The sequence below is a fragment of the Sphingobacterium thalpophilum genome, assembly GCF_038396785.1.
Classification (GTDB): domain Bacteria; phylum Bacteroidota; class Bacteroidia; order Sphingobacteriales; family Sphingobacteriaceae; genus Sphingobacterium; species Sphingobacterium thalpophilum_A.
On sequence record NZ_CP151087.1, the window covers coordinates 2,479,878 to 2,537,548 of the forward strand.

Annotated in this window: 54 protein-coding genes and 2 rRNA genes (2 of these 56 cut by a window edge); 25 read left to right on the forward strand and 31 right to left on the reverse strand. The window is 40.6% G+C overall.

The genetic code is table 11. The features are described from left to right. The 4 genes from AACH28_RS11030 to AACH28_RS11045 form a co-directional block, all read right to left on the reverse strand. On the reverse strand, positions 1-1,419 hold the start of the coding sequence (locus tag AACH28_RS11030; protein ID WP_341832957.1) for a SusC/RagA family TonB-linked outer membrane protein. The gene continues 1,920 nt to the left of window position 1, outside the view; the window shows 1,419 of its 3,339 coding nt (coding positions 1-1,419); the start codon lies at positions 1,417-1,419; the stop codon falls past the left edge of the window. A gap of 19 nt (positions 1,420-1,438) precedes the next feature. Continuing rightward, positions 1,439-4,042, reverse strand: a complete 2,604-nt coding sequence (locus tag AACH28_RS11035) for a zinc-dependent metalloprotease (RefSeq protein WP_341832958.1) — start codon at positions 4,040-4,042, stop codon at positions 1,439-1,441. A gap of 380 nt (positions 4,043-4,422) precedes the next feature. Beyond that, positions 4,423-5,391 (reverse strand): histidine kinase, encoded by a 969-nt coding sequence (locus AACH28_RS11040; RefSeq protein ID WP_341832959.1) that lies wholly within the window; start codon positions 5,389-5,391, stop codon positions 4,423-4,425. A 117-nt stretch (positions 5,392-5,508) separates the two neighbouring features. After that, complete coding sequence (locus tag AACH28_RS11045; protein WP_341832960.1) at positions 5,509-5,775, reverse strand: hypothetical protein; 267 nt, start codon at positions 5,773-5,775, stop codon at positions 5,509-5,511. Between the two features lie 177 nt (positions 5,776-5,952). Here AACH28_RS11045 and AACH28_RS11050 point away from each other — a divergent pair, with 177 nt between their 5' ends. Then, positions 5,953-9,126: an AsmA-like C-terminal region-containing protein gene (locus AACH28_RS11050; protein ID WP_341832961.1), complete on the forward strand. Its 3,174-nt coding sequence runs from the start codon at positions 5,953-5,955 to the stop codon at positions 9,124-9,126. A gap of 114 nt (positions 9,127-9,240) precedes the next feature. Then, positions 9,241-9,768 (forward strand): hypothetical protein, encoded by a 528-nt coding sequence (locus AACH28_RS11055; protein WP_341832962.1) that lies wholly within the window; start codon positions 9,241-9,243, stop codon positions 9,766-9,768. A 15-nt stretch (positions 9,769-9,783) separates the two neighbouring features. On the opposite strand, the gene AACH28_RS11060 is transcribed toward AACH28_RS11055, so the two are convergent. Beyond that, positions 9,784-9,948, reverse strand: a complete 165-nt coding sequence (locus AACH28_RS11060; protein WP_341832963.1) for a hypothetical protein — start codon at positions 9,946-9,948, stop codon at positions 9,784-9,786. Between the two features lie 39 nt (positions 9,949-9,987). On the opposite strand from AACH28_RS11060, the gene AACH28_RS11065 reads away from it, so the two are divergent. After that, the gene (locus AACH28_RS11065; RefSeq protein WP_341832964.1) at positions 9,988-11,268 is read left to right on the forward strand and encodes a PLP-dependent aminotransferase family protein; all 1,281 of its coding nucleotides are present in this window, start codon (positions 9,988-9,990) and stop codon (positions 11,266-11,268) included. A 300-nt stretch (positions 11,269-11,568) separates the two neighbouring features. Continuing rightward, on the forward strand, positions 11,569-12,567 hold the full coding sequence (locus AACH28_RS11070; protein ID WP_046673918.1) for a beta-ketoacyl-ACP synthase III: 999 nt from the start codon (positions 11,569-11,571) through the stop codon (positions 12,565-12,567). Positions 12,568-13,048: 481 nt separating this feature from the next. On the opposite strand, the gene AACH28_RS11075 is transcribed toward AACH28_RS11070, so the two are convergent. The 7 genes from AACH28_RS11075 to AACH28_RS11105 form a co-directional block, all read right to left on the reverse strand. After that, complete coding sequence (locus tag AACH28_RS11075; protein ID WP_341833114.1) at positions 13,049-15,283, reverse strand: multicopper oxidase domain-containing protein; 2,235 nt, start codon at positions 15,281-15,283, stop codon at positions 13,049-13,051. Between the two features lie 52 nt (positions 15,284-15,335). Continuing rightward, on the reverse strand, positions 15,336-15,800 hold the full coding sequence (locus AACH28_RS11080; RefSeq protein WP_341832965.1) for a DUF2231 domain-containing protein: 465 nt from the start codon (positions 15,798-15,800) through the stop codon (positions 15,336-15,338). Positions 15,801-15,804: 4 nt separating this feature from the next. Further along, a complete protein-coding gene (locus tag AACH28_RS11085) occupies positions 15,805-16,467 on the reverse strand; it encodes a DUF3347 domain-containing protein (RefSeq protein ID WP_341832966.1) in 663 nt (220 codons plus the stop codon). 12 nt (positions 16,468-16,479) lie between these two features. Further along, the gene (locus tag AACH28_RS11090) at positions 16,480-16,911 is read right to left on the reverse strand and encodes a hypothetical protein (protein ID WP_070564753.1); all 432 of its coding nucleotides are present in this window, start codon (positions 16,909-16,911) and stop codon (positions 16,480-16,482) included. Between the two features lie 11 nt (positions 16,912-16,922). After that, positions 16,923-17,795, reverse strand: coding sequence for a DUF3347 domain-containing protein (locus AACH28_RS11095; RefSeq protein WP_341832967.1), 873 nt, complete (start codon positions 17,793-17,795; stop codon positions 16,923-16,925). A 184-nt stretch (positions 17,796-17,979) separates the two neighbouring features. Then, entirely contained in the window at positions 17,980-18,348 is a 369-nt protein-coding gene (locus AACH28_RS11100) for a hypothetical protein (RefSeq protein ID WP_341832968.1), read from the reverse strand. A gap of 181 nt (positions 18,349-18,529) precedes the next feature. After that, complete coding sequence (locus AACH28_RS11105) at positions 18,530-19,336, reverse strand: alpha/beta hydrolase (protein ID WP_341832969.1); 807 nt, start codon at positions 19,334-19,336, stop codon at positions 18,530-18,532. A 178-nt stretch (positions 19,337-19,514) separates the two neighbouring features. On the opposite strand from AACH28_RS11105, the gene AACH28_RS11110 reads away from it, so the two are divergent. From AACH28_RS11110 to AACH28_RS11120, 3 genes are all read left to right on the forward strand, one after another. Further along, the gene (locus AACH28_RS11110; protein ID WP_341832970.1) at positions 19,515-19,958 is read left to right on the forward strand and encodes an SRPBCC domain-containing protein; all 444 of its coding nucleotides are present in this window, start codon (positions 19,515-19,517) and stop codon (positions 19,956-19,958) included. A gap of 158 nt (positions 19,959-20,116) precedes the next feature. Next, positions 20,117-20,575 (forward strand): MaoC family dehydratase, encoded by a 459-nt coding sequence (locus tag AACH28_RS11115; protein ID WP_046673910.1) that lies wholly within the window; start codon positions 20,117-20,119, stop codon positions 20,573-20,575. A 40-nt stretch (positions 20,576-20,615) separates the two neighbouring features. Further along, a complete protein-coding gene (locus tag AACH28_RS11120; protein WP_286710358.1) occupies positions 20,616-21,080 on the forward strand; it encodes a GNAT family N-acetyltransferase in 465 nt (154 codons plus the stop codon). Here AACH28_RS11120 and AACH28_RS11125 read toward each other — a convergent pair. Beyond that, positions 21,077-22,051 carry a putative sulfate exporter family transporter gene (locus AACH28_RS11125; RefSeq protein WP_341832971.1) on the reverse strand — a complete coding sequence of 325 codons (975 nt, stop codon included), beginning with the start codon at positions 22,049-22,051 and terminating at the stop codon, positions 21,077-21,079. The genes AACH28_RS11120 and AACH28_RS11125 overlap by 4 nt on opposite strands. Positions 22,052-22,293: 242 nt before the next feature. Between AACH28_RS11125 and AACH28_RS11130 the strand changes: the two genes are divergently transcribed. After that, entirely contained in the window at positions 22,294-22,653 is a 360-nt protein-coding gene (locus AACH28_RS11130; protein ID WP_046673907.1) for a VOC family protein, read from the forward strand. Positions 22,654-22,729: 76 nt separating this feature from the next. Here the strand turns inward: AACH28_RS11130 and cysM are convergent, their stop codons facing one another. From cysM to AACH28_RS11150, 4 genes are all read right to left on the reverse strand, one after another. After that, on the reverse strand, positions 22,730-23,602 hold the full coding sequence (cysM, locus tag AACH28_RS11135; RefSeq protein WP_046673906.1) for a cysteine synthase CysM: 873 nt from the start codon (positions 23,600-23,602) through the stop codon (positions 22,730-22,732). 5 nt (positions 23,603-23,607) lie between these two features. Then, a complete protein-coding gene (locus tag AACH28_RS11140) occupies positions 23,608-24,417 on the reverse strand; it encodes a serine O-acetyltransferase (RefSeq protein ID WP_046673905.1) in 810 nt (269 codons plus the stop codon). A 120-nt stretch (positions 24,418-24,537) separates the two neighbouring features. Continuing rightward, positions 24,538-24,921 carry a DUF3037 domain-containing protein gene (locus tag AACH28_RS11145; RefSeq protein WP_341832972.1) on the reverse strand — a complete coding sequence of 128 codons (384 nt, stop codon included), beginning with the start codon at positions 24,919-24,921 and terminating at the stop codon, positions 24,538-24,540. Further along, complete coding sequence (locus AACH28_RS11150) at positions 24,899-25,696, reverse strand: HipA family kinase (protein ID WP_341832973.1); 798 nt, start codon at positions 25,694-25,696, stop codon at positions 24,899-24,901. The genes AACH28_RS11145 and AACH28_RS11150 overlap by 23 nt, the downstream gene beginning before the upstream one ends. 302 nt (positions 25,697-25,998) lie before the next feature. On the opposite strand from AACH28_RS11150, the gene AACH28_RS11155 reads away from it, so the two are divergent. The 4 genes from AACH28_RS11155 to AACH28_RS11170 are packed head-to-tail and all read left to right on the forward strand — an operon-like array spanning position 25,999 to position 29,196. Beyond that, positions 25,999-26,541: a DUF1599 domain-containing protein gene (locus AACH28_RS11155; protein ID WP_046673902.1), complete on the forward strand. Its 543-nt coding sequence runs from the start codon at positions 25,999-26,001 to the stop codon at positions 26,539-26,541. A gap of 7 nt (positions 26,542-26,548) precedes the next feature. After that, a complete protein-coding gene (locus AACH28_RS11160; protein WP_046673901.1) occupies positions 26,549-27,733 on the forward strand; it encodes a BT_3928 family protein in 1,185 nt (394 codons plus the stop codon). Positions 27,734-27,738: 5 nt separating this feature from the next. Continuing rightward, positions 27,739-28,254, forward strand: coding sequence for a shikimate kinase (locus AACH28_RS11165; RefSeq protein WP_070564726.1), 516 nt, complete (start codon positions 27,739-27,741; stop codon positions 28,252-28,254). A 3-nt stretch (positions 28,255-28,257) separates the two neighbouring features. Beyond that, entirely contained in the window at positions 28,258-29,196 is a 939-nt protein-coding gene (locus tag AACH28_RS11170; RefSeq protein WP_115049646.1) for a glycerophosphodiester phosphodiesterase family protein, read from the forward strand. Positions 29,197-29,341: 145 nt separating this feature from the next. Here the strand turns inward: AACH28_RS11170 and AACH28_RS11175 are convergent, their stop codons facing one another. Beyond that, positions 29,342-31,864 (reverse strand): cation-translocating P-type ATPase, encoded by a 2,523-nt coding sequence (locus AACH28_RS11175; RefSeq protein ID WP_341832974.1) that lies wholly within the window; start codon positions 31,862-31,864, stop codon positions 29,342-29,344. A gap of 487 nt (positions 31,865-32,351) precedes the next feature. Here AACH28_RS11175 and AACH28_RS11180 point away from each other — a divergent pair, with 487 nt between their 5' ends. Next, the gene (locus AACH28_RS11180; RefSeq protein ID WP_075991208.1) at positions 32,352-32,717 is read left to right on the forward strand and encodes a response regulator transcription factor; all 366 of its coding nucleotides are present in this window, start codon (positions 32,352-32,354) and stop codon (positions 32,715-32,717) included. Positions 32,718-32,753: 36 nt separating this feature from the next. Here the strand turns inward: AACH28_RS11180 and AACH28_RS11185 are convergent, their stop codons facing one another. Next, the gene (locus AACH28_RS11185) at positions 32,754-33,050 is read right to left on the reverse strand and encodes a hypothetical protein (RefSeq protein ID WP_070564714.1); all 297 of its coding nucleotides are present in this window, start codon (positions 33,048-33,050) and stop codon (positions 32,754-32,756) included. Next, positions 33,028-33,267 carry a hypothetical protein gene (locus tag AACH28_RS11190; protein WP_070564711.1) on the reverse strand — a complete coding sequence of 80 codons (240 nt, stop codon included), beginning with the start codon at positions 33,265-33,267 and terminating at the stop codon, positions 33,028-33,030. Before AACH28_RS11190 ends, AACH28_RS11185 begins: the two co-directional genes overlap by 23 nt. Positions 33,268-33,590: 323 nt before the next feature. Between AACH28_RS11190 and AACH28_RS11195 the strand changes: the two genes are divergently transcribed. Further along, positions 33,591-34,115 carry a hypothetical protein gene (locus AACH28_RS11195; protein WP_070564708.1) on the forward strand — a complete coding sequence of 175 codons (525 nt, stop codon included), beginning with the start codon at positions 33,591-33,593 and terminating at the stop codon, positions 34,113-34,115. A gap of 121 nt (positions 34,116-34,236) precedes the next feature. Here AACH28_RS11195 and AACH28_RS11200 read toward each other — a convergent pair whose 3' ends face one another. After that, a complete protein-coding gene (locus AACH28_RS11200) occupies positions 34,237-34,812 on the reverse strand; it encodes a 2,3-bisphosphoglycerate-dependent phosphoglycerate mutase (protein ID WP_341832975.1) in 576 nt (191 codons plus the stop codon). Positions 34,813-35,069: 257 nt separating this feature from the next. Here AACH28_RS11200 and AACH28_RS11205 point away from each other — a divergent pair, with 257 nt between their 5' ends. The 4 genes from AACH28_RS11205 to AACH28_RS11220 all read left to right on the forward strand — a co-directional run bounded on the left by AACH28_RS11205 (position 35,070) and on the right by AACH28_RS11220 (position 39,383). Beyond that, positions 35,070-36,143: a RagB/SusD family nutrient uptake outer membrane protein gene (locus AACH28_RS11205; RefSeq protein ID WP_341832976.1), complete on the forward strand. Its 1,074-nt coding sequence runs from the start codon at positions 35,070-35,072 to the stop codon at positions 36,141-36,143. Continuing rightward, positions 36,103-36,903 (forward strand): RagB/SusD family nutrient uptake outer membrane protein, encoded by an 801-nt coding sequence (locus AACH28_RS11210; protein ID WP_341832977.1) that lies wholly within the window; start codon positions 36,103-36,105, stop codon positions 36,901-36,903. Before AACH28_RS11205 ends, AACH28_RS11210 begins: the two co-directional genes overlap by 41 nt. A 22-nt stretch (positions 36,904-36,925) precedes the next feature. Then, complete coding sequence (locus AACH28_RS11215) at positions 36,926-37,819, forward strand: discoidin domain-containing protein (RefSeq protein ID WP_341832978.1); 894 nt, start codon at positions 36,926-36,928, stop codon at positions 37,817-37,819. Positions 37,820-38,090: 271 nt separating this feature from the next. Continuing rightward, entirely contained in the window at positions 38,091-39,383 is a 1,293-nt protein-coding gene (locus AACH28_RS11220; protein ID WP_341832979.1) for a hypothetical protein, read from the forward strand. A gap of 104 nt (positions 39,384-39,487) precedes the next feature. Here the strand turns inward: AACH28_RS11220 and AACH28_RS11225 are convergent, their stop codons facing one another. After that, positions 39,488-39,919, reverse strand: a complete 432-nt coding sequence (locus tag AACH28_RS11225; protein WP_341832980.1) for a hypothetical protein — start codon at positions 39,917-39,919, stop codon at positions 39,488-39,490. A 128-nt stretch (positions 39,920-40,047) separates the two neighbouring features. On the opposite strand from AACH28_RS11225, the gene AACH28_RS11230 reads away from it, so the two are divergent. After that, the gene (locus AACH28_RS11230) at positions 40,048-41,394 is read left to right on the forward strand and encodes an IS5 family transposase (RefSeq protein ID WP_112373584.1); all 1,347 of its coding nucleotides are present in this window, start codon (positions 40,048-40,050) and stop codon (positions 41,392-41,394) included. A 494-nt stretch (positions 41,395-41,888) separates the two neighbouring features. Here AACH28_RS11230 and AACH28_RS11235 read toward each other — a convergent pair whose 3' ends face one another. The 3 genes from AACH28_RS11235 to AACH28_RS11245 all read right to left on the reverse strand — a co-directional run bounded on the left by AACH28_RS11235 (position 41,889) and on the right by AACH28_RS11245 (position 45,422). Further along, positions 41,889-43,034 carry a PDZ domain-containing protein gene (locus tag AACH28_RS11235; RefSeq protein WP_341832981.1) on the reverse strand — a complete coding sequence of 382 codons (1,146 nt, stop codon included), beginning with the start codon at positions 43,032-43,034 and terminating at the stop codon, positions 41,889-41,891. Beyond that, a complete protein-coding gene (locus AACH28_RS11240) occupies positions 43,007-44,278 on the reverse strand; it encodes a right-handed parallel beta-helix repeat-containing protein (protein WP_341832982.1) in 1,272 nt (423 codons plus the stop codon). The genes AACH28_RS11235 and AACH28_RS11240 overlap by 28 nt, the downstream gene beginning before the upstream one ends. A gap of 97 nt (positions 44,279-44,375) precedes the next feature. Further along, positions 44,376-45,422, reverse strand: coding sequence for an alpha-L-fucosidase (locus AACH28_RS11245; RefSeq protein WP_341832983.1), 1,047 nt, complete (start codon positions 45,420-45,422; stop codon positions 44,376-44,378). A gap of 319 nt (positions 45,423-45,741) precedes the next feature. Here AACH28_RS11245 and AACH28_RS11250 point away from each other — a divergent pair, with 319 nt between their 5' ends. Together AACH28_RS11250 and AACH28_RS11255 are read left to right on the forward strand one after the other, a co-directional pair. Then, positions 45,742-46,239 (forward strand): DinB family protein, encoded by a 498-nt coding sequence (locus AACH28_RS11250; protein WP_286768871.1) that lies wholly within the window; start codon positions 45,742-45,744, stop codon positions 46,237-46,239. Between the two features lie 16 nt (positions 46,240-46,255). Next, positions 46,256-47,011: a DNA alkylation repair protein gene (locus AACH28_RS11255; protein ID WP_341832984.1), complete on the forward strand. Its 756-nt coding sequence runs from the start codon at positions 46,256-46,258 to the stop codon at positions 47,009-47,011. 127 nt (positions 47,012-47,138) lie between these two features. Here AACH28_RS11255 and AACH28_RS11260 read toward each other — a convergent pair whose 3' ends face one another. Continuing rightward, positions 47,139-48,635 carry a succinate CoA transferase gene (locus AACH28_RS11260; protein WP_286840860.1) on the reverse strand — a complete coding sequence of 499 codons (1,497 nt, stop codon included), beginning with the start codon at positions 48,633-48,635 and terminating at the stop codon, positions 47,139-47,141. Positions 48,636-49,068: 433 nt separating this feature from the next. Between AACH28_RS11260 and AACH28_RS11265 the strand changes: the two genes are divergently transcribed. Both AACH28_RS11265 and AACH28_RS11270 read left to right on the forward strand, forming a co-directional pair. Beyond that, on the forward strand, positions 49,069-49,902 hold the full coding sequence (locus tag AACH28_RS11265) for an AraC family transcriptional regulator (RefSeq protein WP_112373721.1): 834 nt from the start codon (positions 49,069-49,071) through the stop codon (positions 49,900-49,902). Positions 49,903-49,941: 39 nt separating this feature from the next. After that, positions 49,942-50,793: a DUF1080 domain-containing protein gene (locus AACH28_RS11270; protein WP_112373722.1), complete on the forward strand. Its 852-nt coding sequence runs from the start codon at positions 49,942-49,944 to the stop codon at positions 50,791-50,793. Between the two features lie 149 nt (positions 50,794-50,942). On the opposite strand, the gene rpsT is transcribed toward AACH28_RS11270, so the two are convergent. Beyond that, positions 50,943-51,197: a 30S ribosomal protein S20 gene (rpsT, locus tag AACH28_RS11275; protein WP_046671646.1), complete on the reverse strand. Its 255-nt coding sequence runs from the start codon at positions 51,195-51,197 to the stop codon at positions 50,943-50,945. Between the two features lie 114 nt (positions 51,198-51,311). Between rpsT and AACH28_RS11280 the strand changes: the two genes are divergently transcribed. Both AACH28_RS11280 and sucD read left to right on the forward strand, forming a co-directional pair. After that, the gene (locus tag AACH28_RS11280) at positions 51,312-51,845 is read left to right on the forward strand and encodes an RNA methyltransferase (protein ID WP_286766978.1); all 534 of its coding nucleotides are present in this window, start codon (positions 51,312-51,314) and stop codon (positions 51,843-51,845) included. Between the two features lie 90 nt (positions 51,846-51,935). Beyond that, positions 51,936-52,808 (forward strand): succinate--CoA ligase subunit alpha, encoded by an 873-nt coding sequence (sucD, locus tag AACH28_RS11285; protein WP_341832985.1) that lies wholly within the window; start codon positions 51,936-51,938, stop codon positions 52,806-52,808. A 77-nt stretch (positions 52,809-52,885) separates the two neighbouring features. Here sucD and AACH28_RS11290 read toward each other — a convergent pair whose 3' ends face one another. From AACH28_RS11290 to AACH28_RS11305, 4 genes are all read right to left on the reverse strand, one after another. Next, positions 52,886-53,386 (reverse strand): DinB family protein, encoded by a 501-nt coding sequence (locus AACH28_RS11290; RefSeq protein WP_286832134.1) that lies wholly within the window; start codon positions 53,384-53,386, stop codon positions 52,886-52,888. 7 nt (positions 53,387-53,393) lie between these two features. After that, positions 53,394-54,281 carry a DUF4886 domain-containing protein gene (locus tag AACH28_RS11295; RefSeq protein WP_341832986.1) on the reverse strand — a complete coding sequence of 296 codons (888 nt, stop codon included), beginning with the start codon at positions 54,279-54,281 and terminating at the stop codon, positions 53,394-53,396. 552 nt (positions 54,282-54,833) lie between these two features. Beyond that, positions 54,834-54,945, reverse strand: a 5S ribosomal RNA gene (gene rrf / locus AACH28_RS11300). Between the two features lie 129 nt (positions 54,946-55,074). Next, positions 55,075-57,671: ribosomal RNA gene (locus tag AACH28_RS11305) — 23S ribosomal RNA — on the reverse strand (it continues 285 nt past the right edge of the window).

Below are 57,671 nucleotides of genomic sequence, written 5' to 3' on the forward strand. Positions count from 1 at the left end.
ATCGCCCTCAAACCCTTCAATATCGGGATCATAGTTATACTTTCCTGACTGATCATAGACCGACAGATAAGGATTAACCGAACGCACATAATAACTTGGGTTTGTAAAAGCATCGCGATCCTGAATTGGATTTTGTCGGTTTGAAACCGTCCCCATTAGATTAATACCTGCTTTAAATCGATCATTAATATTAAAATCGTTATTTAATGTCAATGTATAGCGGCGTAGATCTACACCTTTCGTAGCTCCTTTTTCATCGTACAAACCACTGGACAAATAATAGCTATGTCCGTCATTACCACCCGAAATAGATGCAGAATACTGCTGATTCAGCGCCTGACGATAAAGTTCTTTCCCCCAGTCTGTTTGTTGTGAACGCAATTGATTGATTGACTGCTGCACGTCCGGCGACAAAGCCGCTAAACCACCCGAACGATAAGCATCCAGTGCATCTGCTTTGTTTAGTATCCGCATAATCGCACCTTTGTTCGTACGATAATTTAGATCCGTGCGGTTTGCCATCAATAACTCAAAGTCAACCTTCTCGTCAGCATTCATCAGATTGAGATTGTTGTAATCTGGGCGTTCGGTCACAAAGGTATTTGCTGAGACCTGCAATTTTGCGGGACCAGATTTACCTCTTTTTGTGGTAATCACAATGACCCCATTTGCTGCCCGGGCACCATAAATCGATGTTGCCGCTGCATCTTTTAATACTGTAATATCGGCGATATCATCAGGATTGATACCCGCAATAGGAAGATTTGTCAAGCTATTGAGGTTGTCCTTATCAATTCGATTAGGCATTTCAGTTCCCTCAATGGGCAAACCATCAATTACCCATAATGGATCTTGTGTTCCATTGAGTGATACTGTACCACGGATACGAATCTGAGGAGCACTATTGGGGCCGCCACTAAAATTACTCAGTTGCAAACCTGCGACCTGACCGGCCAACATTTCGTCGATCGATGAAACTCCTGTTTGTTTGATATCAGCGACATTGATTTTATTGTAAGCCGTCGTATTCTTACGTTTTTTGATATCCGTATAACCTGTTACGATCACCTCATCCAAAGATTCACCACTTGGCTGAAGCAAGATTGTCTTATGATCCTGAAATACCGGCACCTGAATACGCTGGTACCCGACATAGCTAATCGTTACATATTTTAAATTACTAGGCACTTTTAAGCGAAATTCTCCAGCCGCATCGGTCAATGAACCCAATGCCGACTGCTGCACCTGATTAGGTACACCGATATCTTCTGCTACTGCCGAACTTTCAACGACAACTGTCGCCCCCACGACAGGTTTTAGCGTGACCGCATCCAGAACCTTTCCTTTCAATTCTCTGGATTCCTGCGCATGCGCAACGTGCACACACATGAAGGTCAACGGTATTAAAAACTTATTCATTTTGGTAGATGTTAATATATTAGTTTAATTCTAAGGTATTTGCAATACGTAATAAAAGATCCATGTAATGCGATTTCGTCGTCGCATCACCAGTCCGTTGCTTTTGTTTCAACAACTGGTAAATCTCATATAATTCAGCTCGTTTATACGTCAGCATATCGGACGTGCGTATCATACCAGTGACATGTACATTCCGCAGTCCAGCTTGTGAAGAAGATACATGTTGCGGATGTAAACATAGATCAGGTTGTGTCGCTTCAACCAGTTGCTCAATGCCTGCCAATTTCTTCGCATTTAGTTTCTCCATCGATTTGTTGGTAGATACCATCAGCACATCCACATAGTTTTGTTGCAGCATCCGTGTTTTAAGATCCAACGATTGTCCGCTGATGGTTTTAGCAAAAACCGTCTGACGTACAGAAGTTAAAAACTCCGGTGCGCTCCATGCTTTCTTACTTCCGAAAAGATTTTCCATCTCAACCATACGCAGCAAACGTTCATCATTGACCAGTTTATACAACATAGCGTACTGAAATTCACGTTGTAAGTTATAAGGAGCATACTCAAATGGTCCTATCGGAGAATCTTTCAATGGAAAAGTTTTTGCCATCAGCTCCGGGACGAACAACCACTCAGGCATATAAAAGACATTCTTCTTGAGGTACTCCAAAGCGCGCACTTGTTTGTCTTTTGGTACTGGACTATAGGCATCTTTTTGATCACCCAAAACAGCATTTTCGAGGTAAATACCACCAATATTATTTAAAACATGATCAGCATATGCATACCATTGTCCAACCACGCCCATATACAACTTACCGGCACGATAGTAATCATCGCCAACATTGGTTGTCCAGTTGATAATATTAGGCATCATGCGACGCAGGTTCAGCATACCATATTCCCCAGCTTTCATGGCGTCATCACCAAGATCTTCCGATTGAGCCCGCGGATCAACGATATTTTTAGAATCTTGCTGTTCACCGTAATGATAGATAGGATCATGTACATGGCTGTCAATTTCCTTTCTCAGCAAAGGGATCTCATCCCAAGGCTGCGTTTTGCCATACCAACGGTAAGCCCAGCCAATGGCATACTTGTCGTAAGCACCGATCACGGGAGTAATCTGTTCCACACCATCTTCGGGTTGTGCCACATAATTGAAACGAGCGTAATCCATGATGGAAGGAGCGGTCCCTCCCATTTTAGCGGTGAAGCTTTTGCTACGCAACGAATCAACAGGGAAACTTGCCGAAGAGCCCATATTGTGCATCAATCCAAGCGTGTGTCCAATTTCATGGGACGACACAAAACGAATGGCATGTGCCATTTTCTCATCGGAGAAAACATTAGCACGTACTGATGTATCTACGATACCGGTCTGTATGCGCATCCAACTGTTCAAAATAGTCATGACGTTGTGCCACCAAATCACGTCAGCTTCTAATATCTCCCCTGAGCGTGGATCAACAACAGATGGCCCCATGGCATTAGCTTGAGCAGATGCTGCGTATACAATAGAAGAAACATTAGCGTCGTCTGGATCAAATTTGACACTATCCGGCTGTTGTTTGGCCAGAATTGCATTTTTGAAGCCAGCAGCTTCAAAGGCGACCTGCCAATCATGTACGCCATCAATAATGGCCTGACGCCATTGTTTTGGGGTCGCTGGGTCCAAATAAAAGACAATCGGTTTTTTGGGTTCGACCAGCTCCCCTTTCAGATAGCGCGCTTTGTCTTCGTCACGCGGTTCCAAACGCCAGCGATTGACCAGATTTTTCTTATCCAGTTCTTGTTGTTTATCGTTAAAATACCAACGCGGCGAAGTAAAGAAACCAACCCTTGGATCTGCAAACCGGGCAACCATAGGCGTTTCAGGCAGTTCGTAAAGGTTACTTGTAATTTCCAAAGAAACCGGTACAGATTCATTACCTTCCGTCACCTTGGTAGAAAATACAGACTTCACAACGATATTATTCGCATAGGATTTGATATCTTCAACTGTAGATATACTGGTTTTAGGTGAAGTTCCCAAACCCAAGGAAGTAAACACATCCGTAAAACTCTTTTCTGAACCATCAAATACCTTATTGACTTTGATTACAACAGCACTTGAATCTTTTGAATAACTTTCAATCTTAAAAGATTCAATATAAGAAGGGCGGTAATTATCGTATACCGAAGCGGCTATTGCGTCACCTTTAGGGACTTCCACCTGAGGTTTGATCTCCGAAACCCACACTTCTTTCTTCTCCTTGCGGAGTGTAAACCGGATGACCTTATTTTCATAATTCATTCCTTTGTTTACCCCAGCCTCATTTAAAGCCAATGGAACGGAAGACAGCTTCTGTATCAACAGAATATCCTGTCCCATTTTCTTCAATGGAATTTCAAAATAGTAATTATTTTCCTTACGAATTACCGTAAACATACCAGTATCAACCCGGGCATCTTTAAACAATTTGTCGTACGCAGCTGTCGTATCTTTCTTGGCAATAGAATCTTTAGCAGAAGTAACCGTTTCTTTTTTTCGCAGGCCTACTGTTTGCAATAATGAACAAGATTGCATTAGACCAGCGGAAAATAAAAGACCTATGGCTAACTTAGTGTAAGTGTTTTTCATCAAATAAATATTTTGAGCCCTTGTTTTCAAAGGTGATATCTGAGCTCGTTGCACTCCATGTGTTTTTCAAAAGTGATGACGGATCATCAAGCTATTATCTCGTGTTATCCATAAGCTAATTTTAGCTTACTACAGAACGATTAGAAAGTAATTTTGTCTATTCCAAGCAGGTCAATTCCAAGTCATTTATACTTAAAACTTATGCTATTTGATCGGATAGGATTAGGCTAACCACGAACTAATATTTCTAGATTAGGAGCCAAATTTGTTAAAAATATTATACAGAAAAGTATGCAAAGCGATGAACACGCAGTTTAAAGGTATGAACACGCGCTACAAAAACATGAACACGTAAACCGACCATCTTTTATTCTTCATTTTCAACTGGATGAGAGTGGTAAGTATACCGAAAAAAAGTCCGATTCTATCCCGTACCGAAAGCCCGACATCGCATAATAACGATAGATGGATGCTAAATAATTAAGTCCGTACCCCTCACCTTCCAGCTCTGCCCCCTGTCTGGGCTGCCAGTTATTGCGGATTTCCAGCACGTTTTCTTCAACAAGATAGATGATCTGAATCTTCAGCGGATGTTCGATCGAAATACGGGTATGCTTGATCGCATTTTCTACCAGCATCTGCAGGCCCAAGCGTGGAATTTTCCGATCCAAACATGTTGCTGGCAGCCGAATTTCCATATCACTTAAGGCCGCTCCGAACCGCACCTGCTGTAAAAAGAAATAGGCTTTGGCCAATTCCAGCTCCTCCCCCAATGATGACCATTCGGCTTCATCTGTGCGGAGCATCTTCCGGTAGACTTTTGTCATCTTGCCAATAAAAGACTTCGCAAGATCATTGTCCTTTCCAATCAGGTATTGAAGCGACCCAAATGTATTGAATAAAAAATGCGGATTGATCTGCTGCCGCAGTTGAACCAACTGCATGCGCGTATATTCATTCTCTTGCTTCAGGGATTGTAGTTTCAGTTGCTGAATCTTGCGACGCTCCACGATATTAAAGTAGATTAACACCATAGCTACCAACATCAAGCCCACACCAAGCAAGATGCTATACGTTAGCAATTCTTGGATTTCCTCTTCAATACTCAGCAACAGGACATACACCTTGATTTCACCACCCACTAAAAGAATGTTACAGGGATACGAATTGACCATAACGTCCAGCTGAAGAAAATCAGATTTCACAATCTGTCCTTGTTTTGCAACTGCTGTACTGGCCCGCTTACCCCACTTTCGATTATCTGGAGAATACACACATAATCCACGGTCGTCGTAAATCTCGAAATAAGCTCGTCTTCCGAAATTGAGTTCCGCGAAATAGGCATTCAATTTTACTACATCCAGATAAATGTGATATAGTCGGTGATTTATTGTCCGTGTGCGTAACAAGGTAAGCATTCGCTGATTGACAGAGTCCGCTTGTCCAACCGGCAAAACGACCAACAGCTAGTCAGCACTTTCTTTTAGATCAAAGGCGGGCTGATTTAAGATCTTTTTTTCCGAAAGGAATAGATCTTGCTGCAACAACTCCAATTGCTTTTTGACAAGCAACATATTCTCATCTGCAAAATCGATCAGTATCCTCTTCTTAAGGAGGTCTACTTTATGATGGATAATACCGAGCAAGCCCCCCCCAATCAACAACAACAAAAACAAACAGGCAGTCAGGATGATACTATTCTTCTGTTCGGCATTTTTAAATCGAAATTTCACGCTGCAAAAATACATGAAATTTTTAAAAGCCTATGCAAAGCACTTCGCAAGAAAGGCTTTAACGCGGCCTCTTGTCAATGAAAAACGACATAATCCAAGCCCTTTTCAAAATAAATGCATCACATAACTGAGATTAATAATAATTTTCTGATTTTTGTAACCACAAAAAATTCCAAAGTGTCAAAAGCAACATTTATAAAAGTTGTGAAACGTATCGCTATCGTTTTTACAAGCATCGCCGTACTACTCGTTATCAGCATATTATCTATTCCTTATATATTCGAAAATGAAGTAAACAGCAAGGTCAAATCGCTCGTAAACGAGCACATTACAGGTGAATTAAATTATTCCAAAGTAAGATTAACCTTCTTTGATCAATTCCCTTTGCTTACTGCATCGATGGATGATGTCTTACTAAAAGGGGCCGAACCTTTCAAAAACGACACGCTGCTCGCTGCAAAAAAAGTCAGTTTTGGCGTGGACCTTATGAGTCTTCTCAAATCTAAAATTGTAATCGACAAGTTTATCGTTAACAGCGGGAAGATCAATATCCTGGTTGATTCTTTGGGAAATGCCAATTACAATATTTATAAATCTAGCTCCGCTGATGCTACAAAAACACAAGACAATTCCGAAAGCAGTGCTTTAGCCTTCCAACTGATTAAACTTGAAAAAACAAATCTCCATTATGAAGATCGCTCCATTCCGCTACAGATAGAGGCAAAAGATCTGGAATATGAGGGTAAGGGAGATCTGATGTCAAATATCTTTGACTTGAACACACGTGCAAAAATTGCATCCTTTTCATTTTCCTTTGACAATGAATTGTATGTGGACAAAAAGTCGATCGATGCCAATTTGCTAACACGGATCAATACCAATACCTTATCTTTCGTCTTCGAACGAAATGATATTAAAATAAATCAATTACCGGTTCGTTTCCGTGGGTTGTTGTCTTTTATCTCCCATGGTTATCACCTGGATTTCAAATTAAAATCACAGGAAAGCACCTTGGCCGAATTACTTTCATTAGTCCCAAATAGCTACGCTTCTTGGATCAAGGACCTCTCCGTGAAAGGTACATCGGAGGTTTTTGTCAATTTAGAAGGAGACTATATTGTCGACAACAACAAAATGCCTAATCTTTCCCTTGGACTCATGGTCAACAATGGCTTTCTCGCGTATAAACAATCCACCAATCCGCTAACAGACTGGAATGCAAAATTACGGATAGACCTGCCGGCACTGAATCCAGACTCACTACAAATTGATCTGAAACAATTTGACTTTAAAGTTGCTTCAGGCTATTTCAATGCACAGGGCAACATTGCGGGTTTACACCCTGTAACCGTGCATGCCAACATAAAAAGTGATCTTGATCTCGGTAAACTCAATGAATCCCTACAATTCTCAGACTTTTCATTTGGTGGAAAATGGAATCTTTACGCAAAAATCGACGGAACATACGCCAAAGCTATTCGTAAGGTAGGACTTCAAAAACGCGAACAGGAATACATTGCATCCATTCCTACTTTTGATATCAAAAATACACTCGTCGATGGTAAATTCAAATTGGCGAACCTCCCACAGGGGTTGGACAAAATTGCTTATCGTCTGGAAGCAAAGGATCCCGATGGCCAATTAAAAAGTGCATCAATAGCAATCCATGATATTTCTGTTCAGGCGCTTAACAACTATATAAAGGGTTTTATTTCAATAACAGATTTTAATAAAATTGCGGTCAACTCGGATTTAAAAGCTTCATTTAATTTAGCAGATATCAAAAATTTCTATCCCATTAAACAAGTTGAATTGGCAGGGTTGGTGGATGTCAACCTTATGGCAAAAGGTTATGTGGATCTCAAACGAAACATTTTTCCCGAAACCAATACATCCATCGTGATGAAGAATGGCTTGATCAAGTCAAATGATTATCCTATCCCGATGGAAAATATTCAGGTCGAAGCTTTTGTCAATAGCGAAAAAGGCTCACTTCGAGATCTGAATGTCAAAATCCTACCGGTATCATTTACATTTGCTGGCGAACCATTTTTCTTGAATGCAGACCTCAAGAACTTCAATAATATCAAGTACAGCATACAATCCAAGGGTAAGCTTAATCTCGGCCCTATTTATAAACTCTTTGCATTAGATGGTACCAATGTCGATGGTTTTATCTATACGGATTTCAGTTTAAAAGGTTTACAGAGCGATGCCACCAATGGTCATTATAACCGACTCCAAAATAGTGGTCAGTTAAGTATTGGAAACATCCAGGTTCAGTCCGACATGCTTCCACAGCCTATTGCAATTAGAAGTGGGAACTTCAGTTTTTATCAGGAGAAAATGAATTTCGATAAATTCTTGGTAGCCTATGCGAAGAATGATATTTCCATCAAAGGATTTCTCAACAACATTATTAATTATGCAACAAGTAGTCAAGCACCGTTAAAGGGGCAATTTACACTCAGCAGCAAGAAAATCAATGTGGATGATTTTATGGTTTTTGCTTCTCCGGCCACATCGACGACTGCAAGCTCTTCGGAAAGTGGTGTAGTTCTTCTGCCTAAAAATTTGGACGTTCAGGTCTTGGGGCTTGTCAATGCCATAGCATATAATAAAATGAATATCAAAGACTTCAAAGGTGACCTACAGGTAAAAGACGGTAAGATGATTCTTCATAAGACAAACTTTGAACTAGCGGGACTGAAAGTAGATATGAACGGAAGCTATCGTCCTATAAATCCACGTAGAGCAAGTTTTGATTATGCTGTGAAAGCTGACAGCTTTGATATTCAACGCGCTTACAAAGAGATACCGCTATTCAGAGAAATGGTTAGCTCTGCCAAAAATGCTTATGGCCTGGTTTCATTGGATTATAAATTGGGTGGTTTATTGAATGGCAATATGCAACCAGTAATGCCCTCCATCGTCGGCGATGGATCCCTAACACTGAATCAAATTAAATTCAGAGGCTTCAAGTTACTTAATGGAATTAGTCAATCTACTTCCAAGGAAAAATTGAAAGATGGCGAAGTGAAAAAAGTTGTTATTAAATCCCATATCAAAAATAATGTGATGACCATCGAACGCACGAAAATGAAAATGATGGGATTCAGGCCTCGTTTTGAAGGTCAAGTGACCTTAGATGGGCGGATGAACCTGGGTTTTCGACTGGGCTTACCTCCTTTTGGAATCTTTGGGATACCTATGCGAATTACGGGCACTCCAGATAACTTTCACTTAAAAATGGGAAAATACAAAGAAGAAGATCTCGACATGGAAATGGATGACGAGGACAACAAAGTATATAAAGAATCTCAAAAGACGCAAGAATCACAGGCTAAATAAACTCGCAATAAGTTCTAGTAAAGTCTGTCAACACAATAGTGCTGCAGTAAAAACGTTGTTTAATATAACAGAAAGATTTGTTAACTTAAACAACGTTTTTAATTTTTGAAAACCATGAGATATATACTAATTATACCCATTGCAATGCTATCCATTTACAGTTGGTCCAGTTTCAAGACCGTTAACGATCAGAAAAACCCCTTATATGGGAAAGTATTCCGTGAGATCAATGAAATTGCTGAATTAAAATCTTATACCTATACAACTGGTGCGCTTATTGAAACCGACAAGAATACCCAAGGAGACTTTCGCTTTGCTGCCGGCTATTTTACAAATGCCAAAAATGGTGTTTGTATTTTAGAGGAATTGTTACCCGATGATAGCAAAGGTAAAGTCAAATACAAGATTTTGGATACCATCAATATTCAAAAACTGAAGTCCAACGAGCAACTCAGCTTATGCAACTGCAAGCAAGTTGACAAACCAGACAGCGAAATTATAGCTATTAGCCGGGTCGATGAAAGCAAAGAATATTTCGACAAAATCATCAAGGCATGGCGAATGGATACCAAAAGCCAAAAAATTATTCCTTTAAAAGACACAAAGGGTATCAGCTGCCTCAATGAAGGCTATGGCATCTAGCGGCGACAGGATTTTTTAAATCAATCCGTCAGCCTTCAACTTGTCAAACACATGCAAAACGCCAATGACCTGGATAGGTTCTTTCTGGTACTCTTGGTGTGAAAAATAACGAACGGCGCCAATCTCATTACTGGGTTCGATCTGCTCTGTTAATGGGTACAGAAAACAATCCTGTTCCATGATAACCTCTGGCACAAGCCCGTACGCCGGAGCTGTTACATGGCAATAATACGAGATTTTATCCGGATCCAGATTGATATTCAACTCCTCCAAAATCTCGTTAGTCAGGCACGTAGAGGTATATTTGTAGCGGCTCAATTACCTTATGGCTCTAACCTATATGTTGCACAAAAGATCGAATTATCTGATCATCAAGCCCCCACACGTATTATATTCGATGATGGTAATCCAGACAGCAAGATTGCCCCGATAGAACAGCTCGGACGGGCCTATCGTCAGATTTTTAAACGCAGCGCACGTTGGAAAATGATGGGCTATGCCGATCCCCGAGGACATCTTGATTTTCGGGAAGAAATCGCCAATATGCTCAACATCGAGCGCAACATGCACATTGATAAAAATAACCTATGCATCAGTCGTGGAAGTCAAATGGCCATGTACCTGGTCGCCCAATGCCTATTACGGCACGATGATTATATCTTTGTGGAGTCCCCTGGATACCATTCAGCCTGGAAAATCTTTGAAAAAGCTGGTGCGCGATTGATTCCGATCCCTGTCGATGCCGATGGTCTTATTGTTGATGAACTTCTCCCACATTTATTGAAAAAAAGCAATATTAGGGCACTGTATCTTACTCCACATCGACAATATCCAACCACTGTGACCTTAAGCAAAGAACGGAGATCACAATTAATAGCATTATCCAACCAACATAACTTCACGATCATTGAGGACGATTACGATTACGAATTTCATTTTGAACAAGCGCCCTATTACCCACTCGCTTCACAGCAGGAACTGATCAATACTGTTTACATTGGTACACTCAGCAAAGTTGTTGCACCAGCACTCCGTATCGGTTATCTGGCGACAAGAAACGAGCAGCTACTCCAGCAGGTTACCGAACTTCGCTACATCATCGATATACAAGGTGACAATATTATGGAGCAAGCTGTCCTGGAACTCATTCAGGATGGAACAATTCGTAGACATATCCGAAAAGCAACGCTGCTTTACAAAAAGAAACGTGATTTCATGATCGCCCAAGTAGACAAATATCTGCAGGATCATGTGAGCTATACTTCTCCACAAGGAGGATTGGCGGTTTGGCTATCATTTAAACATCAGATCGACTGGGCATTTTTATCCCAAAAATTAAAGGAAAGATCAGTCCATATACCGCATCCCGAAAACTACAGCAGAGAAAATATTTTTGGTGGAATACGACTTGGTTATGGATCCTTATCTGAGGAATTGATCGAGGAAGGAATCATCATTTTAGCTGAACTTTTGGAACAGGCGAAACGCTCCTTCCGATGATTTGAAACACAAAAAGCAACTAGACTATTTTGCGAATTGGACGAACATAGTTAGATTAATATTTCGTAAAAACAGGCACATTCAATATTTAATTCCGCATCATAAAGACCGATTAAAAGATTAGTATAGACAATATGTAAAAAACAGTTAAAAGTGTTGGCAAAACGTAATTTTTTGCCATAAATCATTTTTTTCGCTTATTAATCGCATAAATTAACCGTAGTTTTACGGCGCAAAAAACACACGAGTCATTCCTAATAGGATAGCTATAATAAGAGAGAGAATAGAGTACATTAATTTATGACTGAGAGAATACCCAGCAGGCCGTATGCAGCAATTACTGGTATTGGCGGATATATTCCACCGAATAAGAGATCAAATACAGATTTGGAGCAGTTTTGCGATACATCCGATGAATGGATTATCAAACGTACAGGTATTAAGGAGCGGAGAATTTTAGAAGAAAATCTTGCCACATCAGACATGGCTGTAAAAGCTATACAAGATTTGGCAACACAATATCATAAAAATCTGAACGATGTAGATGCGCTAATTGTAGCGACTTCTACACCCGATATGCCAATGCCGGCAACAGCAAATATCATTTTAGAAAAATTAGGTCTTACCAATGTTTGGGCTTTTGATGTCAATGCTGCTTGCTCTGGGTTTTTATATGCCTTAGACATGGCTTCAGCTCTCGTTGAGACAGGCCGTTATAAAAATGTACTCGTAGTCGGTGCTGACAACATCAGTACTTATGTCGATTTAAAAGATCGTTCGACCAATATTCTTTTTGGTGATGGCGCTGGTGTGATATGGCTTGAGCCATCTTTAGAAGGCGGAATTATGGATGCCTATCTATGTAGTAATGGCGCGGGAAAAGAATTCTTAAAAATCGAAGCCGGCGGTTCTTTGTATCCAATCGACAGTAATCTTCCTGTCAACGACAACAGATTCCTGAAACAAGATGGTAAAACTGTATTTAGACATGCTGTTCAGTCTATGAGCGACGCCTGTAATACGGTTTTACAGCGCAACAACCTACAGATTGAAGATATCAACTGGTTAATTCCACATCAGGCTAATCAGCGCATCATTGATGCCGTTGGGCGTAGTCTGAATATACCAGAAGACAGAGCATTAAGTAATATCGAATACCTAGGAAATACCATTGCTGCCACGATCCCGTTGTGTATCTGGCAGAATATTAAAAAATTAAATACCGGTGATTTAGTCATGTTAACCGCCTTTGGTGCAGGTTTCTCTTGGGGAGCCAGCATATTTAAATGGATGATTTAAGCGATCAAAAACTTTAGTCGTCATAAAATTCACACTAGTATAAAACGCCAGGAATAAACCATTTCTGGCGTTTTTCTTTCTTTCCATCTACCAAAACCAAATTCGCCATCCCCCAATAAGAATTGATCTATCTTCCTTTTATAGGCAGAGTAGCGGAGAAAGGAATACGCTAACGGGGAAAGCACTAAGCTAGCGATAACCCGAAGGGCAAAACATCAAAAATACATTGTAGACAAGGCTTACATAACAAGTTATTTTTATATTCAATAATAGGGAGTTTATAGGGACCTTATTCGGACCTTATAGGGACCTCATTCGGATGAACGCGGCTAAAGTCCGATTTATCTCCCAATAATCTAACAATAAAATCAGGATTATTTTATAAACAGTACGCCACTTATCCACTCTTTTTATAGCACAAGAAAAAGGGGGCTTTGCGATGGAAAGCCCCCTTTAAAAATCCAATATAAAATCTATTCTTTTAATAATTTAATGACAAGCCCACACCAAAGCCCATATCGCTATCATAATGTGTTCTAAAAGCCATATTTTTGGTGATGACATAATTTAGTCCAGCCATATATTCAAGGTCTGAGTTGACCATAAAATCGCCACGGATCCTTCTAGCGATCGGGATATCCTCACGCATAAGCTGCAATCGCACAATTCCATCGTGATACACCTCTGCCTGAAAATTGACCAACATGGGTAAAGTATACATAAAACCCAGACTTAAGGCTTTGCGACTATCTTTTTTATTGGCCTGTCCAAAAATATTTTTCTCATGTTCATCCTCCCCCATTCGACGATAACGATAATCAAAACCTACAAATGGCATAAACCATTGCATCTTCCCAAAGTATCTACCCAAGTGGGTTTCCACTTCATAACCGTGCATATCATTATACCCCAAACGCCATTCTGAACCAAGCTGCCAGCGTGCATTCTGAAACATTGCCTGACCGTCATTTCCATTGGTAGCGAAATCATTTTGCGCCATGAAATGAGTCATATTACTTTCCATCTGCAACTCCTTATAGGCTTTAGCTTTATCTGGAAGATAGGGATTTTTATAATCGTCCACAGCAAAAACGCGGTTCATCCCCGCCATCATATGATACAGGATATGGCAATGAAAAAACCAGTCTCCTTCTTCATTCGCTAAGAATTCGATCGTATCCGTCTCCATGGGCATGATATCCACCACATTTTTCAACGGCGCTTTTGATCCTTTTCCATTTAACAATCTAAAGTCAAAGCCATGCAGATGTATTGGATGACGCATCATTGAGTTATTATAGATGGTAATGCGCAATACCTCGCCCTTTTTTACAGGTATCTTATCCGTTTCAGAAAGAATTTTATTGTCCATGCTCCATACATAACGGCTCATATTTCCCGTCAGGGTAAATTTGAGATCTCGTATCGGCGCTTCTTTAGGTAGTTCAGTCGCCTGGGGAGACTCCAGCATCGCATAGTTGAGCGTGACAATATCGCCCAATGCATTGGCATTATAACGATTGGGATCTTCGTCCATGTTCATTTGTCCATGATTCATACCGCTATGTTTACTGTGATCTTCTTTTTTCTTTCCATCACCTGTAATTTCGGGATACATTACCACATTCATATCCATCTGGTTCAGGCTCATCTTCATGCCCATATCATTGAGATCACCATTCATCTTCATCATATCGTTCATCATCTTCATGCCCTCAAAATATTTAAGGCGGGGAAGCGGGGAAATCAATTGTTTAATACCATTTCCGACAAAATAACTGGCAGATTGTGTTCGATCTTCTGTTGTTGCCATGAATTCGTAAGCTGTACCTTCATTTGGTATGGTTACAACGACATCATAAGTCTCCGATACCGCAATCATTAATCGATCGACCTCCACCGGAACCACATCATTCCCATCATTGGCAACAATGGTAATTTTGCCACCTGCATAGCGCAGCCAAAAATAAGACGAAGCACCGCCATTGGAAATTCGTAAACGCACTTTATCTCCTGCTTTCAAAGCTTTACCATTCACCGACTTTAAATCCGTGGAATGAGCCCCGTTCATCAACACCTTATCATAATAGACATCACTGACATCCATCGCCAGCTGACGTTTCCATTCATTCGTGACTTTCGTCTTAAACTTCCCTTCTTTAATTGCTTCGACGTACGATTGTGTAGACCCTTTTTTTATCGCGGCCCAATCGTTGGCCGTGTGTAGCATTCGCTGAATGTTATCGGGGTTATAATTTGTCCATTCACTTAATATGACCGGAATCGTGGGTAAATCATCAATTCCTTTTCGGAAAGTCTTATCATCTGCACGCTTGTTGAGAATAAGGCTACCATACATACCGATCTGTTCCTGGAGGCCCGAATGCGAGTGATACCAATGTGTACCGTGTTGAATTATCGGAAAACGATAGGTATAAGTCGAATTCGGCTTTATAGGTTCCTGCGTCAAGTGTGGCACACCGTCTTCTTTGTTCGGCAGAAAAATACCGTGCCAGTGCAGCGAAGTACTTTCCTTTAACTCATTGTGAACAACGATTTCCGCCGTATCTCCTTCAGTAAAAGTCAGGGTCGGCATTGGAATCTGTCCGTTTACAGCGATTGCCCGTTTTGATTTGCCGGCATAATTGACAATGGTATCCCGTACATAAAGGTCATGACGAACCACCTTCTGGGCCAGCACTGTCAGTTGTGTCATCAATAGTAAGACAACCGTTAATATATTACTCTTTTTATACATGTTTATTCATTTAATTCATTAGTATTCCATTTCCTATCGGTCCTACGCCATATTGGTAGACCAGTCTAGCACCGTGATGCCCTGTGATAAATAGTGTCACCGATAAACTGATCAACAAAATCAATATCAAATAGTTTATCCAAGCACTTGTATCTTTTCGCAATCCAACAAAATGCAGGACTGTAGTGCTACTTGCAATCCAAAAGTTGATCCAGGCAAAACGTTGATGGATCTCAAAAACCGCGAGGGCCTTTTCATCTGCATCGCCTGAAATATGGGTTGCGGTCTGAATTGCAGCAAGAGCTCCAAGTGTTCCCAGTAATAACAATCCGAAAGTCAGCACAGTGAAAGGACGTCGATGTTTTTTTAACAATAAGGCACCTATATGACTAATCAAGGCCATCAGCAAGAGCACAATCGGAAAATGTACCAATAGCGGGTGTAAGCTGGGCAGTCCTTCGAATAAGCTTTTCATTGTATTAATGTATTGTTTCTACGATAGATCCACAGGTGGCCATTGATTGACCTAAATAAGGATTTTCAATTTTCTTTTGTGTACTCAACCAATTGGCTCCTTTTCCATCACGATACATCGGACAATGCTGATAATAGACTGGAGCTTCAGGTTTGACAGATTTCATCAACACATACATATTTTTGGAAAGGGTCACAAAGTGCTCTCGCTGATGTTCATTTTCCGTAATCCCAGCAATATGCTCTGTATCGAAAGCCAATTTCCGTTGGTATTCCTTCCAAAGTTTTCCTTGAACAGCATCTAATTGCTCGTTATTAAGTTTTGCAATGGCAGCCTGTATTCCTTTCGCTGCTGTCTGTGCAGCCGCTCCATTATCCTTAACCAATGCATCTTTCAGCGCGAAATAGGCGCTGTATAAGCCTGCAAAAGGATTGCTAGCTGCTGTTACATCAACTTTCCCCGCCGATGGTTCTATTTTTGCAGCTGTATTATTTACTCTGGCAGCCTCTTTAGTCAAAGCGCTATCGCCTTTGCTTTTGTCGACATTCGTCGTTGCGGTATCCGCAGCAACAGGGACCGTATGATCTGCATGTGTATTTTTCGATGTTGAATTGTTGCATGCAACGAATATCAATGCGATCGCCACAATTAGCATAAACTTTTTCATAATTACGTGTATTTATAGGTTTAGATTTTTAATATAATTTCGATAGTTTGTTTCGTTTTCAAAATAGGAAACTTCCCCTTGATCGCCGGTAATTGCAATGGAAGCCGTCGCCTTATCCACTTCTTTTTTTGAAAAAGGATCGATGGCTACACGTACCGCAGCTTCTTGCGGTATGCGCTTTTTACACATTTCACAGCAACCATAATAATCCTTACCCTCGTGCCTGACCAGCAATTGTTTTTTCCCCATAAAAGCATCATTCACCATGCAAACTTGTGCTGTAGGGACGAGATCACCCAATTTATATTGAACTGACGGTACAGGCAAACTGATCGCCGGATCAGTCGAAGCTATTTGATCTTCAGCTTTGGTATTTGTTTGTGAACCGCTACAGGCCGTTAAAGACAATACAACAACCGATAGGATAGCTAAGAAATAATTCATAACACAGGCGATTAGTTTAACGTTTCTACTGTACTTCCACAACTAATCATTTGCGCACCAAAGAACGGGTTTTTCACGGCACTCTCCTTACTTAACCAATGTGCTCCCTTGCCTTCATTAAACATGGGGCAATGTTGATAATAAATAGGTCCGTCCAATTTACTCACCTTCAGCAGCTCATACAACGCATTTGAAAGAGATGCAAAAGCCACACGTTGCTTAGCAACATCTTTATTTTTAGTTATACCTGTCGCATCGCTTGCCAGCTTATTCATCACCTTCATCCATACGGTATGTTCATCGTGGCCAAGTTTATTCATATCGACAGCTTTGACTGCTGCTTGAAATGCCTCGGCATGAGCCGCTGCCGCCACCGCATCTGTCTTCACCAATGCATCCTTTAGCGCAAAGTAAGAACTTGCCAACAGTGCAAATGCGGTCTTTTCATCCGCTGCTTTTGAGTTCACCGAAGGCTGAATTGTTGTTTGTACACCCTGACGATGATTCGTATGATCGACCTGCTGTTCAGTATCATTTTTTAATGCTGGTTTTAGGACTCGTTCATATTGTTCAGCTTTTGCCAATTGAACATAAGCATCATCTGGAGCCAGAAATTTTTCATTGTCGAACCCTGCCAATGCAATGCGCTTAAGAACCTCATCCCCGCTTGTTTTTGACGAGTCGTAGGTAACAACCGCCAGTTTGGTTGCCTGATTCCAGTCAACTTTCGCAAATTGTCCGTCCCGACCTTCTTTTTCAATGATCGTTTTAACAGCCGGTGTATTTCCAAAAATCTTTACAGTCGCTGTCTTTGCATTTTTAATTTGTGCATGTGTATGTTGGGTGGATAGTAATACAGGGATTACCAAACCAAGTAATGACATTAATCTCATGATTATCATATGTAGTATATAAAAGAATACCGACGAAAAACCCTTCTACAGCGATTTACTGTATTTGCGTATTGAATCCGATAGATCCAAAGGGATTTTCATAAGCTAAAATAAAACGGGGCTTTGGATAGAGAAACCGATCCAAAAAGACATAGCATGGGCTATCAGTCTAACACTAGGCGATCTGAGGAGGTTGCCAAATGGAAAAATAGGCATCAGCGCAATAAGGCTGTTTATAGCGCGCATAAGCGCTTGATGCATCAGCATATAAGGGTAAAATAAGCTGAGCTTCGATCACTGAAACAATAGGATTACATTGCAGAGAGGTACGGCATGATTTTTCGCCACAATGTTTACCACAGTCATCCGCATGATGATCTGATTTTGGTGATTCAGCTCTTTCATCTTTACAACAATCTGCTGTTTCGACGTCCTTTACCTGTTGTCTTTCATCAAGGCAACATGATTTTTCTTCCTGTTTTGGCTTTTCGGACGGTTCGTGGCAGGCAAATAACCTATACGGTGCTAAAAAAAGCCCCAGCATACAGATTATAAATACGATATTACGTTTTGCCCACATAACGGATTAATTTGAAAAGTAGAGATGTGCTACTTTGGAGGTAAATTTCGGTAGAATTTTCGAATGTACAATTGTAATATTTTTTATTTTATTTATAATATTTTGATTTGCTGTATTTCCGATTCTCGGCCTGGCCGCATAAAAACTACTTTTCGAGTCCTTTGATCCAGTTCAGTATCAACAGGCAACCAGGCGCATACACTCCCCCATGATCAAACCCCTGTAGCTGGTACAACGAGGTTCTGGTATGCCCTACCTGTTTTAAGACCGCTGCCAAATGGGCGTTTTCTTCAAACCGTGCCGCCATTTCCAATTGTTGATCCCCAGTGATCAGGAGAATTGGCGGTGCATCTTTCCGTGCGAACGAAAGCGGTGCAAAATGATCAATCTGGGGGATCACCATAGATTGACCACGTTCCTTTTTAATCGTATAATGCGTATTTGTTTGCCCACTAATCGGTGCCAGCCCTTTTATATTATTTGCATCAACACCAAATTTTTGCAGGTAATGCTTATCCAAACCAACCATTAAAGCCAAATATCCGCCTGCTGAATGTCCCGACACATAAATTTTTGAGGGATCTCCGCCATAGTTTGCAATATGTGAAAATGTCCATGCAACAGCCTCAGCAGCATCTTCGATATAGCTCGGCGCTTTCGCTCTGGGGCTTAGCCTATAATTGGCTGCTATAACCGCTACACCTTTTTCTTTAAGTTCAAGTGGAATAAATTTATTTCCCTCCTCTAGTCCACCTCCATGAAACCATACGATGGTAGCAAAATTTTTACGATCAGTCGGGATATAGATATCCAATTTACAACGTTCTTTCTTATAAGAATCTGGTTCATCAGGTTTACAATAGGCAACGTCGGTTGTCGTTTTATATTGCTGCGCAAAAATCAAACTCGGTGAAAACAGAAAAAAGAAGATAATAAGCAATTTGGAGGACATATAAATCGTGTTTAAGTGTTAAATAGCTTAAAGTTAACAAAACTCAATCAAAACCATTTGGTTGCACCAAAATAAGTTTCAACTTTACACTTTTTATTATATATTGATAATTATCTGACAACAGATATAACAAAACCCAAATTTTCCTGTTATTAACTTAGAAAACATCATATATTTTATGGAACAGATAAAGATTGAAACCCATATCAACGTACGCGTAGAAACGATCTGGAATGCCTATAACTCGGCCGAGGATATCATGCAATGGAATCATGCTTCAGATGACTGGCACTGTACAAGTTCGATCAATGATTTACGTATTGGCGGAAAGTTCAAAAACCGAATGGAGGCAAAAGATGGATCTATGGGCTTTGATTTTGAAGGCAGCTATACCGCGCTTGAACCCTTTAAAAAAATAGCCTATGTTATGCCTGATGGTCGTCATGTTGAAATCAACTTCAATGCAAAAAAGTCTGCTACGGATATCACGATAATCTTTGATGCAGAAACGGAAAATCCTATTGATATGCAACGTAATGGATGGCAGGCCATACTCGAAAATTTCAGATCCTACGTTGAAAACACCTATGCAACGACACAGCTCGGGCAATCGCATGAATGACGATTGAGCTTAGCTTGTCTTTTCATGCGATCATCTTTTAAATAAAGGATATGCTTAGGATTCTTAAAAGTATAGTTATATTTAGCCACTAATTCGTCTCCCCCTTCTTCATAGAAAGCGGAGAACGATACCAACAAAACGCGATAAAAAGATTACATATGACAATAATTAACAATTATGAAGAGTACAAAGCCTTTGAAGGAAAATCATTAGGCGAATCCCAATGGCATGTTATTGATCAAAAACAAATTAATCAATTTGCGGATGCAACCCTTGACCACCAATGGATTCATTTAGATAGTGAAAAGGCCAAAACTGATAGTCCTTTCAAATCGACTATTGCTCATGGCTATCTGACCTTGTCCCTTATTCCTTATTTATGGAAACAAATTGCTGAAGTAAGAAATGTCAAAATGGAAATCAATTATGGAATTGAAAACCTACGTTTTGCACAACCTGTTTTGGTTGACAATGCTGTACAGCTCCATACACAAGTAAAATCGGTTGTCAATTTGAGAGGGGTTGTCAAAGTTACCATCGAAGCTACATTGAAAATCAAAGACAGTGCAAAACCGGCGTACGTGGGTGATGTGATCTTCTTATATCATTTCAATTAATTCCGATCTTAGACTATAGGCCATTAGCGAATTCTTATACATGCGCAATAGCTTTCAAATAAAACTTGTTACAAATCATAAGGAATATCCTTATGATTTGTTGCTTTTGGCAGACGAAACCATTCATGCAATTGACAAATACCTCTATGAATCGCTAGTTTATGTTGTCTATGAAACGGTAAAACCGATCGCTGTTTTCTGTTTGTATCCGGTCAATACAGAGACATTAGAAATTAAAAACATCGCCGTATCACCCGAGTTTCAAGGTATGGGGCTCGGAAGTCAACTGCTTGATTTTGTCAAGGAAAATTACCGGCAATATCCGAACCTGATTGTGGGTACCGCAGATTGTGGTTTGGCTCAAATTCGTTTTTATGAACGAAATGGCTTTGTTAAATACGCCGTCCGTAAAGATTTTTTCATTGAAAATTATGAGCTGCCTATTTATGAAAATGGCCAGTTGTTGAAAGATATGATTATGCTGAGGTATACGTTAAATTCCTAGAGACAAAAATAGATATAGACGAGTACTGGTATTGATAATCCCAACCACAGCACTACACCCTGTAGTATTGCTTTAAAACCTACTGCCAACAAGACCTCCCTCGACAAACTTGCTCCAATTAAAAACAACGTTAAGGTAAGCCCCATCTTTGAAATAGAAACCACATAGCCTCCTATATACTGAAAAAAAGGGATATAACTTGTTAAGATAACCGCCAATACAAAGAGACCAATAAAATACGGTATTTTAATTCTTGTCCCTTTGGTTTTGAATGCTACAGCACTTAAACAGGCAATTGGAATGATCCATAACGCTCTGGTCAATTTTACGGTTGTCGCAACCTGTAGTGCTTCATTACCGTACTTACTTGCCGCACCAACGACAGAACTGGTATCCTGTATGGCAACCGCACACCATAAACCAAATTGCGTCTGGCTGAGATCAAGCAAATGACCGACGACAGGAAATACAAATAAAGCAATGGCATTTAGTACAAATATGGCCCCTAACGCCACACTTACTTGCTTTTCATTGGCTTTTATCGTCGGTGAAACCGCAGCAATGGCACTTCCTCCACAAATGGCAGTGCCAACAGAAATCAAATAAGCGGTCACCTTTTCCAACTTGAGTAACCTACCCAATAGATAGCCCAATGATAATGTTCCGAGAATAGAAATAACGGTTAACACAAACCCCTGCTTACCCGTTTGGATAGCTGTATCGATATTCATTCCAAATCCAAGTCCAACCACAGAAATCTGTAACAAAATCTGTGTTGCCCTGTGATTGACTGCCAGAAAGGGGTGACCAATCCATTGCGCCACAATAATACCCAAAAGTAAGGCAAGAGGGGCCGATACAAATGGGGTAAGACATAATACAAATAGGAGTATAAAAATGATTTCCCGAACGGAGACCTTATGATTGAGCAGCTGCTTATAACGAATTGCCGTATTTATTTTTTTGTCCATGACAATGATGCTTTGATTTGGTACAAAATTGAATAACTCTCAATTATTTTAAAAGACACAATTACAAATGAGTCATAACAATTGGTTATAACAGACAACTGCATTTTAACCAAAATAATTAAAGGATACGCTATTAAAATGAAAGAATCCTTCCCATTAGAACATTAAAGTATTACGATAAATGATTATATTTCAACGAGGTTATTCATAGGAATTAAACTTGACTTAATAATTATATACCGATGACACTGACAGCCATTCATCCCAAACTGCCCATGCGCAACAAAACCATCACAAAAGATTTTTATCTACATAAACTTGGATTTTCATTATGTGGAGCAGTCGATTACGAAGGTTACCTGATGCTAAAAAAAGACCATATTGAAATTCATTTTTTTGAATTCCAAGAACTTCCACCAGAAGAAAATTATGGTATGGTTTATATACGCACAGACGACATTGATTGTCTGTATCAGTCTTTTCAAGAAAATCACGTTGAGATTCACCCTAATGGCAAACTTGAGATTAAGCCCTGGGGTCAGCGGGAGTTTTCGATTTTAGATCCCGACAGTAATCTACTCACCTTTGGCGCCGATGCTTAAATAGCGAAAAGCCCACTAAAGATTGCTAAAAATCAGCAAAGATCCATAGTGGGCTTGGTATTGTTCGTATGGGTTCTTAGCCAAAAAGGTCTGAACTCAAATAGCGGTCACCTCGGTCACAGGCAATAAATACAATAAGGCCTTCGTCGATTTCATTTGCAATTTTAAGTGCTCCTGCAAAAGCTCCACCGGTGCTCATTCCTGCAAAAACCCCTTCACGCTTAACAAGTTCCCGGGCAAGCGCTGTTGCCTCCTGTTGGGATATATCGATAACGCGATCTACCCTGCTTGGATCAAAAATCTTAGGCAGATAGGCTTCGGGCCAACGCCGTATGCCTGGTATGGAAGATTCAGGAGTGGGCTGACAGCCTACGATCTGAATGGCTGCATTTTTTTCCTTCAAATAGATGGAATTTCCCATAATTGTCCCCGTAGTCCCCATGGCGCTTACAAAATGTGTAATCTTCCCCGCAGTATCACGCCAGATTTCAGGTCCCGTTGTTTTGATATGTGCTTCGTAGTTATCTGGATTTGCAAATTGATTCAATATAAAATAGCCTTCTTTTTCGGCCTTTTCTTCTGCATAATCGCGACATATTTCCATGGATTCCAATAAAGTAACTTTCGCCCCGTAAGCCTCCATCGTAAGCGTTCGCTCCCGCGTTGAAGAAGCTGGCATCACAAGCTCGAGGTTAAGTCCATATATACCGGCGATCATAGCAAGTGCGATCCCCGTATTACCGCTCGTTGCCTCGATCAATTTACTATCTTTTGTAATATCGCCCCGCTCCATCGCCGAACGGATCATATTGAGTGCTGCACGATCTTTCACCGAGCCCGCAGGATTATTACCCTCCATTTTTGCAAAGATCCGCACCTTGGGATTTGTATGAAATTGTGTAATCTCGACTAAGGGTGTATTTCCTATGGTATCTATGATATTTCCCATGGTATCTATATTATTGGTTTTGAATCTATAAATTTTGATGTAGCCTGATGGTATACGGTGGTGTAAGGCTCGACAGAACTTGTCAACCAGACATTCCCGCCAATGACCGAATGATGGCCGATGTGTGTTTCGCCGCCCAGGATTGTGGCTCCAGAGTAGATAATAACATGATCGCCAATTGTCGGGTGGCGTTTTACATTGGAAAACACCTTATCCACACTCAGGGCCCCCAGGGTTACACCCTGATAAAGTTTCACATAATTACCGATGGTGCAGGTTTCGCCGATAACCAATCCGGTGCCATGGTCAATATGCAGATGATGGCCTATTGTTGCTCCAGGATGGATATCAATTCCCGTTTTGGAATGCGCATGTTCTGTCAATATGCGCGGTATCAAAGGAACACCCAGGCGATGTAGTTCGTTCGCCATCCGGAAAATACAGATCGCAAAGAAACCGGGATAAGTACGTACAACCTCTCTTTTATTCTGTGCTGCAGGATCGCCATCCATCAATGCATCTGCATCCCAGCACATCAATTCATAAAGTTGTGGAATCCGTTCAAAAAACTGGTGCGCTACTTCCGAGTGATTGCAGCTTTGACAAGCTTTGGATTTGCTCAGGAGCTGCTCAAGCTCCAATTCAAATTGTTCAAAAGCGAGCTTCACATCATCGACCGATTTCATCTCGCTAGAATTTCGTTCGGGGAAGAGCACATCCACAATTCGGATAGCCCAGCCGCAGATCTTCTTGTTAGAAGGCATTTCTAGAACAGCCAATTGCTGTTCATAGATATGTTGATAAAAATCATGCATCTTCACTAGTTTATTAAAACAAATATACTATACAATATTGATAGATTAAGCCTTATTATCAAAACTTAGCCCCATTGCCGATCATTGAGCTCATTTGATGAGCAGAGCATATCTTTTAGCTTAGCGAACCAAGCGTTCAAACAGCTCGTTCAATGTTGCTTCGGGATCCTCACATAATCCGGGGTGTGGTGCCGAGCATTGAATCAGGGTACTCCGCTTCGCTGTGAGCCAACGAAACCGTTCAGTGATATCTAACTCGGCAAGTTTACCGGCATCTTTTTCGCCGTGGCAGATTCGCTGGAAGGAAGACAGATGATTTTCGATCAACTCCAACTCGATATTCGGGCAAAGAGCACGCACCTTTTGTTCATTGACCAGATAAACCATCTTCGCAAAACGATACTTACGACAATAAAGAGCTACGCCTACATTGATAAATTCCTCTCGCTCCACTCGTGGTATCAAACGTACCACAGCATACTCATATACGGTCTTTTCTGGCATCTTCTATTTGTTTTACAAAAATGGATGAATTGGCTACACGCTGTTTCAGGAAAGAAACATACACTTCGCGCGCATCGGCTGCGGAGAGCTCACGTTCGGCATCTTCCAGCCATTCATCGGGTACCACCGCCAATATTCCACGAAATACCGCTTCCGTAAAAACGGAACGATATTCCTGATCTATTTTCTCCACCATACTCGCATTTTTGAGCAGTACGTGATCTTTAATCTGAACAAATGGTTTTAGGGATTGTTCTTCCCAGTTATCCCAACTGTGATGAAAATATAAGGAAGCGCCGTGATCTATCAACCAAAGTTCTTTATGCCATATCAGCATATTTGTATTCCGAACGGTACGGTCAACATTCATCAAGAGAGAATCCAACCAGACAATTTTCGAAGCTTCCTCCGCGCCGATGGCATCAACATTCGCATCAAATGTGATGGCTCCACTCAGAAAATGAAGTCCCAGGTTTTTGCCTACACTAAATTTGAGCAGATCCTGAATTTCTTCATCGGGTTCTGTACGGCCAAAGGATTCGTCCAACTCCGCAAATACAATTTCGGGCACTCTTAATTTGAGCAATCTTGCTATCTCTCCACCGATCAGTTCTGCGATCAATGCTTTTCGTCCCTGACCTGCCCCTCTAAATTTTATAACATAACTAAAGCCGTCATCGGCATCAACTAATGCGGGCAAAGACCCTCCTTCCCGAAATGGCTGGACATATCGGATGATCTCTACATCTCTAATAACAGGTTGTTTAAAATCCATGAATTATATTTTTACGATCTTCAAAGTTGGTAATACCATGCAAACTGATCAAACTTATCTAAAGTTACCTATATTTAAACGTTTGCAGCTATAGGAAACGAGAAATTCACGTCATGTACTTGCACAATGCCGCTACTCTTTGTCCCTGCGAACTATTAAGTGTGGTAATATCCAAAATTATTGCTTATATTTTAGCAATAAAGCACAAATTGTACATTCATTTGACCGTTGGAAGTATTATTTTCTAATTATATTTGTAGTGTAATCACAACTTGTCTCATCAAGTTTCTTCAATCAACGATATGGATACCATTCAGGAATATAACAATGTTATCAAACATTGTCAGGATTTATTTATTAAAAAAACAAAAGATTATGGAACGGCCTGGCGGATTATGCGCCTATCTTCCATTACAGACCAGATTTACATTAAAGCACAACGTATACGCACGCTAGAAATCAAAAAGGTTTCCAAAGTTGGCGAAGGCATTGTCGACGAATATATCGGTATTATCAATTACTGTGTCATGGCCATGATTCAGATTGATTTGGGTGAAGATGGTGAAGAAAATCTGGATCCAACTTTTGTGAATCAGAAATATACCGAAAAGGTTACCGAGACCAGAGATCTCATGCTTGCCAAAAACCACGATTATGGTGAAGCATGGCGCGATATGCGTGTTTCTTCCATGACAGATCTGATCTTGATGAAAATTCACCGCGTTAAACAAATTGAAGATAATGATGGGCAAACCCTTGTTTCTGAAGGCATCCATGCCAACTATCAAGATATGCTCAACTACGCAGTTTTTGCATTAATTAAATTAGGAATTGCACAACAATAATCGGATTATGACAGCCACACAGCAGCGTACCAAAACAAATTATCTTTTAGGATTTTGCCGGATTTTTACGGGACTTTTGTTCATATTCTCCGGTTTTATTAAAGCAAATGACCCGACAGGGTTTGGCTATAAGCTTCAGGAATACTTTGAGGTCTTTCATCTCACAGCTTTTAATGAATACGCCACTGCCATGGCCGTGGTGATATGTGGTTTTGAAATTTTGTTAGGCGCACTTTTATTACTTGGGGTTTATGCAAATACCGTTGCCTGGGGCCTGCTGCTGCTGATCCTGTTTTTCACCTTTCTAACCTTCTATTCGGCATTTTTTGAGGTCGTGACCTCATGTGGTTGTTTTGGCGATGCCATCCCACTCACACCTTGGCAATCATTTTCTAAAGATCTGGTGCTCTTGGCCTTGATCCTTATTATATTTTTTAACCGAAAACAATTACGATCAATTATCAAAGGATCAGGCAATCAATTCGTTGCTACTTTGATTACAGCGATCATCTCCTTAGGTATTGGTGTTTACACCGTAAACTACCTCCCCTTTATTGATTTCTTACCCTACAAAGTTGGCAACAACTTACCTTCATTAATGGTATTACCTGAAGGCAAACAAGGCGATGTCTTTGAGCAAATCTATACCATGAAAAACAAAAAGACAGGCGAAACCAAAAAGGTCAATGACAAAGTCTATATGGCTGACAAGCTATGGGAAGATGAATCATGGGAAATTATAGGTGAGCCTGAGAGTAGATTAGTAAAAAAAGGATATGACATCCCTATTCCTGATCTCTTAATTACAGACGCTGATGGTGCAGATCATACACAGGAAATCATTGCCAACCCGTATTATAACCTTGTGATCGTTGCAAAAGATCTTTCTTCGACCAATATTGATGCTATCCAAAAGATCAATCAGACAGCCATTCAGTTAACAAAAGATTATAATGGACTGCGCGTTGTTCTATTGACTGCTTCTGCATCCAAAGACGCGCAATATCTGAGTGATAAAATGCAATTAATTGCGGAGATATTCTATGCCGATCTCATTCCTCTGAAAAGCATGGTGAGAGCAAATCCTGGTGTACTGCTCCTAAAAGGAGGCAACGTCGTCGGAAAATGGCACTATAATAATTTTCCGGATGCCAAAACCATTGAAGATAAATTTCTAAGTAAAGACAAATAGTACCTATGCCTAAACCTATATTTTTGATTGGTTATATGGGAAGTGGAAAAACTACCCTGGGTAAGAAACTTGCCACCAAACTCGAGCTCCCTTTCATCGACACTGATGAGGAAATCGTCAAACAAATTGGCATGAGCATTACCGAATATTTTAGTCAGCATGGTGAAGACGCCTTCCGGACATTAGAACGCGAGCAATTGCGTAAATTTGCGGAGAATGCTGCCGTAATATCTACGGGTGGTGGCGCCCCCTGTTTCTTTGATAACATGGAATGGATCAGGGCGAATGGTTATGCCGTCTACTTACAGATGTCGCCCAAAGCACTTTTTGACCGTCTTTCTCAATCTAAATTACACAAACGGCCCATTCTGATCGGAAAATCACCGGAGGAACTACGGCTATTTATTGAAGAAAAGTTGATCGAAAGAGAACCTTATTATACACAGGCACATTTGACGATTGACCAATTAAACACGAGTGTCGAGACACTGGCCGATTTGATTAATCAGTACAATAGATAGACAATGAATATACGTACCCCCCACTACTTCCTTTTATTGATCTGCTTTATCGTAAGCAGTTGCTTTCGTAATGGAGCCAATACGGATGGCTTGCCGGTGGGTAAACGTATACAGCTCCAAAATGTGGAGGAATTATATCAGTTTTTGACCTATGATGATAATCGTTATCCATTGGTCAGTTTGCATCGTGGGGGCCCCGCATCCGGATACCCGGAGAATGCAATCGAAACTTTTTCCTATAACGCGAGCTTACAGCCAGTCCTTGTTGAATGTGATGTTCGTATCAGTAAAGACTCGGCATTAATATTAATGCATGATAATACGCTAAACCGAACAACCACAGGTAGAGGGACTGTGAACGCCAGCACATTGGCTGAGCTCAAAAGTCTTCGTCTATTGGACAATAACAAAAAGATAACGCCCTATAGGATCCCTACGCTGGAAGAAGCACTTGCTTGGGGAAAAGGAAAGGTAATCTTCACCTTAGACATTAAAAATGATGTCCCTTATGAAGCCGTTATCAACGCTATTCGCAAACAAAGAGCAGAATCCAGCGTAGTCATCATCACGTATAGTGCCAACCAAGCGGCCAAAGTGCACAGTCTGGCGAGCGACATCATGATTTCGGCTTCGGTCAATAACATTGAGGACCTTGCTCGTCTAAATGAAAAAGATATACCCGACAATCGCTTGTTAGCTTTCGTCGGAACACGTGAAGCAGATCCAGCATTAACCAAAATACTACATGACCATGGCATCATGTGCATATTGGGTACACTGGGGAACTTGGACAAACAGGCCGACAAAAAAGGCTTTCAAGTTTATGCTGGGTTTATTGATCGCGGCGCAGACATATTAAGTACAGATCGACCTACGGAAGCAGGGCGAGCGCTGAATTTCTACATCAAGAAAAGAGGAATTACTTCGAAATTTATTCAGTAAGACTGATAACATCATTTTTCCACCTCAAATCACTACAGAAATCATTTCGCCATCAAATATCGCACTTGAAACTGCATCGCATCATGAGCTTAGGCTGCCTCTCAGCTAATCGTTGTTAGTGTAAATTTCAAATCCTAATCTTATATTAAGATTTATCAGATTTTCTTTGAACTGAAATTCTCCGGATCAATTTATAAACCTCAAACCATAAAACGGATACTGCAGCCACGGACAGCGCTATTCCCAATTCATATCCACTTAGGGCTGTTACAGCAAAAAATTGGGCAACCGGAGCAACATATAATATCATCGCTAAAAATAGAAGCACAGCGATCGAAATTCCAACGAGCAGCAAGTTTCGGTTTTTAAAACTCTCCAGGATACTATAATGGAAAGATCGATTGGCATAACTCAGTAAAATATTGGCAAAGATTAAAGTAGCAAAAACCATAGCCCTTGTTTTTTCCTCGGTTCCCCCCTGCTGAACAGCAAATTGATAAACAAAAAGAATTCCTATGGTGATTATCAGGCCTTGAACAATGCTGATTCCAAGCTCATTTATACTCAAAAAAGTGTCGCTCATAGCTCTAGGAGGCCCCTTCATGGTATCCTTTTCAATAGGTTCATTTTCATATACGATCGAGCAAGTAGGTCCCATGACCAATTCGAGGAAAATCACATGCACAGGGCTAAAAATCTGTGGAAATACCCAGCCTAAAAACAAAGGGAGTGATACGGTCAAAATAATGGGGATATGAATAGAAATAATGTATTGAACCGCCTTCTTGATGTTTGCGTAAATCCTTCTTCCGGCGGCTATACCGATGATTAACTTTTGTAAATCGTCGTTTGTGATAATCAATGCCGCGGCTGATTTTGCAATTTCAGTACCTTTATTGCCCATTGCCACGCCGATATGGGCTGCTTTTAATGCTGGGCCATCGTTCACCCCATCGCCAAGCATCGCCACGACCTCGCCTTTCTTTTTCAGGGCATTTACAATGGCCAGTTTAGCATCCGGAAACATTCTGGTAAATAGCGTTGTTTGCTCTGCTATCGCCATAATTTCAGCTTCGGACTTGTTTACGATTTCACTGCCATTGACCGGCGCAGACAAAATACGAATTCCGGCCTGAGCTGCTATTGCTTGAGTCGTATCGGCATTGTCGCCGGTAATCACATTGACTTTAATCCCCGCATCATAAATATCTTGAAACACGTCCTGAATACCCTTTTTGGGCGGATCATAAAATACCGTCAACCCTAAAAATTGGAACTCAAATTCCTGTTGATTCGCAGGGAAATTATTGCCTTCGAATGTCGCTTTCCCCACACCTAATAAGCGAAAACCCTGCGCTCCATAGGATTTAACAATAGCCCTAATTTTATTTTTCTCCTTATCGGACAGCTTGGATACGCTAAGTATAGCCTCCGGCGCCCCTTTGGCAGCAATAATCCGATCTTTTCCTGTATTTTCGAAAAGATGGGTCATCATCGGCGGTTTACCCTCTAAAGGATATTCATGAAATAGTGCATATTCCTTTCTGAGGTCCCGCTTTTGCGTTTTTTCATATATTTTATGTAACGTAATTTCCATGGGGTCGAAGGGCACAGGCTCACTGCTCCACATCGCATAATCGATAAGCTCTCTTAAATCGGATTCATCAAACCTTTCCTGATCATAAGATGAATCCGTAGCATAATTATAGAGGTATTTCAATTGCATGGAATTCTCTGTAATAGTCCCGGTCTTATCGGTACAAATCACCGTCGTACTGCCCAAAGTCTCAACAATACTGCTTCTTTTGATGATAATCCCCTCACGCATGAGCTTCCATGCGCCAAGCGCCATAAAAGTCGTAAATGCAACAGGAATCTCTTCTGGCAACACAGACATCGCCAACGTAAGTCCATTGAGCAAGCTCGCCACCAAATTACCACTATCAATAAAACTGTATATACATACGAATAAAAAAATGAGTATACCGACAATGGCCATTGCTTTTACAAACTTTTGGATTTGCACCTGCAATGGCGAAATTTCTTCTTTGATATTCTTTATCGATTCACCGATTTTCCCAACACGTGTCTCTTTACCGATTTCAGTAACTTCAAACACGGCCAGGCCCGAGACCGTAACTGTCCCACTGTAGACCAGATTATCCTCGGACTTACTGTCCTTAAAGACCGAAAAACTTTCCCCTGTCAGCGAAGATTCATTGACAGAAAAATCGTTACTATGTAAAATACGACCATCGGCGTTTATAATTCGACCTTCCTCTGTAATACAGAGATCGCCCACAACAATCTCATGTGTTGGAATTTCACTAACCTTCCCATTTCGAATCACAGTGCTTAATGGTTCATTCAGCTTTTCAAGTTCCTCCAGGGCTTTTTTGCTACGATTGTCCTGATAAAAGGAAATTGCCGTAACGGCAACAATAGCGACAAACATAAATACGGCCTCTCCGTAATTCCCCACAAAAACATAAATCATCGAGATGATAATCAATAGAATCAGCATAGGCTCCTTCAAAATATCCACAAGCAGTTCAAACCATGTATTCTTGTGGCTATCGCTCAATTGATTCCAACCATATTTAGCGCGAGAGGCATTAACCTCGGTTGTGGAAAGACCCTTCAGATTATCGGGAATATTATATGACATATCGAATGAACTAGGTTACCTAAATATAATGAATAATTCTTGTATCCAGGAGTTAAATCATCTGTCGACGATCATCTCCTTCACATGTAACATCATGTTACAATCTTTTATTTACAGCTTTTACTTTTTGTAAAAAAGAAAGGCTACATGACTTATCAGCAACATATTAGCATAAAATTTACCTTCTACTGCTTTTCTTTTATTGCATATTTCTATTACAATGATATATTTGCGCAGAAATTCATTTGGGGACTTTGAATTTCATATTAGCCAAAAGCAATTTTACGATCATTTTTCCAGTAATGCCAAGACAGCTTCTTGCGATTGAAGTCCTTCTTTGCTACCTATGTTTTCAGATCATGTAAAACACAAAGAGACGCTGGAAACTAAACATATTGTTAAAATATTTCTGTACCTATCGTTAGATATGGAATAGCATCTAAACTTGCTGTGGCCTCCATAATAGTATATTAATAATAAAAACAAGATGGTCATCTTAATTGCAGAAGATAATGAATTGATATTACGGACAGTTCAATACAAACTGATCAAGGCAGGTCACGAGGTTATCACTACCAACAATGGAAAAGATGCAATTGAAAAGCTCAACACAATGGATCTCGATCTGATCATTACCGACATTATGATGCCATTTGCTTCGGGGATAGAAGTACTTTCTTCCATAAAAAAGCTCGAGAAAAAAATCCCGGTTATTGTACTTTCCAACATGGGACAAGAGGAAGTCGTCATTGAAGCTTTTGATCTTGGCGCTTCAGATTTCATGGTGAAGCCGTTTAGCCCGGAAGAACTCCTGTTGCGGGTCAAACGACTGACGATTAACAATCGTAATTAATCTGTATGGGGAGACTTTTAATATAACTACGGAATATTACCAGACATCACGATTCGATGCCCGAAGACTTTCCCGAGCATAATTCGCTACTTCATCATTTTCGTCCCCAGTTTTTAAACGTACCTGTAAATTTTCTAGCCAGTCGGCTAAAGCATCTAAAGCCGTTTCACCGTTTCCGAAAATGCCTTGATGCGGATCGGGCCCCAGTAAACACCAATACGACGTTTCTTCTCTAAATACAACGGGACGTAGCTCACGAATTTCAAAAGGTAATTCTTCTGAATCAAAATCCAATGGTACAATTTTATCTTCAGCTATTTTCATCTGTTCCATAACCCATTTCTACTTTTTTTAAATCTTCCTCTGGCCAGGTAAGCAGCTCCTTCAACAGATATGTTTTTGGTCCTCCATCTGCTGTATCATCAGCAAACTGTTTTAGAAATTCCTGCAGATCACCTTCGACTTTTATTAATTTTCCATCTTGAAGAACATCATATCCCGCTGCAATCCATTCTTCGATCCTTTCCGTATTAATTTGTAGTTTCTCCATCTGCTGTATTTTGTAGCATTTTAAATGCCGCTTTTTATAACATTTAATAACACCTCACCGATTAAAATTATAATAGCCATCAATAAAAAATAGCCTGAGCACTATTAAACCTTAAAAAAGCAGCTCTCTATTATAAGAACAATACTTTAATATATATGGTTGATTTTTTTTTAGATTATCCATAAAAAAATCAACTAAAAAAGAGGTAGTTACATATCATTTATTGTTTATCAAAATATTAAAAAAATCTTTGGCAAACTATTTGTTTGAACAGCGAAAGCTTTCTAATCGGAAGCACACAACTTATATTTTTTTAAATTATCATGAAAAAAGTAATTCTACCTTTTCTAACACTTTTTACGCTACTATTTGTTGCTCATCAGCAAGCAAACGCACAAACTCCCTATCGGACAGCCATTGGTCTTGGAATAGACGTCGGCGATGGTCAAACATTATTCGGTCCACAGATAAAACACAATTTTGGTGGAAATGACGCTGGAAATGCACAAGTATTATTTGGAGACAATATTACTGTTATCGGCGTAGATTATTCATACAACAAACGTATTCCTGGATCTCGAGGTCTTTCATGGTACATTGGTGTTGGTCCACAAGTATCATTTATTGATTATGGTAAATGGCACGACGACTGGTATGACGACTACCATTGGAAAGATGGAAAAACACATACTGATTTTGCGATCCGTCCAGCTTTGGGTCTAGAGTTCAAAATACCTTCTGCACCATTGGCCATGCATTTCGACTGGAAACCTTGGTGGAATCTTTCTCATGGTTCTAATTTCGAGCCATCGCGTTTTTCTTTAGGATTTAAATTCGTTTTGAAATAGTATAACGCGGATACAAATAACAAAAATCCTGCTCATCGTTCGTATGGCAGGATTTTTTGTTTCACAACTGCAATATCACCATTTCATAAATGATTAGATTAGCCTAGAAATCAGTATAATACTACCCCTCAACCTGATATTCGATCGGTTGTCCGGTAGCAATCTCCCGTTCCAATATTTGTTCCGGAGAAAGATGTTCCAAAAACATAATCAGTGCCCTAAGGCTATTGCCATGCGCAACAACAAGTACATTTTTGCCTTCTTTCAGTTTAGGTGCTATAAAATGTTCATAATATGGAATAACACGTTCGTATGTATCTTTAAGACTTTCCCCTCCTGGTGGCGGAACATCAAAAGACCTACGCCAGATATGCACTTGTTCGGCACCATATTTTTTGGCCATTTCAGCCTTATTCAAGCCCTCAAGTTGTCCGTAACCACGTTCATTCAAAGCAGCATTTATAACAATGGGGACGGAAGGATTGCCCATTTCATGTAAAATAATCTTTAATGTATGCTGTGCTCTCACAAGCGCTGAAGTATAAGCTATATCAATTCGTTCATTTGCCAAAGCCTTTCCCGCCTGCCGAGCTTCCTGTTGTCCCAATTCGGTAATATCAATATCTTGCCAACCCGTAAAGCGATTTTCCAAATTCCATTGCGATTGTCCATGCCGTACTAAAAAAAGTTTTGCCATTATTTATCCTAAGTTTTTCTAAAACTGTCGCCCACCACAGGGCCAACACCATATATAATAACGATACATTCCATTTTGTTTTATTTATACTTTGAATGCTTTTCTAACCCTCTAAACTAAGTATCGAACTACAGCTATAGGCTACCACAGATTCCTTAGCTGAAAAAATACAAGCACATATTCGCCCTCATATTTGTATATACTTAGAGCAACTTCGAGATTAAAACTATCAGTAGAATTTTAAAATGATTTATCAGATGAAAAGAAAATATATAGGCTACCTTGCATTATTTGCATGCGCGACTTTTTTGACCACCACTTCCTGCAGCAAATTCTTGGATATCGTCCCAGATGAGCGTCCTTCCGAAGCAGATGCCTTTCGTGATCCAAATTCAGCCAAAGGTTATTTGTACTCCTGCTATGCGTGGATTCCGAATTCACGGGTAGGGACCTCTTCCATTGATTTGATGACTTCTGACGAGGTAACGACTGCTTTTGAACATGAAACCTTCGCCCGATTTCCCCGTGGGCAATATACGGCCTCAAGTCCTGTCATTTCCTACTGGGATAACCTTTACAAAGGAATAAGACAATGCTATATCTTAATTCGCAATGTAGATAAAGTCCCTGGGATAGATCCACAGGAGGCGGCACAATATAAAGCTGAAGCCAATTTCCTGATCGGCTTTTATCATTTCTTACTGGTCCGGATGTACGGTCCAGTCGTTATTGCAGACCAAGAGTTTGACGTCAATGCCCCTTCTTCAGCGTATCCCAAACGTTCGACTTATGATGCCTGCGTTGATTTTATTATCAAAAAGCTGGATGAGACAGCTGGACAGTTACCTGCTCTTCGTGCTGCGGATGAGTGGGGTCGTGCTTCCTCGGTTATTGCCAAAGCGCTAAAGGCTAGGGTATTGCTTTATGCAGCATCACCGCTCTTTAATGGCGGTGGAGGTGATAAACAGAGCTTCTATGCCAATTTCAAAAATTTGGATGGCACAGCATTGATCAGTACTACCTTCGACAAACAAAAATGGCGCCGTGCAGCCCTAGCGGCTAAAGAAGCCATTGATGCAGCTGAACAAAGTGGGGCTTCACTGTATAAAAACAGCACCTACAATACCGTACTACCAGCTAATCCTATTGAAAAGGACTTACGCCTTACTTTTATTGACAAAGCCAATACCAAAGAAGTGATTTGGGCGGAAACACGTCGGGAAGGTCTCTACGATTTTCAAAATAAATCTACTCCCTTTCTTAGCGGCGCACAAGGTGAGTCGTATAACGGTGTATCCCCCGACCCTCACTCTGATCGAATCGTTTTATAGTAAAAATGGTTTACCGATTGACAAAGACCCCAATTATGACTATAATGGACGATACGCTGTAACAAGTACACCCAATGGCAATACATTATCGTTAAATCTAAACAGAGAACCGCGCTTCAATGCTTGGATTGCATATCACAACAGCTACTATGAAGTGGTTAGAGGGAGTGCCAATCAAATCCTAGTTCAGTTTCGGAAAAATGACAATTGCGGCATCCAAGGACGGTCTAATAACTACTCACCAACAGGATATCTCAACAAAAAAGGTATTGCGCCCGAATTGAACCAAAGTAGACTGCAGGTCTCCGTCAATTATCCATGGCCTGTGATACGTCTAGCAGAATTGTACCTGAACTACGCGGAGGCGCTGATCGAATACGGTCAGGATCTGAATACGGCCAAACAATATATTGACCGCGTTCGGGTCCGTGCGGGCATCCCAACAATTGATGTCGCATGGGCTCCAATTGGCGGGGCAACGAATCAGGCAACACTACGTTCCATCGTCAGACAAGAACGTACTATTGAACTTTACTTGGAAGGCCATCGCTTCTGGGATTTAAGACGTTGGATGATCGCCGATCAATACCTCAACCAACAGGCGAAAGGAATGAATATACAAGGAGCTACCGATACAGAATTTTTCAAAATAACAACGGTCGTTTTTCCACGTAGTTTTAGTCAGCGTAATTATTTAATGCCTATACCACAGGAAGAGATCAATAAAAACGAGGAATTGGTACAAAATCCCGGTTATTAATTAATTTAATGAATTGCACAAGATGAAATACAATATCGGAATATTCGCTCTACTCTTTTTAGCAATAGCGTGTAAAAAAGACGAAATAAAAATGACCAAGCCACCACAACTGGTTTCGGTTGAAGCTGAACCACGTATTGGCGGGACTCTCCTGAAATGGAAACTTCCTTCAGATAATAATTATCTTTATGGACAGATCACATATAAAAAAGTGGGATCAAAAGATCCCGATAAAATCTATAAAATCAATATAAGTTCTTTTGCCGACACCATGCGGATCGACGGATTGATCAACAAATATGAATATGTCTTCAACGTCCAATTGTTCAATCAAGACAAGAAAACAAGCATTGGGGGAGATATCATAAGCAGCAATAGTGTTCGGCCAATCGTTAGGCCTACGGAAGTGACCTATTTCCCGAACGAGTTAACTAAAATACAGGTGACCGATAATATGGTAGAAACCTACACGCAGGAAAACAGCGAGGGACCCAAAAAGAATTTATTTGACGGCGATAAGAATACATATTGGCATACAGCATGGTCTGCAAATACAGCCCCTCTTCCGCACTGGATCCAACTAAATTTTCCCCAAGAAGAAGAGATTGGCGCCATAAAGTACTTCTTCAGACAAAACAATAGCGACGAAGCCGGACGTCCGAAACAATGGGGAATAGAAATAAGTTCAGACGGCCAGCAGTGGACAAGAGTGTTTACATCAAAGGATAATCTTTCCACATCAAATGTAGCTGAAGAGCAAAGTTTGGCTTTTGATAAAAACTATAAGGCCAAATTTTTCCGGCTAATGATCCTTAAAAACGGCGGGAAAAGTTATACCCATCTGGGTGAAATGAATGTCTACCGGATGCGCTCTTCTATCATCGACAAAGAAAAGGAAGCTGAAGATAATTATTGACCATCATCACAAAGATTTTTTTTCTAATCATCAATGGTGCTCAAAAGAGCACAACGACGGAGGTAGAAATACCTCCGTTTTACTTTTCGCTCTAGTATATCATCAACATTCAAACAAGCTCCAAAATGCTCTGAGGTCAAATTTCCGCTATAGCATCAGCCTATGTGAAGAAGCGATCCCCAGCAAAAAAATAAAAAACTTTTTTATTACCTTAGATAAATAAATCGAACAAGAAAACAACTTGTTTTTTCATTAACTATAGTTTACATATATGAAATTATATGCCTTTGTATTGGGAGTAGGTTTACTTCCAGCCGTAGGATTATGTCAAAAGACCGTCACCCCTGGGAGCAGCGATATCAATACCAACTATATAAAACCAGAAAAATCACTGTATACGGTCTATTATGTTAAAGACAACAATTGGGACAAACAAGGATCACTGACCTACGATATTGTAGCGGCCAACAATCAGCTGACCTTAACCAATACCTATGTTCCGAAAGACAATGCCTGGACTTCGATACGCACGACGACTGCCGACGCAAAAACACTTCGGTCTATCAGCTATTCTAGCGATGGCAAGGAAACAAAAGTAAACCTCAACTTTGGAGAAACAATTACAGGTAATTATTATTCGAAGAAAACGAAAAAGGAAAAAAAGATCAACTTACAGCCAACTAGACCTTTTGTGGATTTTAACTGGACAGATCACCTGATTTCAACTCTCCCTTTAGACCTAGGGTATAAAGCGCGCATCCCGCAATTTTATTATAATAGTGATTCGGACATTTTCGTCGAAGACTATGCCATCAAGGAAGTAAAAAGCTACAGCTATGGCTCCCCAAAAACAGGTAAACACGACAGTTGGCTGGTTACACTTTTAGAAGAAAGTACCGGAGCCATCTATAATTATGTCATCGATAAGAAAGATCGCCGATTATGGCAAAGGGAAATGTCCATGGGAAACGGCAAATGGGAAATTACCGTAAACGAAGAACTGGACTATCAACCTATTAAAAATAGATTTAACAAAGAACAGGCTGCCCAACAGATTTCCCAGGGTAACAGTGTTATTATCGGGACGGCTTACGCTCGATCTAGCTCCGGAAAAAAACTTGGCGGACTCGTGAATACCGCCAAAAAGCAATATGCCCCAAAAGGTACAGAAATTACGCTCTTCGCCAACTCCGCCTATTACGAAGAATGGCTGGAAGTCAATAAAAAGATCCGAAAACAGAAAAAGATGCAGGAAGTTCCATTGGATCCCGATTTTGGCTATGCTATTAAAAAAGCAAAGGTGTATGATGATGAGGGGCATTTCGAATTTGCAGATCTCATGCCAGGTGCATACGTGATTATGGCGAGCTTCGATTTTACCAATTCTTACAACTATTCCTATGTATCAGGCTACACCAATTATTATAACTATTGGGGTTATACAGGTTCCACGACAAATTATGGTACGGCAAGATCATCCTATGTCGACAAAGCCAATGTTGAAAAGCACGTCACCATTGACAAAGACGGTGAAAAGAAAGAGGTAAATTTAAAGGAAATGTAATCAAAAAAATGCCGTTAAGCTCCTTTGTTTGACGGCATTTTTTATGCTTTTTAAAACGTATTTCTAAAACGATCAAATCTTCGACCCTTCAGTTACCCATCCATTTACTTTTTTCGAAGTTCAATATACCGGTCTATGCTAATGGGAAAGTGATCGGCAGTCCGCAGTAGAAAACAGGCAGCCGCTCCTACCCAGACCGAATAATCGAACGTCGATTTAATTCCTAACGAGAGGGTCATCACCACCCCAAAGCAGATCAGTAGAATCCCGGCAACGAATGCAGTAAAACGCAGTTTATAGCCGATCATCAATAGGATTGCTAAGACAACCTCTAATAATGTTGCGCCGATAGCAAGTATATTACCGAAAGTTTCAGGCACAAAAAAATTAAGGGTATTTGAATAGGCTACAAAATTGGCCCAATTTCCCCAGGAAACATGTGATGCCCCCGGTACCCCCCACAGCCCCAAACGATCTGCGACAGCAGACAGAAACGCTGTAGATACAGCTAAACGTACAAAAAGTTGACTATACATGGTATGAATTATATAAATAGTCTCTCCTTAAACCACCTATAATTTACTGATTATTAGTATTTTGGGTTTAAAATAGCTTGTTTTTTATTGCAAGAATTTGTATCTTAGAGCTTTAAAACCTTGCAAATATGTTGGGGAAAAATCCAGAAAAGAAGCCAGAATTATTTCGCCCAATGTTGGTGGATTTTATTGACCACGAGCATGAACTTGTTCTACTTTCAGAAAAAATAGATTGGAATTATTTTGAGAAAGAATTTTCGCCCTTGTATTCCAAAGTGGGCAATCCGAGCCATCCGATTCGGTTTATGGTGGGTTGTTTGCTACTGAAACATTTGTATAATTTGGGCGATGAGACGTTGGAAAAAGCCTGGATCATGAATCCTTATATGCAGCATTTTTGTGGCAGGGTTTTCTTTGAACACGAATTTCCTTGTGACCCGAGTAATTTTGTTCATTTCCGAAAAAGAATTGGCGAAAAAGGTATCGAAAAAATCTTTGCCTACAGCGTAAGAATGCACGATGCCAAGACGAACACCTCAAATTTTGTTTTGTCCGATACTACCGTTCAGGAGAATAATACCTCTTTTCCTACCGATGCAAAATTGTGCAAAAAAGTGATTGATTATTGCAACAAAATAGCCGGAAATGAAGGCATAAAACAAAGACAACGCTACACAAAAGTCAGCAAACAAATGGTGCGCAACACCTACAACGGAAAACATCCCAAGCGGGCAAAAGCGGCAAGGAAATCTCAAAGACAGCTCAAAACCATCGCCATGAGACTGATTCGTGAATTGCAACGGAATTTTAATGCAGAACAGCAAGAATTTTATAAAGATTTAATGACATTGTACACCAAGGTTGTCACACAAAAAAGAAACGATGCCGATAAAATTTACAGCATTCACAAGCCTTTTACCCGATGTATTGCCAAAGGAAAAGCGCATAGCCAGTATGAATTTGGGAATAAGGTAGGTTTGATAACCACCGCCAACAAAGGCAAGAAAATCATTCTCGGGATTAAAGCATTTTTGCAAACTCCTTACGATGGTCACACCATAGAACCACTTTTGGAACAGATGGAAACCGGTGGTCAAAAGCTCCCAAAAGAACTCCTTTACGATAGAGGTGGCAGAGGAAAATCAGAAATAAAGGGCGTGAAAATCTCCATCCCAAGCACTCCAAGAAAAAAAGACACTGCTTATCAAAAGCAGACAAAGCGCAAAAAATTTAGAACCAGAGCGGCAATAGAACCTATCATCGGACATTTAAAAACCGATTTTAGGCTGGCAAAAAATTACTTCATGGGAGAAACGGGACCACAAATCAATGCATTACTAGCTGCAACCGCTTGGAACATGAAGAAAATGATGGAACTACTGAAACAGAAAATTATTTTCTTATTTTATAAGATACAAATTATGCTGTTTTCTAATCCTGTTTTTAAAAATAAATTAAATAGTGGGTTTTGTTAAGGAACGACTAAATAGGGTATAAACGATATAAACCAAATTTAAAAGAACAAAAACAGTCCAAACTTAAACCAGTTTAAGAAATTTGTTTCAACCATCCCATACTCACAAAGACTCCCCTCGCTGTAATACCCGTGTTGTACCTTCACTTCCTCGCTCATCGTTCGGCGATTACCTTTGGTCAAACCCATTGCACAGTTAAATCAATAAGGCTGCCAGCACTCATGTGCTGTACAGCCTTATACATCAATTAATACGAATAAGAATTTAATATCATGTGTCTACCCCAGTAAATGATAACACACTGTTATAATGACGACCAAGATGCTCAATAGTCCCAATGGAAATAAAAATTATAAACAAAAAAATAATATCGTCATAAGATGATCGATCTATCACAACTGCCATGTTTTACTGCTAATTGCTCACAATAGCTATATCGCATGTCAACAAACCAAAGTACAATGCTATATTTCAATAAGTCCATAGAAAATTTACTACAGCTGCAGGGTTAATTCCTGCTGCTGTTGGTTTCTAAAAATGAACACCTTCGGCTGGTCAGCGTGTACATGCTTTTTTATCGCTTGTTGCAGGTCTATTAATTGATCTATTTTCTCGCCCTGATAATTCAATACAACATCGCCGACACGCAAACCGCTTTTGTAAAGATTGCCTTTTTCATCCAACTCGAGCAGCAGCACGCCGTTTATCGCGGGTAGGCCTGCGGCCGACTGCTCCCCCAAAGTCTCCACTGATTTAAATACCCCCGACTTCCAGGACCATCTGCTCCCCTGCTCCTTTGCTTCGGATTGGATCAACTGAGGTATTTCAGGACTAGCGGCAAGAGTTTTAAGTTTTTTACTGGTAACGCCAAAATGCAGCATGTCAAAATTTTTAAAATCCTGATCCTTCCAGTTTTTCAACCGGAAATCACCATGTGCGGGATTCGTAAAGTTCAATTGAATAACCCGACCATGTTTTTCTATGCCTTTTGCTCGATCTTTGTCGAGGTCATCCTGCCGTCCGTAAATATTATGGTCTACCTCTTCCCCCCAATACTTGACCTGTATATCCTGATGGGACTCCATCACGATATTATTACGGAATACATCGTGACTATGCTGAAACCATACATGAGGATGAAAACCATTGTTGATCATCACGTTGTTGTACACTTTGCGATAAAACCCTTCTCTTAGTTTTAGTCCTCCACTTAAACAAAGGTTATTGTAAATTTCATAATTGGAAGATCCGTCATCCAAATCAATATCCCAACCGTGATCACAGCGAAATCTATTATCATGAATTTTGGTTGTTTTGACTGCGTCCAGCAATATTAAATTGGGATGTTTCCCCGTCAGTTCATCCATCTCCTTTCGATTGGGATGCCAAAATCGGTCGCGCCCCCATGAGTTGAAGGCACCGTGATCGCTGGTTTCCAGGACTGTATTAAAAACATCATTGTAAGCGATCTCATGACCGCCCCAAGTCCCATCACCTACATTAATACCTGCTCGAGGAACATTGTAAATGGTATTATGCAAAATTCGTAGCGATTCAGCCATGGAGACCTGTACACCTGCCACTTGTTTTTCGATCAAGCCAATGTCATGGATCAGATTGTCACTTGCCTCACAGTCCATGGGGTAATTATTCGTTTTTGGCCCTTTGATGGTATCCATTTGGTCAAATGGGAAAATTTTTCATATCGAAATTCCGGTGAGCGTACTGCCGCTGAATCTCCTACAAAATTGATCGCTCCGGCACCGATCTGTTCAATCCGGTTGCCTTCGATTTTGACCCCGCGATTGTAATTATTAACAAATATTGCATTGCCGCCCAAAGCGATAAAATCATTCGCGCGGAAGATACAGTTTTCCGCACCTTCAATCTTTACTGCTCCCTGTCGATAGATCGTCCAATCACTACGTAAGAGTGGTTCGCTTGTTTTCATAAAGGTAGGAGCAGTATACATGAAGCGAAGGCCACCAACCTCAATATCATGCACTGGCCTGAAAGATGAACCTGAAAGATAGATTAGATTTTCCAATTGTGGCGCTACAAACTTCAGCTGGTTGGGATTAATTCCTTTAGCAGGCATATAATATAAGCGTGCCTTCTCCACATCCAAATACCACTCCTGAAAGGTATCGAGTTCTTCAAAGATATTTTCTACAAAGCGATAGGTCTCGTGCATTTTGCTGGGACGATTATTTTGCTGTCCACCTTCAAGTGTAACAGTTGATAATCCGTCTTTTCCTGTAATCTGATAATGGAACCCTCCCCAGCGACCAGCATGCAAAGCATGTACAATTCCCCCCTTAGGGTTCTTCCAGGTTGCTACACGTTCGGGACTTAATGCATCTGCAGCATAACCTTGAAATGGCAAGACTAAAGGATCGTAGTTTGGATAACGTGCCCGGACAAGATGCTTATCATTTGCATATAGACTTTGGAAGTTTACTCCTCTTGGGACCTTAGCCTCCCAAATACCATGATCGCCCTGTTTCCATTTGAGGTTAAGCGATTTGGCACCACTCAGCGTAACTTGTGCTCCTTCCTCAGCTTTGATCCGCAAGGGTTGTCTTCTTGTGCCCGATACCCCGGCAGACAATTCAATCGGTTTATCCAGCTGGTAGGTGCCCGCCATAAAGATGATTTCGATGTCTGGTGTATTTTTTCCTTGTTTCTGTTTTTCTACCGATCGCAGTGCGGCTTCAGCTGTGGCATAGGGACTGCCCATGGTTCCTTGGTTTCTATCACTTCCTTTTGTACTGATGTAAATACGTTTTACCGAGCCAGACTGTTGCCCATGCACGCTAAGTGAAGCGACACCGGTAAGGCCAATAAATAATAATTTTGGAAATAACATACAAGATATCTTCATAATTTTAATCGTTCATATAATATTAGCTGGATTATATCAACTATAAACCAGCTATATAGTAAGGTCTATAAGTCAATAAACAGCAAATTCGCTCAGATTAGTTCTTTTTTCGCTCTGCTGCTGCTTTTAACAAAATTTCTTTACTGGCAGCCGGCACATTTCCGTTAGCATCAGGTCCAATATTGAGCAGCAAATTCCCGCCTTTTTCATTTATCTCGCGCAGCTTAGTATTTACTTCTGTAGGAGATTTCCAATTATTATCTGATTTTTTATATCCCCAAGAATTATTCAAGGTATAACAGGCTTCCCAATCGTAATCCAGTAACGTTCCAGGATGTTCTTGTTCAGGCGTTCCAAAATCACGCTTAAATTGATCCCGCTTTGCTACGCGGTTATTAATGATTAGAGTGGGTTTTAATTTGCGTAGATATTGATAAAGATCTTCTCCCGCGGCCATATCCCACCAATTCACCCAGTCCCCATCAAACCACAGGATGTCAGTATCATACTTAACAACCAATTCTTTCAATTGATTTTTCATGTATTGAATATAAGCGGCTTTCTGTTCCGGCTTAATGAGAATCTGGCCCCAGTCGCCTTTACCATTGGGATCAACATATTGCGAATCGTGATGCCAGTCGATAATACTGTAGTAGGTACCAAATCTAATCCCAGCTTTCTTACAAGCTATGGACAACTCCCGCACGAGATCTCTTCCTTTCATTGGCGTCGAAGCGATATCATAATCTGTATAGGGGGAATCCCACAGACAAAACCCCTCATGATGTTTGGTCGTCAGGACGATATATTTCATTCCAGCATCCTTAGCCAATTGAACAATACGATCCGCATTGAAGTCCTTAGGATTCCAGGTGTTGATCAGTTCCGAATATGTTGCCTTCGGAATATTCATTTCCGATTGTATCCATTCGGCATATCCCTTGGTTGAATCCCCATTATACATCCCTCCAAGTTGACTATAAAGCCCAAAATGAATAAACATTCCGTACTTTGCTTCCCTAAACCAATGCATCCGTTCATCAAAATCCTTTTTGGATTCCTGCAAATAATTAACTTGGGCGTTTCCCATGTTCATAAACAACATGGCTAGTAGAGAAAGAATACAATGCGTTGCTTTTATCATATTTATTTTAATTGGTTAATCCAACAAGCTCAAGCAGCTGTCAAATCTTCTGTTGGTGCCACACACACATTCTGCAAAATGCTAAACCATTCTGCTATTGCAAAATAAATATAAAAAATATGAAGAATACTTTTTATTTATTTCAAATAAGTTACGCTTAATGGACAGGCCTGTACCAGTCACAATTCTATAAGAAATAAATACTTTCAAAGCGGCTTATCAAACAAGCTATCTACTATAAAATTTAATGTAAATTCATTCCAAAAAGGATTTATATTTAGTAAATATTTCATTTAACACCATACTATAGATTAAAATTATGAGTTTAAAAACCTTAATCACAAAAAGTGCTGAATATAACAACTGGGTCGTCAATAAATACATCAATTGGTTGGCTGATAAATCAGATGACCAACTTAACCAAGAGGTACCTTCAAGTTTCCCGACCATTTTGAAGACCTTAAATCACATCTTGCAGACACAGGAATATTGGTGGAGCCACATTGCGGAAAGCAATGATTTTGATTTTGAGAAAAAGCGAGCCACAAAAGAAGAAATATTTGAAGCACTACAAAGAAGTTCAGCTCAACTCGTGGATTACATACACAGGCTAACCGAGTTGGATCTTGAAAAAAATATCAAAGTGGAATCACCATGGTTTCAATGCGACTTCACGAAGTATGAATACATACAACAGCTGATCCTCCACGGAACATATCACAGGGGACAGATCGTTACAATGGGCCGAGCTATTGGAATAACGGATGCTCCAATGACAGACTTTAATTATTGGAATATTTATAAAGATCAACAATAGGGATTTGAGCACTGCCATGGACAAAATTACCAGTAAAGTACAGATCCGAGAAATTGTCGCAGCCGCGAAACAGCAAGGACAGCAATCCGGTATAGAATCTTTTATGTTAAGCTTACAAGCGTGTTTACTGAAAAAGAAAGTTCGTTTTCCCCTTCTGGAGTTTGCGGCCAGGGAAATTATGCTATTCCTACCTGAAACCGAGCAGTTACACTTAACAGATCGTCTCATTGCCACAACAGAAATGGGAAGTTATGTTTTAACGGGAATAATTCTCCAGCAAACTCTCCCCGAACACTTCGAACAATCCATCCATAAAGCCTGTACCTATATAACCATAGGTAATCAATGGTACGTCTGTGATATCATCGGCGAACGCGTAATTGGTCATGCGCTGTTGACTTCGCCTAAAAAAGCAATACCTCTATTAGAAGAATTAGCTCATCATTCTGACAAATGGATTGTCCGAACAATTGGTGTAGCTACACATTATGCCGTAAAAAAAGGCCTATCAGCCACATACGTAAACATTTTATTGAACCTACTGATTTCATTGTCAAACACAACAGATTTTCATGTAAAAAAGGGAATTGGCTGGGGAGCCAAAACAATAGCAAAATTCCATCCCGATCTTGTTGCTTGCTACAGTAAAGCAATTGAATCGCCAGAAACCAAACAATGGTTTCGGACAAAAATTACGATTGGTCTCAATCGCCACAACTTGAGGACTAAACAGAATCGGCAGGAGGATACGACGATTCATCTTAACCAATGAAATGAATGCGTGATTTTCTTTGCGATAATTATACATCAAGAAAGAACTATACAGCAGGAAAGGCGAAGTCTACAATTAAACCTCGCCTTTCTATAAACCTTTAGTCCATATGTAACCACGCCCTCGGTTATTGGTCTTTTTTCATTGTTCCTTTTTCACGAAGGTTGATATGCCAGCTAAAAGCCTCTTCTAACAAATGTGGTGTATGCCCCCCTCTCTCACAAGCGCGGTTATAATAATCTAATAGCTGCTCTTTGTAATCGGGATGTACACAGTTCGCTATAATTACTTTCGCTCGCTCGCGAGGCGCTAAACCACGTAAATCTGCCAAGCCATAATCTGTTACCAAAATATCGACATCATGTTCGGTATGATCCACATGGGAAACCATAGGAACAATATGAGAAATTGCATCTCCTTTAGAGGCCGCCTGTGTGACAAAGATGCTCAAATAAGCATTGCGTGCAAAGTCACCCGACCCGCCGATACCGTTCATGATATTTGTTCCTGAAGTATGGGTAGAATTTACGTTTCCATAAATATCAAACTCTATGGCTGTATTAATTGCTATAATCCCCAAACGTTTGATCAGTCCAGGTGTATTGGAAATATTCTGTGGGCGCAATACAATTTTATCACGGTATCGATCCAAATGATCGAACACTCTTGAATAACACTCTTCGGAAACAGTAATTGAAGAAGCAGAAGCAAAATCCAGTTTTCCGGCATCGATAAGGTCAAAGGTGCTATCTTGCAACACTTCAGAAAACATCGTTAGATTACGGAACTTACTATGTATAAATCCCGTCAGAACAGCGTTAGCTACTTTTCCAATACCCGCTTGAAGTGGCATCAAGCTTTCTGACAAATGGCCTAGCGCTACCTCATTTTCGAAAAACTGCAAAATATGCTTCGCTATCGCTGTTGTTTTGGTATCCGGTTCAGCAATATCGGCAGGGCTATCAAGCTCATTCGTAAACACAATTCCCACCACCTTGCTCGCGTCCAAAGGAATAGTTTTACGTCCAATTTTATTTTCTGGAGCTACGATTGGAATAACATTACGCCGAGGGTAATCTTCGGCTTGATAAATATCATGTATTCCTTTAATAGTCACCGGTATCGCAGTATTGACTTCCAAAATAACCTGCTTAGCCAATGCAGCAAAAGTTGCCGAATTTCCCACAGAAGTCGTTGGAACAATACTTCCATCCGATTCTATTGCTGCTACTTCCAAAACAGCAATATCCACCTGAGGCAAATTCTTATTGTGCAGCAATTCGGCCGTTTCGCTTAGATGCTGATCAATAAACAACACATCTCCAGCATTAATTTTATGACGTAAAATACGATCCACCTGAAAGGGCATCCGCTTGGATAATGCTCCCGCTTCCGCCAATTTACCGTCCGTTCCGTGTCCCAACGAAGCCCCAGTAATCAAGGTTATTTTCAATGGATACACTTTTGCACGTTCAGCCAAGGCAGGTAACACCACCTTACTGTCTCCAGCCTTGGTAAAACCACTCGACCCAACGACCATTCCGTTTTGAAATAGTTTAGCAGCTTCTTCTGCTGTAATCACTTTATCATGTAAGCTTTGAACTTTTATTCTTTCGTAAGCCATATTTTTATAGTTTGATTTTATTCGATTATTGTAAACTTAAGAAATTGAAATCTATATATTTCCCTTCGTTGAAAAGTTCTTTGCTATAATTTGCAACCTCTTAACCAAACAATTTTAGCACTTTTTTCAACTGCATATTTATTATCATTTGACACAAAATTATCCAAAGGTGACTAAAAATACGCAACGCACTACAAATCAAAAATATACAACAAATCATAATAAAAAAATAGTTTATATCACACGCATGTATAATATATATCACACTGAAAACAAACAACTTACAACAATAAAAATAAAACCAAAGTAAGTAAAGACTAACTCGCTAGTCGATTAATTGCCATTTTAACGTAAGCATACACTCACTTTCAAGAAGTAAAGGTGGGGTCTAGTAAAAAAGTCTTACCTTTGTGACATCGTATTATAGGTTAAAATGAATACACAAGATATAAGTACAGATGCCAAATATGTCAACCGTTATTATATGACGGAAGTAGACTCATTTGAAGATAGCATTTACTGTCACCACGCTATTATAGCAGAGAACCATATTTCCGAACATTGCCATGATAAGGATCAATTTCTATATACAGAAGGCGGTGTCGTATTTGTTAAAACAGAGGAAAAATCGTATTTTCTACCTGCCCGTCATTATTTGTGGATTCCTGCTGGCATAAAACATAGTATTCATCCAAGTACCCCTGAGGTCGTTATGCGTAATTTATATTTTCCCAAAGCCGCTAATGACGCCCCCTTCTACAGTAAAATGGGGATTTATCCAGTAAATGATCTTTTGATAGAGCTGATTATGTTTACCAACCGCTGGAATGGCAATATCTTTCCGGTCGAAGAACCTAAATATAGTATCGCTACAGCATTCAAGCTTATCCTGCCGGAACTATCGCTGCATGAGCTTCCATTAGCCTTGCCTTATCCTAGTCATCAGAAATTAAAGGATATTGTCACTTACCTCGAAGAAAATATAGAGGAAAATGTCAGCTTTAAAAAACTTGCCGGATTATTTAACATTAGTGAACGCACATTGGCTAGACTATTTCAAAAGGAATTAAATATGTCTTTTATCCAATACTACACGATCCTCAGAATGCTGACCGCACTTAAGCTCCTTTTGGACGAAAAACTAAGCGTAAATGAAGTTGCGCTCAAAGTTGGATACAATAGCCTTCCCACATTTAGCAACACATTCAATAAGGTCGTCGGCATCCGTCCAAGCGAATATGTCAAACAAAAAGAATTGCTTATTTAAAAATGTTTGCCTAATTTAGGTCAATAAACCTAATTCAGGATGAAATTCAAACATATCATTTACAGTGCTGGAATCCTATTGCTTAGCACTTCTTTATTTGCCAAATCTCAAGATAAGAAACCCAAACCCATTCAGTTATTTAATGGGAAAGATTTGAAGAACTGGACTCCAAAAATCAGAAACCACAAAGTTGGCGATAATTATAAAAATACATTTCGTGTAGAAGACGGTTTACTCAAGGTAAGATATGATGGTTATGATAATTTCAATTTTCAGTATGGCCATCTGTTCTACAATAAAGAGTTCTCAGCGTATTTGTTGCGCGTCACTTACAGATTTGTCGGTGAACAGGTAAATGGTGGAGAAGGTTGGGCTTGGCGTAATAGCGGAGCCATGCTACATGGACAGGATCCTAATACCATGGGTGTGGATCAAGACTTTCCAATATCTATCGAAGGGCAACTGCTGGGTGGAAATGGCAAGGACGAACGGACCACAAGTAATCTTTGTACACCAGGCACAAACGTTGTGATCGACAATAAGCTATTCACACCACATTGCATCAGCTCAACATCAAAAACCTATGCTGGAGATCAATGGGTAACTGCTGATTTCTTGGTGTTGGGAGACTCTCTTGTGCAACATATCCTTGAAAACAAGGTCGTATTACAGTATACTAAACCCCAAATTGGTGGCGGCAATGTAAGTGGTTTCGATCCCAAAGTGAAGAAAGATGGACAGCTTTTACACAAAGGTACTATTTCACTTCAGAGTGAGAGCCATCCCATTGATTTCAAAAAAGTGGAACTTTACGATTTAGAACCTTACATGAAAGATCCCAACAAATTGAAAAAGATCATCGCAGAGCTACTTCCAAATTTACAGCAATAAATACACTGCAAATTTCAGTTTTAAAATAAAAAAGCATCGGTATTCGATGCTTTTTTATTTACTATTCGCTTGGAAAGAGAAATCCAAAGTATATAACATAAAGAAAAGGGATACAGCGAGCTGTACCCCTCTATATCTATACGAAAAGCTTACGCTAAACCGTTAACAAATTTTGTTAACTTCGATTTGTTGTTAGAAGCTTTTTTCTTGTGGATCACATTTTTCTTTGCCAAACGATCAAGCATAGAAATTACGCGTGGTAACAATGTTTTTGCTTCTTCTGCAGAAGTAGTGTGACGTAATTTTTTGATTGCGTTACGTGTAGTTTTTGCTTGGTAACGGTTTCTTAAACGTTTAGTAGCGTTTGCTCTAATTCTTTTGATCGCTGATTTATGATTTGCCATTTTTTTTAGCTAATTTTTATTCAATTTTTTTCTTGTAATTCGGACTGCAAAAATAACACCTTATTTTCAATATTCAAAATCTATTTTATTTTTTAGGTTTAGTATATTTGCGACATGCAAAAATTATCGATGGATGAACTTCAACGTACAGATGTTGAATCGTTTAAAAAGCAAGAAAAAACTCCTATCACAATCATTATGGACAATGTACGGAGCATGCATAATGTGGGCTCGGCCTTCCGTACTGCAGACGGATTTGCTATTGAAAAAATATACCTGTGTGGCATTACCGGCACACCTCCTCATCGCGAAATCGAAAAGACGGCCCTCGGGGCTACCCAATCTGTCGCTTGGGAATACCACAAAGATACCTCAGCTGTTGTAGATCAGCTTCGGACAGAAGGCTATGTCATTATTGCCATCGAGCAAGCAGATGATAGTGTTATGTTACATCAGTTTGAACCAGAAAATGACAAAAAGTATGCGCTGATTTTTGGAAATGAGGTCAATGGAGTAGATGAGGATGTCATGGAAAAAATTGATACCTGCATCGAAATCCCCCAATACGGGACTAAACATTCCTTAAATGTATCTGTCGCAATTGGCATTATTCTTTGGGATTTTATCCAAAAACGCAATTTCAATTAAAAATTTATCAATAAAGGTCACATTCCTATTCACATTGCTTCCATTTTAGAAAGCAAAATAGTAGATTTGTGTGCAAAATTTAAAGAAGAAATGAGTGTATTAGTTAATAAAGATTCAAAAGTAATCGTTCAAGGTTTCACTGGAAACGAAGGTACTTACCATGCTACTCAAATGATTGAGTACGGAACAAATGTAGTTGGTGGTGTTACTCCTGGTAAAGGTGGTCAACAACACTTAGACCGTCCTGTATTCAATACTGTGCAAGATGCAGTAGACGCTACAGGAGCTAATGTTTCTATTATTTTTGTACCTCCAGCATTTGCTGCAGATGCGATCATGGAAGCTGCCGCTGCTGGTATCGAAGTGATTGTTTGTATTACAGAAGGTATCCCAACAAAAGATATGATCCAAGTAAAATCTTACTTGAGCGACAAAAACTCTCGTTTGATCGGTCCTAACTGCCCAGGTATTATCACTGCAGGAGAAGCTAAAATCGGTATCATGCCAGGATTTATCTTCAAAAAAGGTAATGTGGGTGTTGTTTCTAAATCAGGAACTTTAACTTACGAAGCCGTAGATCAAACTGTAAAAGCAGGATTAGGTATCACAACAGCAATCGGAATTGGTGGTGACCCTATCATTGGTACGACAACGAAAGAAGCTGTTGAATTATTAATGGACGACCCTGAAACTGAAGCGATCATCATGATTGGTGAAATCGGCGGTGGAATGGAAGCTGAAGCTGCTCGTTGGATCAAAGAACACGGTACTAAACCTGTTGTTGGATTTATCGCAGGTCAAACAGCGCCTCCAGGACGTCGTATGGGACACGCTGGTGCAATTGTAGGTGGTGCAGATGACACTGCTGCTGCAAAAATGAAAATCATGCGTGAGTGTGGTATTCGTGTTGTTGAGTCTCCGGCTGAAATTGGAAAAGCAATCGCAGAAGAATTGGCTAAATAATTAGACCATCGAACATATAAAAAAAGGGAATCAAATTTGATTCCCTTTTTTTATACCTATATAATTACATTACAACATCAACTAGGCATTGCTTCGTCTGCCGATGGTCCATATAAGCCCGGTACAGCAATATCCAATAATCGCAAATAAACCGTCAACTGGCCACGATGATGAACAATATGATTATTGACAATAAAACGTATTGCTCCGGCTCGTGGTAAACGTGCAATGAGATAATCACCCGATTGTAACACCCAATCTTTAAACCAGTCTTCTTCCTTTATGTCTTCAATTGCGGCTTTATTATTTTCCAGGCCTATTGTTAATATCTCTTTTAATTCTTCTACAGAAGATACTTTAATGGGCTGATAATCCACTTTAAAATCAAATACATCTTTTGGTATTGCTTGGTGTACCCAATTATGTAGTCCAACAATGTGAGCAGCTAGTTCTCCCAGACTCATCGATTTTTCGTGTGGACGCCAATCCAATTTATCGTCTGGTATGCGTTCTAGAATACGTTTGGTATTTTTTGTTTCGTGATCCAATTCGATCAAATAGCTCTTTTTGATACTCATATAAATATTAATTCATGAATTGAAAATCTTTTAATACGGTAACAGCATAGGGTGATTCCACAGCCTTATGTGCTGCTGCTCGCGCAATTTCTCCCTCTACATAGGTTACCTTGAGCGGTAAAAATGTATTGTTGAGTACATTTTCATGAAATAACGCCTCGTACCAGGTACAGGCAGAAACGAAACGTCCGTAGTTCAGATTTAAGTGATAGCCATCACGTGTAAAATGATCACCTATAAAACTCGAACGCGCATTTTGAACAGCTGTACCCGAAGGAATCAAAAGATCGAAATTACCCCAGTTAAACACCTCCTGCGAAGTGTTGGCAATAGCCCTATACATGCTATCTTGGCTACGGTTATAGCGAACAAAACCTTCATGTGATGAACCGTTCTGATACGCCCAGGTTTGATGTAATATATACTTGGTTTCAGGAAATAAAATATGTTTTGTTACATAATCATATAAGAGCGGCAGATCCTTCGCATACGAATCATAATCTCCTGATAGCGGACTTGCTTGCTGAAAGCTAATATAATCCCAAGCCTCATCTACAAGCGCTTCAGATAAGCGCTCATTTGCTTTCTCCGACATCTGCCCGTCAACATTGATTTTACGGTAGCGATAAGCCGGCTTATCCTCTTTTGCGTTGCTAACATGTAAACTTAAAGGAGCCCCCCCAATATAGAGATTGCCGATTACTATCTTTTTTTTCCCAGCTTTCGCCAATTCATATAAATTCTGTTCAATAGCATCTTCCGAGAAACTATTACCGATGGCCAATATTCGTAGCACACCATCATCTAAAGATTTATTTTGTGCATTTAATCGATTATTCTTCAAAAAAAACACGATTAAAAAACCGAACACCAATACCTGTTTTACTTTTATCATAATATAATGCAATAACAACTAAATTAGATAATATCTCGTAGAAATGCGAATGATATCCCCAGAAAGAGAGATTTTATCCCATTTGCAAGCTATCAGGATAACAGTTCGGACAAGGTAAGCTAATGGTCATTACAAGTAGCTTTTGTGCGACCGTTGTCCACTTGGCTTACAATACCCCGTGACTATGACGCTACAGCATACCAAATGTGGCCAATAATACTTCTAGCAATATAAAAAAAACTCAGATACGAAAGTTTTGGAACAGACGCTACACAGTACCGCTAGACCACAGTGACGACTGCATACCCCTGCTGGCTACGTCGATTTACCATACGATAGACCACGGTGACGGTTGCATGCCCCTGACTCCGAGGATGCTCCATACCATTACAGCACAGTTGTAAACTGAACTACAGTCATCGATGGTCATGCTACTGCACCATCCGCTGTTTTAACAGTAAAGGCTAGAGGGCAGGGCTGGTCGGGGAAGTACAGGCAGGTAGCTAAACGAAAGAAGCCCTTGACTGTTTCCAGCAAGGGCTTCCGTGTAAAAAAAGGCACCGACCTACTCTCCCACCTGTTACGGCAATACCATCGGCTCTGGCGGGCTTGACTGCTCTGTTCGGAATGGGAAGAGGTAGACACCGCCGATATAGGCACCTAAAAATCTTTATTGGTCTGCTTCCTTTTAGGAGCATCAGGCCAACTGACATATATATTGAAAGAGCTTTGTTTCTTTTTGTTATTCTTTTCGTTTCTAAAAATTAAAGAGGAAGACAACAGTGTTATCTGCTTGAGAAAGCTTCGGGCTATTAGTACCACTTGGCTTTGGTCTCTCAACCTTTACACCTATGGCCTATCAACGTAGTCATCTTCTACGACCCTATAAGGAAGTCTCATCTCGTGGCTAGTTTCGCACTTAGATGCTTTCAGCGCTTATCTATTCCAGACGTAGCTACCCTGCCGTACACCTGGCGGCATAACAGGTTCACCAGAGGTCTGTCCAACCCGGTCCTCTCGTACTAAGGTCAGATCCACTCAAACTTCCAACGCCCACAACAGATAGGGACCGAACTGTCTCGCGACGTTCTGAACCCAGCTCGCGTGCCACTTTAATGGGCGAACAGCCCAACCCTTGGGACCTTCTCCAGCCCCAGGATGTGACGAGCCGACATCGAGGTGCCAAACCTCCCCGTCGATATGAGCTCTTGGGGGAGATCAGCCTGTTATCCCCAGCGTACCTTTTATCCTTTGAGCGATGGCCCTTCCATACAGAACCACCGGATCACTATGTCCGTCTTTCGACCCTGTTCGACTTGTCGGTCTCACAGTCAAGCAAGCTTATGCCATTGCACTCCACGTACGGTTACCAAGCGTACTGAGCTTACCTTTGAAAGCCTCCGTTACCTTTTTGGAGGCGACCACCCCAGTCAAACTACCCACCAAACAATGTCCTCCACATGATGGAGTTAGAAACCGAATACAGAAAGGGCGGTATTTCAAGGTTGATTCCATGACTCCTGGCGAAGCCACTTCAACATCTCCCGCCTATCCTACACATCCTGTACCCAATCTCAATGTTAAGCTATAGTGAAGGTGCATGGGGTCTTTCCGTCCCGTTGCGGGTAATCGGCGTCTTCACCGATACCACAATTTCACCGAGCTCATGGCTGAGACAGCGCCCAGATCGTTACACCATTCGTGCAGGTCGGAACTTACCCGACAAGGAATTTCGCTACCTTAGGACCGTTATAGTTACGGCCGCCGTTTACTGGGGCTTCGATTCAATGCTTCTCTTGCGATGACATCCCCTCTTAACCTTCCAGCACCGGGCAGGTGTCAGGCCTTATACTTCATCTTGCGATTTTGCAAAGCCATATGTTTTTGTTAAACAGTCGCCTGGGCCTTTTCACTGCGGCTGCTCTTTCGAGACAGCGCCCCTTCTCCCGAAGTTACAGGGCCATTTTGCCGAGTTCCTTAGCCATGACTCACTCGAGCACCTTAGGATTCTCTCCTCGACCACCTGTGTCGGTTTGCGGTACGGGTCTTCATAACCTGAAGCTTAGCGGGTTTTCTTGGAAGTCTGTTTACCTGCTCTATCAGCGCCACCGGAGCTTTGCTGTACTATTGGGTTTCAGCAGGGTCGGCGGATTTGCCTACCGTCCCTATACCTACGCCTTTCAACGAACTATTCCGTCAGTTCGCGGCAGTGTCACTACTCCGTCACCACATCGCAGTTATGAAGAGTACTGGAATATTAACCAGTTGTCCATCGGCTTGCCCCCTTCGGGTGCGCCTTAGGTCCCGACTGACCCTGATCCGATTAACGTTGATCAGGAAACCTTGGTCTTTCGGTGGGCGGGTTTCTCACCCGCCTTATCGTTACTTATGCCTACATTTGCTTTTCCATAACCTCCACAGTTCATTGCCAAACTGCTTCTCCGGCGATGGAATGCTCCCCTACCAGATGTACATATTTCAGTACAAATCCATAGCTTCGGTACCGTTCTTGATGCCCGTTTATTATCCACGCCCGGCCGCTCGACTAGTGAGCTGTTACGCACTCTTTAAATGAATGGCTGCTTCCAAGCCAACATCCTAGCTGTCTGGGCAACCGGACCTCGTTAGTTCAACTTAGAACGAATTTGGGGACCTTAGCTGATGGTCTGGGTTCTTTCCCTCTCGGCCTTGGACCTTAGCACCCAAAGCCTCACTGCCGGCTATATTTGATAGCATTCGGAGTTCGTCTGGATTTGGTAGGATTTGACTCCCCCGCACCCAATCGGTAGCTCTACCTCTATCAAACTCTACGCCGACGCTGTTCCTAAAAACATTTCGGGGAGTACGAGCTATTTCCCAGTTTGATTGGCCTTTCACCCCTACCCTCAGGTCATCCGGAAACTTTTCAACGTTTATCGGTTCGGTCCTCCATTACATGTTACTGCAACTTCAACCTGCCCAAGGGTAGATCACAAGGTTTCGCGTCTACCTCATCTGACTATGCGCCCTATTAAGACTCGCTTTCGCTTCGGCTGCGTCCCTGAAGGACTTAACCTTGCCAGACAAGAGTAACTCGTAGGCTCATTATGCAAAAGGCACGCTGTCACAGGACCTGCCTGCTCCAACCGCTTGTAAGCACACGGTTTCAGGTTCTTTTCACTCCCCTGTTCGGGGTTCTTTTCACCTTTCCCTCACGGTACTGGTTCACTATCGGTCTCTCAGGAGTATTTAGCCTTACCAGATGGTGCTGGTGGATTCCCACAGGATTTCTCCGGTCCCGCGGTACTCAGGATACCACTATGTCAACATTCTTTACCTGTACGGGGCTCTCACCCTTGTCGCGCAGTTTCCCACCTGCTTCCAGTTCATAGCGCTGTACAATGTCGTGGT

Excerpts from the sequence above, each read along its gene's own strand:
- AACH28_RS11230 (WP_112373584.1), top strand. The coding sequence starts at position 40,048 with ATGTTGGGGAAAAATCCAGAAAAGAAGCCAGAATTATTTCGCCCAATG.
- AACH28_RS11160 (WP_046673901.1), top strand. The coding sequence starts at position 26,549 with ATGACAGCCACACAGCAGCGTACCAAAACAAATTATCTTTTAGGATTT.
- AACH28_RS11095 (WP_341832967.1), bottom strand. The coding sequence starts at position 17,795 with ATGTCATTACTTGGTTTGGTAATCCCTGTATTACTATCCACCCAACAT.
- AACH28_RS11225 (WP_341832980.1), bottom strand. The coding sequence starts at position 39,919 with ATGTATAGTCAACTTTTTGTACGTTTAGCTGTATCTACAGCGTTTCTG.
- AACH28_RS11215 (WP_341832978.1), top strand. The coding sequence starts at position 36,926 with ATGAAATACAATATCGGAATATTCGCTCTACTCTTTTTAGCAATAGCG.
- AACH28_RS11265 (WP_112373721.1), top strand. The coding sequence starts at position 49,069 with ATGAATACACAAGATATAAGTACAGATGCCAAATATGTCAACCGTTAT.
- AACH28_RS11125 (WP_341832971.1), bottom strand. The coding sequence starts at position 22,051 with ATGGACAAAAAAATAAATACGGCAATTCGTTATAAGCAGCTGCTCAAT.
- AACH28_RS11120 (WP_286710358.1), top strand. The coding sequence starts at position 20,616 with ATGCGCAATAGCTTTCAAATAAAACTTGTTACAAATCATAAGGAATAT.
- AACH28_RS11090 (WP_070564753.1), bottom strand. The coding sequence starts at position 16,911 with ATGAATTATTTCTTAGCTATCCTATCGGTTGTTGTATTGTCTTTAACG.
- AACH28_RS11085 (WP_341832966.1), bottom strand. The coding sequence starts at position 16,467 with ATGAAAAAGTTTATGCTAATTGTGGCGATCGCATTGATATTCGTTGCA.
- AACH28_RS11165 (WP_070564726.1), top strand. The coding sequence starts at position 27,739 with ATGCCTAAACCTATATTTTTGATTGGTTATATGGGAAGTGGAAAAACT.
- AACH28_RS11260 (WP_286840860.1), bottom strand. The coding sequence starts at position 48,635 with ATGGCTTACGAAAGAATAAAAGTTCAAAGCTTACATGATAAAGTGATT.
- AACH28_RS11290 (WP_286832134.1), bottom strand. The coding sequence starts at position 53,386 with ATGAGTATCAAAAAGAGCTATTTGATCGAATTGGATCACGAAACAAAA.
- sucD (WP_341832985.1), top strand. The coding sequence starts at position 51,936 with ATGAGTGTATTAGTTAATAAAGATTCAAAAGTAATCGTTCAAGGTTTC.
- AACH28_RS11155 (WP_046673902.1), top strand. The coding sequence starts at position 25,999 with ATGGATACCATTCAGGAATATAACAATGTTATCAAACATTGTCAGGAT.
- AACH28_RS11205 (WP_341832976.1), top strand. The coding sequence starts at position 35,070 with ATGAAAAGAAAATATATAGGCTACCTTGCATTATTTGCATGCGCGACT.
- AACH28_RS11150 (WP_341832973.1), bottom strand. The coding sequence starts at position 25,696 with ATGGATTTTAAACAACCTGTTATTAGAGATGTAGAGATCATCCGATAT.
- AACH28_RS11235 (WP_341832981.1), bottom strand. The coding sequence starts at position 43,034 with ATGGACTGTGAGGCAAGTGACAATCTGATCCATGACATTGGCTTGATC.
- AACH28_RS11145 (WP_341832972.1), bottom strand. The coding sequence starts at position 24,921 with ATGCCAGAAAAGACCGTATATGAGTATGCTGTGGTACGTTTGATACCA.
- AACH28_RS11055 (WP_341832962.1), top strand. The coding sequence starts at position 9,241 with ATGAGATATATACTAATTATACCCATTGCAATGCTATCCATTTACAGT.
- AACH28_RS11270 (WP_112373722.1), top strand. The coding sequence starts at position 49,942 with ATGAAATTCAAACATATCATTTACAGTGCTGGAATCCTATTGCTTAGC.
- AACH28_RS11070 (WP_046673918.1), top strand. The coding sequence starts at position 11,569 with ATGACTGAGAGAATACCCAGCAGGCCGTATGCAGCAATTACTGGTATT.
- AACH28_RS11115 (WP_046673910.1), top strand. The coding sequence starts at position 20,117 with ATGACAATAATTAACAATTATGAAGAGTACAAAGCCTTTGAAGGAAAA.
- AACH28_RS11220 (WP_341832979.1), top strand. The coding sequence starts at position 38,091 with ATGAAATTATATGCCTTTGTATTGGGAGTAGGTTTACTTCCAGCCGTA.
- AACH28_RS11190 (WP_070564711.1), bottom strand. The coding sequence starts at position 33,267 with ATGGAGAAACTACAAATTAATACGGAAAGGATCGAAGAATGGATTGCA.
- cysM (WP_046673906.1), bottom strand. The coding sequence starts at position 23,602 with ATGGGAAATATCATAGATACCATAGGAAATACACCCTTAGTCGAGATT.
- AACH28_RS11110 (WP_341832970.1), top strand. The coding sequence starts at position 19,515 with ATGGAACAGATAAAGATTGAAACCCATATCAACGTACGCGTAGAAACG.
- rpsT (WP_046671646.1), bottom strand. The coding sequence starts at position 51,197 with ATGGCAAATCATAAATCAGCGATCAAAAGAATTAGAGCAAACGCTACT.
- AACH28_RS11130 (WP_046673907.1), top strand. The coding sequence starts at position 22,294 with ATGACACTGACAGCCATTCATCCCAAACTGCCCATGCGCAACAAAACC.
- AACH28_RS11185 (WP_070564714.1), bottom strand. The coding sequence starts at position 33,050 with ATGGAACAGATGAAAATAGCTGAAGATAAAATTGTACCATTGGATTTT.
- AACH28_RS11035 (WP_341832958.1), bottom strand. The coding sequence starts at position 4,042 with ATGAAAAACACTTACACTAAGTTAGCCATAGGTCTTTTATTTTCCGCT.
- AACH28_RS11080 (WP_341832965.1), bottom strand. The coding sequence starts at position 15,800 with ATGAAAAGCTTATTCGAAGGACTGCCCAGCTTACACCCGCTATTGGTA.
- AACH28_RS11280 (WP_286766978.1), top strand. The coding sequence starts at position 51,312 with ATGCAAAAATTATCGATGGATGAACTTCAACGTACAGATGTTGAATCG.
- AACH28_RS11065 (WP_341832964.1), top strand. The coding sequence starts at position 9,988 with ATGGCAATAATACGAGATTTTATCCGGATCCAGATTGATATTCAACTC.
- AACH28_RS11180 (WP_075991208.1), top strand. The coding sequence starts at position 32,352 with ATGGTCATCTTAATTGCAGAAGATAATGAATTGATATTACGGACAGTT.
- AACH28_RS11140 (WP_046673905.1), bottom strand. The coding sequence starts at position 24,417 with ATGCATGATTTTTATCAACATATCTATGAACAGCAATTGGCTGTTCTA.
- AACH28_RS11060 (WP_341832963.1), bottom strand. The coding sequence starts at position 9,948 with ATGGAACAGGATTGTTTTCTGTACCCATTAACAGAGCAGATCGAACCC.
- AACH28_RS11075 (WP_341833114.1), bottom strand. The coding sequence starts at position 15,283 with ATGACACAACTGACAGTGCTGGCCCAGAAGGTGGTTCGTCATGACCTT.
- AACH28_RS11170 (WP_115049646.1), top strand. The coding sequence starts at position 28,258 with ATGAATATACGTACCCCCCACTACTTCCTTTTATTGATCTGCTTTATC.
- AACH28_RS11295 (WP_341832986.1), bottom strand. The coding sequence starts at position 54,281 with ATGATAAAAGTAAAACAGGTATTGGTGTTCGGTTTTTTAATCGTGTTT.
- AACH28_RS11245 (WP_341832983.1), bottom strand. The coding sequence starts at position 45,422 with ATGATAAAAGCAACGCATTGTATTCTTTCTCTACTAGCCATGTTGTTT.
- AACH28_RS11240 (WP_341832982.1), bottom strand. The coding sequence starts at position 44,278 with ATGAAGATATCTTGTATGTTATTTCCAAAATTATTATTTATTGGCCTT.
- AACH28_RS11200 (WP_341832975.1), bottom strand. The coding sequence starts at position 34,812 with ATGGCAAAACTTTTTTTAGTACGGCATGGACAATCGCAATGGAATTTG.
- AACH28_RS11195 (WP_070564708.1), top strand. The coding sequence starts at position 33,591 with ATGAAAAAAGTAATTCTACCTTTTCTAACACTTTTTACGCTACTATTT.
- AACH28_RS11105 (WP_341832969.1), bottom strand. The coding sequence starts at position 19,336 with ATGTCCTCCAAATTGCTTATTATCTTCTTTTTTCTGTTTTCACCGAGT.
- AACH28_RS11250 (WP_286768871.1), top strand. The coding sequence starts at position 45,742 with ATGAGTTTAAAAACCTTAATCACAAAAAGTGCTGAATATAACAACTGG.
- AACH28_RS11175 (WP_341832974.1), bottom strand. The coding sequence starts at position 31,864 with ATGTCATATAATATTCCCGATAATCTGAAGGGTCTTTCCACAACCGAG.
- AACH28_RS11100 (WP_341832968.1), bottom strand. The coding sequence starts at position 18,348 with ATGCTGGGGCTTTTTTTAGCACCGTATAGGTTATTTGCCTGCCACGAA.
- AACH28_RS11255 (WP_341832984.1), top strand. The coding sequence starts at position 46,256 with ATGGACAAAATTACCAGTAAAGTACAGATCCGAGAAATTGTCGCAGCC.